The sequence below is a fragment of the Sulfitobacter sp. HI0027 genome, assembly GCF_001634775.1.
Classification (GTDB): domain Bacteria; phylum Pseudomonadota; class Alphaproteobacteria; order Rhodobacterales; family Rhodobacteraceae; genus Sulfitobacter.
This window is the reverse complement of the sequence record NZ_LWER01000079.1, coordinates 1-57042: the sequence shown is the minus strand read 5'-3', so window position 1 is coordinate 57042 and position 57042 is coordinate 1. Positions and strand designations below refer to the sequence as shown.

At 62.3% G+C, this 57042-nt stretch carries 52 protein-coding genes (1 of these 52 only partly in view); 22 read left to right on the top strand and 30 right to left on the bottom strand.

The features are described from left to right. From A3722_RS04645 to A3722_RS04630, 4 genes are all read left to right on the top strand, one after another. Positions 1 to 368: the end of a hypothetical protein gene (locus A3722_RS04645; RefSeq protein WP_236627343.1), read on the top strand. Its footprint begins 907 nt before the window's first position; the window shows 368 of its 1275 coding nt (coding positions 908-1275); its start codon lies beyond the left edge, outside the window; its stop codon occupies positions 366 to 368. 70 nt (positions 369 to 438) lie between these two features. Continuing rightward, positions 439 to 1953 (top strand): Asp-tRNA(Asn)/Glu-tRNA(Gln) amidotransferase subunit GatB, encoded by a 1515-nt coding sequence (gene gatB / locus A3722_RS04640; protein ID WP_067915947.1) that lies wholly within the window; start codon positions 439 to 441, stop codon positions 1951 to 1953. Further along, positions 1950 to 2435 carry a thioesterase family protein gene (locus A3722_RS04635; protein ID WP_067625484.1) on the top strand — a complete coding sequence of 162 codons (486 nt, stop codon included), beginning with the start codon at positions 1950 to 1952 and terminating at the stop codon, positions 2433 to 2435. The genes gatB and A3722_RS04635 overlap by 4 nt, the downstream gene beginning before the upstream one ends. Positions 2436 to 2480: 45 nt before the next feature. Then, a complete protein-coding gene (locus A3722_RS04630; RefSeq protein WP_067625487.1) occupies positions 2481 to 2990 on the top strand; it encodes a DUF4177 domain-containing protein in 510 nt (169 codons plus the stop codon). A gap of 9 nt (positions 2991 to 2999) precedes the next feature. Here the strand turns inward: A3722_RS04630 and A3722_RS04625 are convergent, their stop codons facing one another. Next, positions 3000 to 3257: a BolA family protein gene (locus A3722_RS04625; protein WP_067625489.1), complete on the bottom strand. Its 258-nt coding sequence runs from the start codon at positions 3255 to 3257 to the stop codon at positions 3000 to 3002. Positions 3258 to 3334: 77 nt separating this feature from the next. Between A3722_RS04625 and A3722_RS04620 the strand changes: the two genes are divergently transcribed. Next, positions 3335 to 3961 carry a J domain-containing protein gene (locus tag A3722_RS04620; RefSeq protein WP_067625492.1) on the top strand — a complete coding sequence of 209 codons (627 nt, stop codon included), beginning with the start codon at positions 3335 to 3337 and terminating at the stop codon, positions 3959 to 3961. Positions 3962 to 4091: 130 nt separating this feature from the next. Beyond that, positions 4092 to 5078, top strand: coding sequence for a cobaltochelatase subunit CobS (gene cobS / locus A3722_RS04615; protein ID WP_067625494.1), 987 nt, complete (start codon positions 4092 to 4094; stop codon positions 5076 to 5078). Between the two features lie 77 nt (positions 5079 to 5155). Here cobS and A3722_RS04610 read toward each other — a convergent pair whose 3' ends face one another. After that, positions 5156 to 6001 (bottom strand): PRC-barrel domain-containing protein, encoded by an 846-nt coding sequence (locus A3722_RS04610; protein WP_067915945.1) that lies wholly within the window; start codon positions 5999 to 6001, stop codon positions 5156 to 5158. A gap of 214 nt (positions 6002 to 6215) precedes the next feature. Here A3722_RS04610 and cobT point away from each other — a divergent pair, with 214 nt between their 5' ends. Genes cobT through A3722_RS04595 form a run of 3 tightly spaced genes read left to right on the top strand, consistent with a single transcriptional unit; the run spans position 6216 to position 10301 of the window. Then, positions 6216 to 8090 (top strand): cobaltochelatase subunit CobT, encoded by a 1875-nt coding sequence (gene cobT, locus A3722_RS04605; protein ID WP_067626754.1) that lies wholly within the window; start codon positions 6216 to 6218, stop codon positions 8088 to 8090. A 42-nt stretch (positions 8091 to 8132) separates the two neighbouring features. Continuing rightward, positions 8133 to 9923 (top strand): aminopeptidase P family protein, encoded by a 1791-nt coding sequence (locus A3722_RS04600; RefSeq protein WP_067626823.1) that lies wholly within the window; start codon positions 8133 to 8135, stop codon positions 9921 to 9923. A 33-nt stretch (positions 9924 to 9956) separates the two neighbouring features. After that, positions 9957 to 10301 carry a DUF427 domain-containing protein gene (locus A3722_RS04595; protein ID WP_067626756.1) on the top strand — a complete coding sequence of 115 codons (345 nt, stop codon included), beginning with the start codon at positions 9957 to 9959 and terminating at the stop codon, positions 10299 to 10301. Positions 10302 to 10308: 7 nt separating this feature from the next. Here the strand turns inward: A3722_RS04595 and A3722_RS04590 are convergent, their stop codons facing one another. The 16 genes from A3722_RS04590 to A3722_RS04515 form a co-directional block, all read right to left on the bottom strand. Beyond that, positions 10309 to 11994: a chloride channel protein gene (locus tag A3722_RS04590; protein WP_067626758.1), complete on the bottom strand. Its 1686-nt coding sequence runs from the start codon at positions 11992 to 11994 to the stop codon at positions 10309 to 10311. 62 nt (positions 11995 to 12056) lie between these two features. After that, the gene (gene recN / locus A3722_RS04585) at positions 12057 to 13727 is read right to left on the bottom strand and encodes a DNA repair protein RecN (RefSeq protein WP_067626760.1); all 1671 of its coding nucleotides are present in this window, start codon (positions 13725 to 13727) and stop codon (positions 12057 to 12059) included. Between the two features lie 32 nt (positions 13728 to 13759). Next, positions 13760 to 14626 (bottom strand): outer membrane protein assembly factor BamD, encoded by an 867-nt coding sequence (locus A3722_RS04580; RefSeq protein ID WP_067626761.1) that lies wholly within the window; start codon positions 14624 to 14626, stop codon positions 13760 to 13762. Between the two features lie 241 nt (positions 14627 to 14867). Further along, positions 14868 to 15791: a UDP-3-O-acyl-N-acetylglucosamine deacetylase gene (lpxC, locus tag A3722_RS04575; protein ID WP_067626763.1), complete on the bottom strand. Its 924-nt coding sequence runs from the start codon at positions 15789 to 15791 to the stop codon at positions 14868 to 14870. Positions 15792 to 15998: 207 nt separating this feature from the next. Further along, complete coding sequence (gene ftsZ, locus A3722_RS04570) at positions 15999 to 17600, bottom strand: cell division protein FtsZ (RefSeq protein WP_067626765.1); 1602 nt, start codon at positions 17598 to 17600, stop codon at positions 15999 to 16001. A 173-nt stretch (positions 17601 to 17773) separates the two neighbouring features. Then, positions 17774 to 19108, bottom strand: coding sequence for a cell division protein FtsA (gene ftsA, locus A3722_RS04565; RefSeq protein WP_067626767.1), 1335 nt, complete (start codon positions 19106 to 19108; stop codon positions 17774 to 17776). A gap of 30 nt (positions 19109 to 19138) precedes the next feature. Beyond that, the gene (locus A3722_RS04560) at positions 19139 to 20020 is read right to left on the bottom strand and encodes a cell division protein FtsQ/DivIB (RefSeq protein ID WP_067626769.1); all 882 of its coding nucleotides are present in this window, start codon (positions 20018 to 20020) and stop codon (positions 19139 to 19141) included. Then, positions 20008 to 20889 carry a D-alanine--D-alanine ligase gene (locus tag A3722_RS04555; RefSeq protein ID WP_067626771.1) on the bottom strand — a complete coding sequence of 294 codons (882 nt, stop codon included), beginning with the start codon at positions 20887 to 20889 and terminating at the stop codon, positions 20008 to 20010. The genes A3722_RS04560 and A3722_RS04555 overlap by 13 nt, the downstream gene beginning before the upstream one ends. Positions 20890 to 21015: 126 nt before the next feature. Next, the gene (gene murB / locus A3722_RS04550; protein ID WP_443068605.1) at positions 21016 to 21963 is read right to left on the bottom strand and encodes a UDP-N-acetylmuramate dehydrogenase; all 948 of its coding nucleotides are present in this window, start codon (positions 21961 to 21963) and stop codon (positions 21016 to 21018) included. A 39-nt stretch (positions 21964 to 22002) separates the two neighbouring features. Then, the gene (locus A3722_RS04545; protein ID WP_067626773.1) at positions 22003 to 22302 is read right to left on the bottom strand and encodes a hypothetical protein; all 300 of its coding nucleotides are present in this window, start codon (positions 22300 to 22302) and stop codon (positions 22003 to 22005) included. Beyond that, positions 22299 to 22565, bottom strand: coding sequence for a DUF2484 family protein (locus A3722_RS04540; protein WP_067626775.1), 267 nt, complete (start codon positions 22563 to 22565; stop codon positions 22299 to 22301). The genes A3722_RS04545 and A3722_RS04540 overlap by 4 nt, the downstream gene beginning before the upstream one ends. After that, positions 22562 to 22813, bottom strand: coding sequence for a DUF2484 family protein (locus tag A3722_RS04535; RefSeq protein WP_067626777.1), 252 nt, complete (start codon positions 22811 to 22813; stop codon positions 22562 to 22564). The genes A3722_RS04540 and A3722_RS04535 overlap by 4 nt, the downstream gene beginning before the upstream one ends. Beyond that, the gene (gene murC / locus A3722_RS04530; RefSeq protein WP_067626779.1) at positions 22810 to 24228 is read right to left on the bottom strand and encodes a UDP-N-acetylmuramate--L-alanine ligase; all 1419 of its coding nucleotides are present in this window, start codon (positions 24226 to 24228) and stop codon (positions 22810 to 22812) included. The genes A3722_RS04535 and murC overlap by 4 nt, the downstream gene beginning before the upstream one ends. Further along, positions 24225 to 25349: a UDP-N-acetylglucosamine--N-acetylmuramyl-(pentapeptide) pyrophosphoryl-undecaprenol N-acetylglucosamine transferase gene (locus A3722_RS04525; protein WP_067626781.1), complete on the bottom strand. Its 1125-nt coding sequence runs from the start codon at positions 25347 to 25349 to the stop codon at positions 24225 to 24227. The genes murC and A3722_RS04525 overlap by 4 nt, the downstream gene beginning before the upstream one ends. Continuing rightward, the gene (ftsW, locus tag A3722_RS04520; RefSeq protein WP_067626783.1) at positions 25349 to 26515 is read right to left on the bottom strand and encodes a putative lipid II flippase FtsW; all 1167 of its coding nucleotides are present in this window, start codon (positions 26513 to 26515) and stop codon (positions 25349 to 25351) included. Before ftsW ends, A3722_RS04525 begins: the two co-directional genes overlap by 1 nt. A gap of 171 nt (positions 26516 to 26686) precedes the next feature. Continuing rightward, positions 26687 to 27214 (bottom strand): peroxiredoxin-like family protein, encoded by a 528-nt coding sequence (locus A3722_RS04515; protein ID WP_067626785.1) that lies wholly within the window; start codon positions 27212 to 27214, stop codon positions 26687 to 26689. Positions 27215 to 27325: 111 nt separating this feature from the next. On the opposite strand from A3722_RS04515, the gene A3722_RS04510 reads away from it, so the two are divergent. Next, on the top strand, positions 27326 to 28501 hold the full coding sequence (locus A3722_RS04510; protein ID WP_067626787.1) for an NAD(P)/FAD-dependent oxidoreductase: 1176 nt from the start codon (positions 27326 to 27328) through the stop codon (positions 28499 to 28501). A gap of 9 nt (positions 28502 to 28510) precedes the next feature. Here A3722_RS04510 and murD read toward each other — a convergent pair whose 3' ends face one another. Continuing rightward, entirely contained in the window at positions 28511 to 29911 is a 1401-nt protein-coding gene (murD, locus tag A3722_RS04505; protein WP_067626789.1) for a UDP-N-acetylmuramoyl-L-alanine--D-glutamate ligase, read from the bottom strand. A gap of 74 nt (positions 29912 to 29985) precedes the next feature. On the opposite strand from murD, the gene A3722_RS04500 reads away from it, so the two are divergent. After that, positions 29986 to 30912: a glutaminase gene (locus tag A3722_RS04500; protein WP_067626791.1), complete on the top strand. Its 927-nt coding sequence runs from the start codon at positions 29986 to 29988 to the stop codon at positions 30910 to 30912. Between the two features lie 4 nt (positions 30913 to 30916). Here A3722_RS04500 and mraY read toward each other — a convergent pair whose 3' ends face one another. From mraY to mraZ, 7 genes are read right to left on the bottom strand one after another with little or no spacing between them, the layout of a single operon-like run. Then, a complete protein-coding gene (gene mraY, locus A3722_RS04495; RefSeq protein WP_067626793.1) occupies positions 30917 to 31999 on the bottom strand; it encodes a phospho-N-acetylmuramoyl-pentapeptide-transferase in 1083 nt (360 codons plus the stop codon). A gap of 39 nt (positions 32000 to 32038) precedes the next feature. Continuing rightward, positions 32039 to 33472: a UDP-N-acetylmuramoyl-tripeptide--D-alanyl-D-alanine ligase gene (locus A3722_RS04490; protein ID WP_067626795.1), complete on the bottom strand. Its 1434-nt coding sequence runs from the start codon at positions 33470 to 33472 to the stop codon at positions 32039 to 32041. Continuing rightward, positions 33469 to 34950 carry a UDP-N-acetylmuramoyl-L-alanyl-D-glutamate--2,6-diaminopimelate ligase gene (locus A3722_RS04485; protein WP_067626797.1) on the bottom strand — a complete coding sequence of 494 codons (1482 nt, stop codon included), beginning with the start codon at positions 34948 to 34950 and terminating at the stop codon, positions 33469 to 33471. Before A3722_RS04485 ends, A3722_RS04490 begins: the two co-directional genes overlap by 4 nt. 12 nt (positions 34951 to 34962) lie before the next feature. Further along, positions 34963 to 36750 (bottom strand): peptidoglycan D,D-transpeptidase FtsI family protein, encoded by a 1788-nt coding sequence (locus A3722_RS04480; RefSeq protein WP_067626799.1) that lies wholly within the window; start codon positions 36748 to 36750, stop codon positions 34963 to 34965. After that, positions 36747 to 37133 (bottom strand): cell division protein FtsL, encoded by a 387-nt coding sequence (gene ftsL / locus A3722_RS04475; protein WP_067626801.1) that lies wholly within the window; start codon positions 37131 to 37133, stop codon positions 36747 to 36749. The genes A3722_RS04480 and ftsL overlap by 4 nt, the downstream gene beginning before the upstream one ends. Before the next feature lie 3 nt (positions 37134 to 37136). Further along, on the bottom strand, positions 37137 to 38120 hold the full coding sequence (gene rsmH, locus A3722_RS04470) for a 16S rRNA (cytosine(1402)-N(4))-methyltransferase RsmH (protein WP_067626803.1): 984 nt from the start codon (positions 38118 to 38120) through the stop codon (positions 37137 to 37139). Positions 38121 to 38124: 4 nt separating this feature from the next. Continuing rightward, complete coding sequence (gene mraZ, locus A3722_RS04465; RefSeq protein ID WP_082849350.1) at positions 38125 to 38616, bottom strand: division/cell wall cluster transcriptional repressor MraZ; 492 nt, start codon at positions 38614 to 38616, stop codon at positions 38125 to 38127. A 776-nt stretch (positions 38617 to 39392) separates the two neighbouring features. On the opposite strand from mraZ, the gene A3722_RS04455 reads away from it, so the two are divergent. Then, positions 39393 to 40160 (top strand): hypothetical protein, encoded by a 768-nt coding sequence (locus tag A3722_RS04455; protein ID WP_067626809.1) that lies wholly within the window; start codon positions 39393 to 39395, stop codon positions 40158 to 40160. A gap of 19 nt (positions 40161 to 40179) precedes the next feature. Here the strand turns inward: A3722_RS04455 and A3722_RS04450 are convergent, their stop codons facing one another. Then, a complete protein-coding gene (locus tag A3722_RS04450; RefSeq protein WP_067626811.1) occupies positions 40180 to 41244 on the bottom strand; it encodes an Mrp/NBP35 family ATP-binding protein in 1065 nt (354 codons plus the stop codon). A 602-nt stretch (positions 41245 to 41846) separates the two neighbouring features. Here A3722_RS04450 and A3722_RS04445 point away from each other — a divergent pair. After that, entirely contained in the window at positions 41847 to 42059 is a 213-nt protein-coding gene (locus tag A3722_RS04445) for a DUF1127 domain-containing protein (protein WP_067626813.1), read from the top strand. 245 nt (positions 42060 to 42304) lie between these two features. Here the strand turns inward: A3722_RS04445 and A3722_RS04440 are convergent, their stop codons facing one another. Then, positions 42305 to 44722 (bottom strand): ATP-dependent helicase, encoded by a 2418-nt coding sequence (locus tag A3722_RS04440; protein WP_067626815.1) that lies wholly within the window; start codon positions 44720 to 44722, stop codon positions 42305 to 42307. Positions 44723 to 44910: 188 nt separating this feature from the next. On the opposite strand from A3722_RS04440, the gene A3722_RS04435 reads away from it, so the two are divergent. The 5 genes from A3722_RS04435 (at position 44911) to A3722_RS04415 (ending at position 51477) form a co-directional block, all read left to right on the top strand. Continuing rightward, on the top strand, positions 44911 to 45684 hold the full coding sequence (locus tag A3722_RS04435) for a hypothetical protein (RefSeq protein WP_067626817.1): 774 nt from the start codon (positions 44911 to 44913) through the stop codon (positions 45682 to 45684). A gap of 122 nt (positions 45685 to 45806) precedes the next feature. Continuing rightward, positions 45807 to 46955, top strand: a complete 1149-nt coding sequence (locus A3722_RS04430) for an alpha-hydroxy acid oxidase (RefSeq protein ID WP_067626819.1) — start codon at positions 45807 to 45809, stop codon at positions 46953 to 46955. A 101-nt stretch (positions 46956 to 47056) separates the two neighbouring features. Continuing rightward, positions 47057 to 50497 carry a pyruvate carboxylase gene (locus tag A3722_RS04425; RefSeq protein ID WP_067626821.1) on the top strand — a complete coding sequence of 1147 codons (3441 nt, stop codon included), beginning with the start codon at positions 47057 to 47059 and terminating at the stop codon, positions 50495 to 50497. 49 nt (positions 50498 to 50546) lie between these two features. Then, the gene (locus A3722_RS04420) at positions 50547 to 50921 is read left to right on the top strand and encodes a VOC family protein (protein WP_067915943.1); all 375 of its coding nucleotides are present in this window, start codon (positions 50547 to 50549) and stop codon (positions 50919 to 50921) included. Between the two features lie 73 nt (positions 50922 to 50994). Further along, the gene (locus tag A3722_RS04415) at positions 50995 to 51477 is read left to right on the top strand and encodes a DUF2244 domain-containing protein (RefSeq protein ID WP_067622726.1); all 483 of its coding nucleotides are present in this window, start codon (positions 50995 to 50997) and stop codon (positions 51475 to 51477) included. Between the two features lie 51 nt (positions 51478 to 51528). On the opposite strand, the gene A3722_RS04410 is transcribed toward A3722_RS04415, so the two are convergent. Beyond that, the gene (locus A3722_RS04410; RefSeq protein ID WP_067622724.1) at positions 51529 to 51987 is read right to left on the bottom strand and encodes a GatB/YqeY domain-containing protein; all 459 of its coding nucleotides are present in this window, start codon (positions 51985 to 51987) and stop codon (positions 51529 to 51531) included. 194 nt (positions 51988 to 52181) lie between these two features. On the opposite strand from A3722_RS04410, the gene carA reads away from it, so the two are divergent. Beyond that, the gene (carA, locus tag A3722_RS04405; protein ID WP_067622721.1) at positions 52182 to 53342 is read left to right on the top strand and encodes a glutamine-hydrolyzing carbamoyl-phosphate synthase small subunit; all 1161 of its coding nucleotides are present in this window, start codon (positions 52182 to 52184) and stop codon (positions 53340 to 53342) included. 93 nt (positions 53343 to 53435) lie between these two features. Further along, positions 53436 to 55382, top strand: coding sequence for a glycosyltransferase family 2 protein (locus A3722_RS04400; protein ID WP_067622718.1), 1947 nt, complete (start codon positions 53436 to 53438; stop codon positions 55380 to 55382). On the opposite strand, the gene A3722_RS04395 is transcribed toward A3722_RS04400, so the two are convergent. Beyond that, positions 55333 to 55986: a GntR family transcriptional regulator gene (locus tag A3722_RS04395; protein WP_067622715.1), complete on the bottom strand. Its 654-nt coding sequence runs from the start codon at positions 55984 to 55986 to the stop codon at positions 55333 to 55335. The genes A3722_RS04400 and A3722_RS04395 overlap by 50 nt on opposite strands. A 101-nt stretch (positions 55987 to 56087) precedes the next feature. On the opposite strand from A3722_RS04395, the gene A3722_RS04390 reads away from it, so the two are divergent. After that, positions 56088 to 56735 carry a pyrimidine 5'-nucleotidase gene (locus tag A3722_RS04390; protein WP_067622732.1) on the top strand — a complete coding sequence of 216 codons (648 nt, stop codon included), beginning with the start codon at positions 56088 to 56090 and terminating at the stop codon, positions 56733 to 56735. Then, on the top strand, positions 56735 to 57042 hold a 308-nt coding region (locus tag A3722_RS04385), incomplete at its 3' end, for an FAD-dependent monooxygenase (RefSeq protein ID WP_150120439.1). The genes A3722_RS04390 and A3722_RS04385, both read left to right, overlap by 1 nt.

Genomic DNA, 57042 nt, shown 5'->3' with positions numbered 1-57042 from the left:
AAGGGCTGCGCGATATCCTCGCGCGTCGCCCCGATCCGCATACCGCCAACCTGCTGGCCGCCTATTGTGCCAGCGCCATCGGTCAGGCCACCCCGTCCGAAGATGCCGCAGGGGCCGTGCGCGCCGAGATCGCCGATTGCGCCCGCTGGATTGTACGGGACCATATGACGGAACTGCACCCGCTGCTCTGGGCTCATGCTGCACGCGGCTTCGACAACAACCTGCGCGTCCGCTCCGCCCGGCGCTTTGCCGCCTCGGGCCGGGATGAGGCGATGCGCATCATCACCGGCCTGTTCCAAGGCGAGATCGAAGCGGGCAAACGGGTCATTTTCACCGAAGGCCGCCGCCAGATTGCCATGCCGGGCTAGCCTGCCTCTTGAAGCGCGTGGTGCGCTCCAGTATGACCGGCCAAGTTCCAATTGACCGAAGGCGGCCGCGATGCTTGATCTGAGTTACGACACCCCGAAACCGCGCGTAATTGCCGGTGCCAAACATGACTGGGAACTGGTCATCGGGATGGAGGTGCACGCGCAGGTCGCGTCGAACGCGAAACTCTTCTCCGGCGCCTCGACCAAATTCGGCGCGGAGCCCAACAGCAACGTGGCCTTCGTCGATGCCGCGATGCCCGGCATGCTGCCGGTGATCAACGAATACTGCGTCGAACAGGCCGTACGCACCGGGCTGGGCCTCAAGGCCGAGATCAACCTGAAATCCGCTTTCGACCGCAAGAACTACTTCTACCCCGACTTGCCGCAGGGCTATCAGATCAGCCAGCTTTACGAGCCCATCGTCGGCGAAGGCGAAGTGCTGGTCGAGCTTGGCGACGGCACCGCCCGTCTGGTGCGGATCGAGCGCATCCACATGGAGCAGGACGCAGGCAAATCGATCCACGACATGGACCCGAATATGTCTTTCGTCGACCTGAACCGTACCGGCGTCTGTCTGATGGAAATCGTCTCGCGCCCCGACATTCGCGGCCCCGAAGAGGCCGCCGCCTACCTTGGCAAACTGCGCCAAATCCTGCGCTATCTCGGCACCTGCAACGGCGACATGCAGTCCGGCGCGATGCGTGCTGACGTGAACGTGTCGATCTGCCGCGTGGGCCAGTACGAGAAGTACCAAGAGACACAGGATTTCAGCCATCTGGGCACCCGCTGCGAGATCAAGAACATGAACTCCATGCGCTTTATCCAGCAGGCCATCGAAGTCGAAGCCAAACGCCAGATCGCGATTGTCGAAGCCGGTGGCGAAGTGGTGCAGGAAACGCGCCTTTTCGACCCAGACAAGCAAGAAACCCGCTCCATGCGCTCCAAAGAAGAGGCGCATGATTACCGCTATTTCCCCGACCCCGATCTGCTGCCGCTGGAGATCGAGCAGGCTTGGGTGGACGAGATTGCCGCAAACCTGCCGGAACTGCCGGACCAGAAGAAAGCGCGTTTCATCGGTGACTTTGGCCTGAGCGACTATGACGCTTCCGTGCTGACCGCCGATCTCGACAGCGCGGGCTACTTTGAGGCCGTGGCGCAGGGGCGCGATGGCAAGATGGCGGCGAACTGGGTGATCAACGAACTCTTCGGGCGTCTCAAGAAAGACGACAAGGGCATCACCGAAAGCCCGGTCACCCCGGCGCAGCTTGGCAGCATCGTCGATCTGATCGCGTCAGATGCGATTTCCGGCAAGATCGCCAAGGAAGTCTTTGAAATTACTTACACAACTGGCCGCGACCCGGCAGAGATCGTGGAGACTGAGGGCCTCAAGCAGGTCACAGACACCGGGGCGATTGAAACGGCAGTGGATGAAATCATCGCCGCCAACCCCGATCAGGTCGCCAAGGCGCAGCAGAACCCGAAACTTGCGGGTTGGTTCGTCGGTCAGGTGATGAAAGCCACGGGCGGCAAGGCCAACCCCAAGGCCGTCAACGAAATCGTGTCGCGCAAGCTCGCCCAGCAATGAGCGAGACCCCGGCCCCCTTCCGTTCGAGCGAGATGAAAGTTCTCCCCGAATGGATTGATTTCAATGGTCATTTGAACATGGCCTATTACAACGTCCTGTTCGATCAGGGCGTTGACCAAGCCTATGGCGACATTGGGCTGGGGCCGGAGTATCAACGCACGGGCTGCACCACCTATGTGGCCGAATTCCACGTCTGCTACTTGCGCGAATTGCATGAGGGTGACCGCGTCTACACCACCTTCCAATTGCTCGACCATGACGAGAAACGGTTTCACAGCTTTCAAGAGCTGTGGCACGTCGACGGTTGGCTCGCCGCCACCGCCGAAGGGTTAACGCTGCATGTGGACCAATCCGGCCCGCGTGTCGCCCCGATGCCGCAGCATATCCTGACACGTCTTGACGCGATGCGCCGCAGCCATGCCAAATTGCCCACACCGGCGCAGGCCGGTCGCAGCATCGGCATCCGCCGCAAATCCGCCTGAAACTCACCTGACGCGGCTCATGTCGCCAACCCAGCCGAGGCCCCTATGCGCTACGAATACAAGATCCTTCCCGCCCCCACCAAAGGGCAGAAAGCCAAAGGTCTGAAAGCCCCCGAAGCGCGCTTTGCCAATACGTTGGAAGAGTGCCTGAACGAACAGGCCGCCGAGGGCTGGGAGTACCAGCGGGCCGAGACATTGCCCTCGCAAGAACGCTCTGGCCTGACCTCGACCACCACCGAGTGGCGCAATGTGCTGGTGTTCCGCCGCTTGGCGAGCGCGAACAGCCAACCTGAGGACGGCGATCTGTTGCCCCCCGCCGCTGCAACGCCTGCATTGTCCGCCACGATTGAGGGCGACGAGACGGCGCTTCAGGCCGATGCGCCCGCCTCCATCACGCCCGACGATGACGCCCCTACAAAGGTGGAGCCCGCCAAAGAGGAACCCGCCAAGCTGGCAACGCCACCTGCGTTCCTCTCCGGCACCGCGACAGAGCAAGCGCCGGACGTTTCTTCGCCGGATAAATCCGACGAAGACGACGACAAGTCAAAGCCCTAAACGGGGGCCTTATTCGTCCAGATCCAGCGCCAGCGCATGAATGCGCCCCATCAGATCCGGCCCCAAGGCACTGTGCACCGCCCGGTGCCGCGCCAGCCGGTTCTGACCCTTGAAACGCTCTGAGCGGATGCGCACGTTGAAGTGGCTTTCGCCCCCCTCTTGAAACCCGGCGTGACCGCGATGGCTTTCGCTGTCATCCACCACATCCAATTCTCGCGGCGCAAAAGCGGCTTCCAGCCGGTCTGAAATCTCTTGTGTTGTCGACATGTTTTTTACCTCGGCCCCCTTCAATCCTGCGACGCAGGGTATATGGTGACCGGCCTGAGTCGGAAAGGTCTATCCACATGCCAAAAGCTGATCCCTTCGGATTCGACATGTCCGTGTCGTCCTCCAAAAAGAAAAACCCCCGCGGCCGCCGCGGCATGTCCGGTGCGTCGGAAACCTCGACCCGGATTTGCGACCATGAGGGCTGCGACGAGCCGGGCAAGTTCCGCGCGCCCAAGGCCCCCGATGTGCTGGATGATTACTTCTGGTTCTGCCAGCAACACGTTCGCGAATACAACGCGAAGTGGAGCTTCTTTGACGGCACCACCGAGGCCGAGTTGAACGCTCAGATGTCCAAGGACAAGGTCTGGGAACGCGCCACCAAGCCGCTCGGCGACCCCGAGCAGCGTGCATGGGCACGCCTTGGCATCGAAGACCCGCATCAGGTTTTGGGCAAGAACGCGACCCAGAACCCCGGCAAGGGCCAGCAAGCGGGCCGCCGCCTGCCCCCGACCGAGCGCCGCGCGATCGAGATTCTCGAAGCCAAGGACACATGGACCAAACCCGAGGTCCGCAAAGCCTACAAAGCGCTGATCAAAGTGCTGCACCCCGATATGAACGGCGGTGACCGCAGTCAGGAAGAGCAGTTGCAGCTTGTCGTCTGGGCATGGGACCAGATCAAGGGCAGCCGCAACTTCAAGGACTGATCCCACAACCGGACCAGCGGCCGGGTGCGGATAATGCCAGTTGCCCCTTCCCCTTGCGGATATGCACGATATGTTGCACCAGATACGCGCGCGGCCCCGACCGCGCGCCTAACGAAAAGGATGACGAGCGATGGCCGACGGTGCACTGGAACATGACATGAAACCCACCGAAGAACTCTCGGTGCGCGATGTCTTTGGCATCGACACCGATATGGTCGTCAAAGGATTCCCGCAGCGCACCAGCCGCGTGCCGGACATCGACAGCACCTATAAGTTTGATCCTGACACCACGTTGGCGATCCTCGCAGGGTTCACCCACAACCGCCGCGTCATGATCCAAGGCTACCACGGCACCGGCAAATCGACCCATATCGAACAGGTCGCCGCGCTGCTGAACTGGCCCACTGTGCGCGTCAACCTCGACAGTCACATCAGCCGGATCGACCTGATTGGCAAGGACGCGATCAAACTGCGCGACGGCAAGCAGGTCACCGAATTCCACGAAGGCATCCTGCCTTGGGCGCTGCGCAACCCGACCGCCATCGTCTTTGATGAATATGACGCAGGCCGCGCCGATGTGATGTTCGTGATCCAGCGCGTGCTGGAGCATGACGGCAAGCTGACCCTGATGGATCAGAACGAGATCATCACCCCGCACCCCTATTTCCGCCTCTTTGCCACGGCCAACACCGTGGGATTGGGTGATACCACCGGGCTTTATCACGGCACTCAGCAGATCAACCAAGCGCAGATGGACCGTTGGTCGCTCGTCGCCACGCTGAACTACCTCAGCATCGACGCCGAGACCGCCATCGTGCTGGCCAAGAACCCGCATTACAACACCGAGAAGGGCCGCAAGACCCTCAAGCAGATGGTGACTGTGGCGGACCTCACGCGGACCGCCTTCATGAACGGCGAACTGTCCACCGTGATGTCGCCCCGTACCGTGATCGCATGGGCCCAGAACGCTGAAATTTTCCGCAATGTCGGCTATGCTTTCCGGCTGTCATTCCTCAACAAATGCGATGAGTTGGAGCGCCAGACCGTGGCCGAGTTCTACCAGCGTCTGTTTGACGAGGAACTGCCCGAAAGCGCGGCCAGCCTCAGCTTGGGCTAAGCCGTTTACACCACCAACCAAGAATAAAGGGGCGCTGATATCAGCGCCCCTTTATCGTTCAGGCTGTGGCCCCGTACTTAGTTGACAGGTGCGGGCTCAGTGGTGACCGCGTTGGGGTCTTGCGGGGCAGCATTTTCAAGCGCCTGCTGCTCGGCTTCCATATCCTGCGCGGTTTTAAAGGCCTCTGCGGCTTCAAGGTCGGTCTTCGTGGCCGAGGATACCAGACGCAGCGTGCCGCTTTCGTCCGTCATGGTCGACAGGCTGTCCATTTTCACGGCAACCCATTTTTCACCCATGCCGAGGAAACCACCGACACCGATCACGACACCTTCGACGGTGCCATCAAGATTGACGATCAGGTCATCTACATCGCCGATCTTTTCACCTGCGTCGGAATAGACGTTGCTGCCAATCAGATCGTCGGCGAGGATCGTGTTCTCGCTTTGCATGGTGATCTGACCTTCAACCGGCTTTGCAGGCTCTTCTGCCGGCGCCTCGGCGGTTGTGTCAGCGGGGGCGACGGTGTCGCCCAAGGGCTCCGTTGCCGGGGCCTCTGCCGTGTCTTCGGTCATCGGCTCAGTCGTGGCCGGTGCTTCGGCAGTGTCGGTGGCGGCGTCCGTGTCGGGTGCCTCTGCGGTATCAGCCTCCATCTCGGCGTCAGCTTCAGGTGCTTCAGCCGTGTCGGCTTCCATCTCGGCTTCGCCTTCGGGCGCTTCAGCCGTGTCGGCTTCGGTTTCGGCCTCTACCGCATTATCGCTCGCTGTGGCTTCGCTGCTCTGTGTCGCCTCATCGGTCTGAGGCGCTTCGGCAGTGGCTTCGTCTGATGCGGGTTTTGTCGCATCCTGTGCGGTGGCGGCCAAAGGCGCGGCCCCCAAAACAGTGATCATAGCCAGACGGCTCGCATGTTGCATAAAATTGGTCATTTCCTTACTCCTACTTGCTGAGACGCGTTGCTGCCAGGGTTCAGAGAGGCACCGGTGCGTCGACTGCTGGGGAAATGCCGATCTGCGGGTGGGGGTTCCCGCTCAGCGGGTGCTATGGGCGGAAACTGGCGTATTGATTGCACGCGCCTGCCCCTTTGACCCTTCCGTGAAAACCTGCCAAACCTCATGTCGAAGCTGACAGAGGCATGGGCTCATGAAGAAATCCGACAACCCCGCTGACGCATTCAAAAAGGCCCTCGCAGAGGCCACCAAAGTGATGGCCGATGATGCCGAGCTGAACGTCAGCTACTCCGTTGATCCGTCAGGGCTTTCTGGTGACGCGATGCGCCTGCCGCAGGTCAGCCGACGGATGACCCGTGAGGAGGTTTTACTGGCCCGTGGCACCGCCGACGCCCTGGCGTTGAACCGCCGCTACCATGATGCCGCTACCCACGCCCGCTATGCCCCGCAGGGCGACATGGCGCGCGAACTCTATGAGGCGATGGAGACCGCCCGTTGCGAGGCCATGGGCGCGCGCGACATGCCCGGCACCGCGGGCAATATCGACGTCAAGATCAAGCACGAGGCCCTGCGCCGCGGCTACGATCAGGCGAAACAGGCAAGCGACGTGCCGCTTTCGGTCGCGGCGGGCTATATGGTGCGTCATATGGCGACCGGGCGCCCCCTGCCCGCAGGGGCCGAGAACGCCATGGAACTCTGGCGCGGCTTTATCGAAGATCAGGCGGGCGGCACCCTTGAGGGGATCGACGGCAGCCTTGCCGATCAGGCCGATTTCGCGCGGCTGGCGCGCAAGATGATCTCGGACCTTGGCTATGGCGATCAATTGGGTGACGACCCCGACAGCCAAGACGACGAGCAGGAGGATCAGGCCGAAGAGGGCTCCGAAGAGGAGCAAGACCCCGACAGCACTGGCCAAGACGATCAGGACGAGGAAGAGGCCGAAGGCACGCCCGAAAACTCTCAAGAGCAGCAGCAGGACGAAAGTCAGGCGCAGGTCTCGATGGATGACGAGGCGGATCAAGAATTGGGCGATGAGGCGGATATGCCCGAGGGCGACGCGCCCATGGACCCGCCGCCCCCGCCCCCTGTCTCTGATGCCGATCCTGAGTACCGCGTCTATCTCGGCGAGCATGACGAGGTGATCGGGGCCGAGGAATTGGCCGAACCGATCGAACTGGAACGTCTGCGCGCCTATTTGGATCAGCAGCTTGAGCCGCTGAAAGGCGCTGTGGGCCGTTTGGCCAACAAGTTACAACGCCGTCTGCAGGCGCAGCAGAACCGTTCGTGGGAGTTCGACCTCGAAGAAGGCACGCTGGACGCGGGCCGTCTGGCGCGGGTCGTGGCCAACCCCACCACGCCGCTCAGCTTCAAAGTTGAGAAGGACACCGAATTCCGCGACACGGTGGTGACGCTGCTGCTGGACAACTCCGGCTCTATGCGCGGGCGGCCCATCTCCATCGCCGCGATCTGTGCGGATGTGTTGGCACGGACCTTGGAGCGGTGCAACGTCAAGGTCGAGATCCTCGGCTTTACCACCCGCGCTTGGAAGGGCGGTCAGGCGCGTGAGGCGTGGCTGAACGACGGACGCCCTGCCCAGCCCGGACGGCTGAATGATCTGCGGCATATCATCTATAAATCCGCCGATGCCCCGTGGCGGCGGACCCGCGACCACCTTGGCCTGATGATGAAAGAGGGACTGCTGAAAGAGAACATCGACGGGGAAGCGCTGGAATGGGCGCACCGCCGCATGTTGGCACGGCATGAGGCGCGCAAGATCCTCATGGTGATTTCCGATGGGGCACCGGTGGATGACAGCACGCTTTCGGTGAACCCGGCCAACTATCTGGAGAAACATCTGCGCGACGTGATTGCGATGGTTGAAAAGCGCCGCGCGGTGGAGCTTTTGGCGATCGGCATCGGCCATGATGTGACGCGCTATTACGACCGCGCCGTGACGATCACGGATGTGGATCAACTGGCGGGGGCGATGACCGAACAGCTTGCCGCGCTCTTTGACAGCGACCCGCGGAAACGGGCGCGTGTCATGGGCATGCGTCGCGTGGGCTGAAGCTGCAGGATCGGTATTTGAAAAAGGATGAAGGAGGGGCGTGTGTTCCAGAGTTTCGAGGTCACCGCGCGTCCTGAGCAGGGGCCGCCACGGCTGGAAGCGCTGCGCGGGGAGTTGGTCCGGGCAGGGTTGGATGGATTTTTGGTGCCGCGCGCCGATGCGCATCAGGGGGAATATGTCGCCCTACGCGATGATCGTTTGGCGTGGCTGACGGGATTTACCGGATCAGCAGGCTTTTGTGCGGCACTGCAAGATGTGGCCGGGGTCTTTATCGACGGGCGCTACCGCACGCAGGTCAAGGCGCAGGTGGCGGAGGTCTTTACGCCTGTGCCTTGGCCCGAGGTGTCTTTGGCCGATTGGTTGAAGGACCAATTGCCTGAGGGCGGTGTGGTTGGTTTCGACCCGATGTTGCATACGCCCGGGCAGATGGACCTTTTGGTGGAAGCATTGGCGGGCTCTGGCATTGAGCTGCGACGCAGCGAAAATATGGTGGATCGGGTTTGGGAGAACCAGCCTGCGGCACCGATGGGCCAGGTGGCGGCCCACCCTGAGCGCTTTGCCGGGGAAAGCCATGCCGCCAAACGGCAACGTTTGGCGGCAGACCTGCGCGCGGCGGGGCAGAAGGCGGCGTTGATCACCCTTCCCGACAGCCACAACTGGTTGTTGAACATTCGCGGGCAGGACATTCCGCGCAATCCCGTGGCCCATGGCTTTGCCGTTTTGCATGACGACGCGCGGGTTGATCTGTTTATGGCGGCCGAGAAATTGGCGGATGTGGCGGACCATTTGGGGCCGGAGGTGGTGCAGCATGACCCCGCTGGCCTGCCTGATACCCTGCGCGCGTTGGAAGGGCCGGTGCGGCTTGATCGGCAGTCGGCGCCGGTGTTGTTCGCGGACCTGCTGGGGGACCGCGCGCAGGCGGGGGAAGACCCCTGCGCCCTGCCCAAGGCCTGCAAGAATGACGCTGAGATTGCAGGCGCGGCGGAGGCGCACCTGCGCGATGGCGCGGCGATGGCGGAGCTGCTCGCCTGGCTGGATGCGCAGCCCCCCGGCACGATCACAGAGACACAGGTGGTGCGGCAGTTGGAAGGTTTGCGCCGCCGGGATCCGTCCTTACGTGACATCAGCTTTGAGACGATCTCGGGCAGCGGGCCGCATGGGGCGATCATCCATTACCGGGTGAATGAGGAAACCGACAGCCTGCTGCAGGACGGACATCTTTTGGTGCTCGACAGTGGCGGTCAGTACCTTGACGGGACCACGGATATTACCCGCACCATTGCCATCGGCAGCCCCGATCAGGATGCCCGCAGCGCCTTTACGCGGGTGTTGTCGGGCATGATCGCCATGAGCCGTCTGCGGTGGCCGCGCGGGCTGGCCGGGCGGGATATCGAGATGCTCGGGCGTCTGCCGCTTTGGATGGCGGGGCAGGATTTCGATCATGGTCTGGGGCATGGCGTTGGCGCTTACTTGTCGGTGCATGAGGGGCCGCAGCGGCTGAGCCGGACGAGCCATGTGCCGCTGCTACCGGGTATGATCCTGAGCAACGAGCCGGGCTATTACCGCGAGGGGGCGTTCGGCATTCGCATTGAGAACCTTCTGGTGGTGCAGGAGGCCCCCGCCTTGCCCGGCGGTGACGCGCATCGCAAGATGCTCGATTGGCGCACCCTGACGCTCGTGCCGATTGACCGGCGATTGATCGATGTGGAGGCGCTTAGCCCCGAGGCGCGCGAATGGCTGAACGTTTATCACCGCGACGTTGCGGAAAAGATCGGGCCGCGGGTATCACCTGTTACAAAACTGTGGTTGGATGCGGCAACGGCGCCCCTATGAGCGTCCGATTTCAGTAAGCTAGGGGGGTACGGCATGTCCGACCATATTACGATTACTCCGGCCCAAGGCACATGGGTTGTTCGCGCTGGCGGGGCCGTGCTGGGCGAGACCACAGACGCGCTGGAGCTGCGCGAAGGGGACCACGCGCCGGTCATCTATTTCCCGCGCGGCGACATCGCGATGGCCTTCCTTGATGGCTCAGACAAGACCAGCCATTGCCCCTACAAGGGCGACGCCAGCTATTTCTCGGTCGTGACCAAGAGCCGTACCTTGCAAGATGCCGTCTGGTCTTATCAAGACCCGAAAGCCGATGTGGCCGAGATCAAAGGGTATCTGGCCTTCACGCCGATGGATGAAATCGCCATTGAGCGTATCTGATCCGGGATCAGGAATGCTCCTCTGCCGCGGTGGCGGCGAGGGCGCGATTATAGGCCTTCAGCGCATCGACGTGGAACAGCGCGCCCAGCAGTTCGGGCGGCGCATCGGCGCTGAGGGTGACCACCGGGATGAAGTTGGAATGGGTCTGGTCGAACAACGGCAAGGCGGCCTCTAGCGTGGCGCTGCCGTCGATATAGGTGCCCTTGTCGATCAAATCCCAACAGGCCTCCTCCGAGGCCGCGTCTTCGTCATCGGGGCGGCGCATGATCCGGCCCACCATGAACATGGATAGCAGATAGGCCTGCGGGCCTGCGGCCAGATGAATGCCGCGCCGCTCCATCTGGGTGAGGAAAAATGACCGGTCGACCAAACGGGAGGCCAGCGCGGTCGACATGCTGACGGCAACCATCACCGCCAGACCGGTTTGCCAGTCGCCCGTCATCTCGAAAACGATCAGCGTGGTGGAGATCGGCGCGCCCAGCACGGCGGCGGCCACCGCGCCCATCCCCGCCAGCGCATAGAGCGAGGAAGAGCCGGAGATCTCAGGGAAAACGCCGGTGGCGATCAAACCAAAGGCCAGCCCTGTGAGCGCGCCCACCATCAGCGAGGGCGAAAAGACACCGCCGCCCATCCGCCCCCCCAGAGTGATCGCGACGGCGGCGACTTTGAGAACCGCGAAGATGATCACCTCATGCAGTACCAGCTCGCCGACCAGCGCGCGGGAGGTCGTCTCATAGCCGACACCGATGATATGCGGAAACCAGAGCGCAATGATGCCAAGGATCGCCCCCGCCACCGCCGGGCGCAGCCAACGCGCCAGCCCGGTCCGGGCTTGCAGGTAGTTGCCAAAATCCTCGGCCCAAAAGATTGACCGCATCAGCACGACAGAGACCAGACCGCAGGTCAGCCCCAGCAACAGGAAGGCGGGCAGTTCGACGTAAAATTGCACATCCCCAAGGCTGGGCAAGACGAACTCGGTCAAGCCGCCGAACTCCAGCCGGTTGATCACCGTGCCCGCAGCCGAAGCGATGACGATAGGGGCGAAAGCATGGACCGCGAAATGCCGCAGCACGACTTCGAGCGTGAAAAGCGCGCCCGCGATGGGGGCGTTGAAGCTCGCGGAAACCGCCGCCGCCACCGCGCAGCCCAGAAGGTCACGCCCGGTGATCCCATCGGCCTTGATAAAGCGGCTGACCTTGGTCGAGATCACGGCGGCCAGATGCACCACCGGCCCTTCGCGGCCTGATGAGCCGCCCGTCGAGAGAGTGATAAGCGAGGCCAATGCCGAGGCCACCCCGGCGCGAGTTTCGACCCGACCGTCGTGCAGGGCGGCCCCGAGGATCACATCGCCCACGCTGCGGGCACGCCCGTCGCGGGTAAAGCGGTGCAGGATCAGCCCAACAAGTAGCCCGCCCAACGTGGGGATCAGCACCACCCAATACCATGGCAACCCGGCGAGAAAGCTGTGCAGAAATTGAACGTCGTCCGTGCCGTAAAGCGTGGCCTGTAACCAGTTGATCCCTTTGCGAAAGAACAAGGCCGCGAAGCCCGCCGCAATGCCCACCAACAACGCGATGAACCAAAAGGTGATCTTGCCCGGCCCCCGGGTGCGCAGCACCGTCCAGCCCTGCTTGCAGCCGCAGAGCGCCTGATGCAATTGTTGGGAAAAGAATGCGTTATCTTGCGGAGGCATGGGACTTGGACCAGTTGGACCCTTTCTGTCTAGGGCAAGCTGACCTTGGGTAAAACCGCCATTTAAGAAGTCGTCGCGCCCTGTTGCCCGTTAAGCAATGCCTCGGCTGCCGCGCGGGCGGCATCGGTGATGGTATCGCCCGCGAGCATCCGCGCGACTTCGTCCACCCGTTCTTCGGGGGCGAGTGCCGTGACCGTTGAGGTGGTCATGCCCTTGGCAACCGATTTGGCCACGCGCCAGTGATGCGCGCCCAATGCCGCGACCTGCGGCGAGTGGGTGACGACCAGCACTTGCCCTTCAGCCGCCAGCGCTTTCAGGCGGCGGCCTACGGCGTCTGCGGTGGCGCCCCCTACCCCGCGGTCGATCTCATCAAAGATCAGGGTCAGGCCCGATTGGCTTTGTGTCAGGCAGACTTTCAGCGCCAAGAGGAACCGGCTAAGTTCCCCGCCCGAGGCGATCTTGCCCAAAGGCCCGGCAGGCGCGCCGGGGTTGGTCGCCACGGTGAAGGACACTGCATCGCGCCCCTCGGGGCCTGCGGGCTCGTCGGTCAATTGGGTCTGGAACACCGCGCGCTCCATCTTGAGCGGGGCAAGTTCCGCCGCCACCGCCTTGTCGAGTTTGACCGCGGCCTTGCGGCGTTTCGTCGTCAGGGCTTCGGCGCGCTCATCGTAAAGCGCCTGCGCGTCGCGCACGGCTTTCTCCAACCCCACCTGCGCGGCCTCCCCCGCGTCGAGCGCATCGAGTTTGGCGCGTAGCGTGTCGGCGAAACCAGCCAATTCATCGGGCCGCACGTCATGTTTGCGCGCCAAGCCGCGGATCGCAAAGAGCCGCTCTTCGCAGGCTTCCAACTCATAGGGGTCGAATGACATGCCGTCGATCGCATCGGCCACGCCGGACATTGCTTCGTCCAGTTCAACCATGGCGCGGTTCAGCGCGGCGAGTGGCCCCTCTAGCGCGCCTTCGGCCTTGTCGGCGACGCCATCAAGCCAGCGCAGCGCGTCGCCCATGGCGGTTTCTGCCCCGCCTTGGCCCAACAACTCATAAGCGTTGACCACATCGCGGCGGATTTTTTCGGCGCCCTGCATCTGGCGGCGGCGGGTGTCGAGGGTGGCTTCCTCGCCCGCTTCGGGGGCGAGCTTGTCCAGTTCCGCCACCGCATGGCGCAGGAACTCTTCTTCGGCGGCGATGGCCTCGCGTTGGGCGGCAGCAGCGGCGGCCGCTTTCCGCGCCGCACCAAGGGCCGTCCAAGCCTCCCGCACCGCTGCAATCGCGCGGTCATTCCCGGCGTAATCGTCAAGGATGGCGCGGTGGCCGCGCGGGTTCAGCAAACCGCGATCGTCATGTTGGCCGTGCAGTTCCACCAATGTTTCAGACAGGCGCCGCAGCACCTCGCCCGAGCAGCGGCGGTCATTTACCCAAGCGGTCTTGCGCCCTTCGGAGGTGTTGATGCGGCGCAGGATCAATTCGTCCCCGGCAGGCAGACCTGCGTCTTCGAGCACCGCATGGGCCGGGTGGCCGGGCGGCAGGTCGAACCAAGCGGTCACTTCCCCCTGTGCTGCCCCCTGGCGTACCAGATCGGCGCGACCGCGCCAGCCCAGAACAAACCCAAGTGAATCCAACAAGATAGACTTGCCCGCGCCGGTCTCACCGGTGAGCACGTTCAGACCCGGTTGGAAGCCAAGCTCCAGCCGGTCGATGATCAGCATGTCCGAAATATCAAGTCCGCGCAGCATCTAGAACCGTCGGATGGGCAACCCCACCCCCCTTAAAGCCACTCGCCCTTGATGGTCTGGCGATAGGCTGCACCCAGCCAGTTGTCCTTGTAGAAGGCCGGCGCCAGGCCACGCCCGGTCAGCAGTTTGTAGCTGTCCTCATACCACTCAGAGCCACGGTAGTTGTGGCCAAGGATGGCCCCCGCCGTCTGCGCCTCATGGTTCAGACCCAGCGACAGATAGGCTTCGACCAAACGGTGGAGGGCTTCGGCGGTATGGGTCGTGGTCTGGAAATCCTCGACCACCACGCGGAAGCGATTGATCGCGGCAGTATGGTGATCGCGGCGCAGATAGTAGCGGCCAATCTCCATTTCCTTGCCCGCCAGATGGTCAAACGCGAGGTCGAATTTCAGGATCGCAGAGCGGGCATATTCGCTGTCGGGGTAGCCTTCGATCACGGCGCGCAGGGATTGCAGCGCTTGGAAAGTCAGCCCCTGATCGCGGCCCACTTCGTCGATCTGGTCATAATAGCTCAGCGCCAAGAGATACTGCGCATAGGCGGCATCATCTTCGGCGGGATAGAAATCAATGAATCGCTGCGCAGCCGAGCGGCTGTTGGGGTAGTCCTGATCCTTGTGATAGGCGAAAGCCTGCATGATCAGCGCGCGTTTCGCCCACTCGGAATAAGGATAAAGGCGCTCGATCTCGGCGAAATAAAACGCCGCCTCACCGGGGTTGTTGTTGGTCAACTCATATTCGCCGCGCGCAAAGATCTGCTCGGCTGAATAGGTCTCAAGCGGGATTTCCTGCGGGTTGAAAAAGCTGCCGTCCGATCGTCCGTCACCACCGCCGCAGGCCGCCAATGTCGCGACCAGAAGCACCGCACTGATCGTCCGCTTGCGCGATCCTGCTACCGTCATGCCCGCACCCCTTGCATCGTCCAACCCATGGTCTTTGACCCTCTTGCGCATGTGACTAGCACAATAATCTGCGTTGCAAAACGCCCATTCCACCCCCGCCCGCAGCCGGGTACGCGGTGGCGCATCGCTGGGTCAGGCATGTCACTTCGGCTTAGTGAATACAAGGCATTGGCAGGGCGTTCAATGGCACTTCGCCGCCTAAGCGCCCTGCGGTTCGAGGTGTTTTCGACCTGCTGCCAGATCAAGCAACCTGCGGGATTTCGCCCCAGATCAGCCCGGAGCCCGGCAACCGTGCCGTTTGCGCCGCGTCACAGGCCACCAGACGCACGGCATCCGGTGTGGCAAAGAGCGCGCGCAGCAGCGTGTTGGTCAGCGAATGGCCCGCACGTTTGCCTTCGTAATGGCCCAACAGCGGTGCACCCGCCAGCGCCAGATCGCCAAGCGCATCAAGCATCTTGTGGCGCACAGGCTCATCCGCGTGGCGCAAACCACCGGGGCTGACAACCGCATCGCCATCGAAAACCACTGCGTTCTCGCCCGCTTCACCGCCGAGCGCCAGACCATTGGCCTGCATCGCTTCGACATCGGCCTGACGGCAGAAGGTGCGGCTGTCGCAAAGTTCGCGTGCAAAAGAGCCGTTGTTCATGATCAGCGACTTGTGCTGTTGACCGATGGCCGCATCGGCGAAATCAATCTCAAAGTCGATCTGCAGCGTGTCCGCCGGAGAGATCGTGGCCGTTGCATCACCGTCTTGCACGCTCACGGTTTTGAGCACTTCAAACGCCATCACAGGGGCCGCAAGCTGACGCAAACCGCGCTGCATGATGCCGCGCACGAAAGGCAGGGAGGAGCCATCGAGGATCGGCACTTCGGGGCCGTCGATCTCAATCAAAAGGTTATGGATGCCACAGCCAGCAATGGCCGCCATCAGATGCTCAACGGTAGAGATCGACAGGCCAGTGGGGTTTTCCAACTTGGTGCAGAGCGGCGAGCGGTTCACCGCGTCCCAGCGGGCGGGGACCAGTCGGTCGCCCACGGCCACATCGCTGCGCGAGAACCAGATGCCATGGTGGGCGGAGGCCGGGCGCAGAGTCACCGTCGCAGGCTGACCGGAGTGCAGGCCTGTGCCAGAAAAACTTACTGCTGATTTGATCGTTGTCTGCACCGGGTCATCCTCAAGCTTCGAACATCTTCTTGTGTGTTGAACTCTGGATTAAGGCGCTGGTTCGTTCTGCTCAACTCAATCTTTGCAACGGTCTGAAACATGCCCGTAACATTTGGGCGCTAGCGTGCCGACCTTATTACAAAACCTTGTTATAAAACGAAAAAGGGCCGCCCTAAGGCGACCCTTTCGTCATCTATCGTGATCGGATCAGTTGGCCTGACGGCGCAGGAACGCGGGGATTTCAATGCGCTCTTGATCAGGATCGTTGCTTTCTTGCGGTTGCGGAGCGGCTGCAGAAGCGCGAGTCTGAACCGGCGGTTGCTGGCGCGCAGGGCGGGCCTGCGCTTCGCCTTCGGCGTGGCCGGTCATCCGGTTGATCAGAGAGTTGATGCCAAAGCGACCTTTATCGCCCTGCTCACCCTGCTGCTGCTGGGCCTGACGGTGCTGTTCGGGCGCTGCTTTTTGGGCGGCGGCGCGCAGGCGGGCCAGTGCTTCGGGGGACGGCGTGCCGGGTGTCGGGGCGCGCGGTGCAACAAAGGCTTCGGGCTCGGCCTCAATGGCTTCTTCCTGACGCGGCTCGAATGCGGCCACCTCGGGCTGATAGGCCGGGGCGGGCAGACCGTCGTCATCTTCGACAACGTTCTCTTCTTCATACTGATCCTGGACCGGCTGAAGGTCTTGGAACAAGGCGGCTTGCTCAACTTCCTGCTTCATTTCGGCAGCAACCGGCGCGGCGGCAGGCGCTTGCGCGGCAGAGACCGGCGCGACATCGTCAACCGACACGTTCTGACGCAGCGGCTGGCTCATGGAGCGGCGCGGGACCGGCATTTCGGTGTTCACATCGGTGGCGTCGATGCCGGTGGCGACAACGCTGACGCGCATCAGGCCACCAAGGCTTTCGTCCAGTGTGGAGCCGACGATGATGTTCGCCTCGGGGTCCACTTCTTCGCGGATGCGGTTCGCCGCTTCGTCGAGTTCGAACAGCGTGAGGTCGTGACCGCCGGTGATGTTGATGAGAACGCCCTTGGCACCGCGCAGGCTGATTTCGTCCAGCAGCGGGTTGGCGATGGCTTTCTCGGCGGCTTGGATGGCGCGATCTTCGCCCTCGGCCTCGCCTGTGCCCATCATCGCTTTGCCCATCTCGTCCATCACGGCGCGCACGTCGGCAAAGTCGAGGTTGATCAGGCCCGGACGGACCATCAGATCTGTCACGCCCTTCACACCTTGGTACAGCACATCATCGGCAAGCGAGAAGGCTTCGGTGAAGGTGGTCTTTTCGTTGGCCAGACGGAACAGGTTCTGGTTGGGAATGATGATCAGCGTGTCGACGACCTTTTGCAGCGTCTCAACACCGTCTTCGGCCTGACGCATGCGCTTGGCACCCTCAAACTGGAAAGGCTTGGTCACGACGCCAACGGTCAGCACGCCCAGCTCACGCGCGGCCTGCGCGATGATCGGTGCCGCACCCGTACCGGTGCCGCCGCCCATGCCTGCGGTGATGAAACACATATGCGCGCCAGCAAGGTGGTCGACGATCTGCTCAATGCTTTCTTCGGCAGCGGCGGCGCCAACGCTGGCACGGGCGCCCGCGCCCAGACCTTCGGTAACCTTGATGCCCAGCTGGACGCGGTTTTCGGCCTGCGCCTGCTGCAGCGCCTGAGCGTCGGTGTTCGCCACGACGAAATCAACACCATCAAGCTGCTTCTCGATCATGTTGTTGACCGCGTTGCCGCCTGCCCCACCAACACCAAAGACGGTGATACGGGGTTTCAGATCATCTTGTCCTGGCATTGAAAGGTTGAGTGTCATGTGCTGTCCGCCTGTCCAGTTATCCGCGTTCTGCGGGAGTTTTTCGACCAAATTTACCCGACCCTACCGGGCTAGGGCCGGATCGTCACCTAAAAAACATCGTTTTGACGCTAAATATGGGCAGAAACTTGCCAGTTTCCGCCTTATCTCGGGTGTCTCACCCGATATTGCGGTCACCAGTTGTCTCTAAACCATTTGACGGCGCGTTTGAGAGAGCGTGACGGATAGCGGTCGGCGGGGATGTCGAAATCCCACCATTCGTCTTGCGGATGCGCCGCAAAGAGCGCGAGGCCCACCGAGCTGGCAAAGCCCGGCCCTGTTGCGGCCTGTGGCAGCCCGTGCACCCGCAGCGGGCGGCCCAGACGGACCTGCTGGCCGAGTATCTTGCTGGCCAGCCCATCAAGCCCCGGTATCTGGCTGCCTGCGCCGGTAAGTACAATCTGTTGGCTTGGCAGATGGTCGAAACCGGCAGCATCCAGCCGAACGCGAACCTCTTCGAGGATCTCTTCGACGCGCGGGCGCATGATGCCGATCAATTCGGCCCGGCTGGCGGTGCGGCGGTCGTGTTCGTAATCGCCCGTTTCGCCGCCGATCTCGATCATGTCACGGTCGTCCATGCCGGTCGCATGCACGCCGCCGTAGAAGGTCTTGATCCGTTCGGCATTGGCCATCGGCACCTGCAGGCCCATGGAGATGTCAGAGGTGACGTGATCCCCGCCCATTCGCACGGTGTCGGCATAGATCATATGTTTCTTAATAAAGATCGACACGCCGGTTGTGCCGCCGCCAAAGTCGATACAGGCCGCGCCGAGTTCCTGCTCGTCCTCAACCAGCGCCGAGATGCCCGAGGCATAGGAGGATGACGCGATCCCGGCCAGTTCCAGATCACAGCGTTTGATACAATGCGCAAGATGCTGCACCGTGTCGGCATCGACGGTGAGCATGTGCATATCCACCGACAGGCTGTTGCCCAACTGCCCGCGCGGATCGGCCAGACCGCTGCGGTGATCCAGCGCAAAGTTCACCGGCTGAGCGTGCAGCACTTCGCGGCCCTCGCCGTACTCCGGCACGTCGCAGCCCGCCAGCACGCGCGCCACGTCTTGCTCCGAGACCGACTGCCCCTCCAGCTCCACCGAAGCGTCGAGGCCATAGCTGCGCGGCTCCCCGCCCGAGAAACAGGCGATAACGTGATCAACCCGGATGCCCGCCATCTTCTGCGCGGCCTGAAGTGCGGTGCGGATCGCGCGCTCTGTCTCGCCCATGGCGCAAATCTCACCAAAGCGCACACCGCGCGAGCGGGTGGTCGCCGCCCCGATGACCCGGAACCCCGATTGCCCGGCCAAAGAGCCGATGTCGCCATTCTCTCCGTCATGGGTAATGCCGTCAAACCGCAGCACCAGACAGGCGATCTTGGAACTGCCCACGTCCAAAATGGCCACCACCCCGCGCTGGATCGCCAATTTGCGCATGTGCCGCATCGAACGCTGACTGTCGTATAGGTCCATCATTTCGTTACTGTCCCGATTCCAATGGCCATCTTACTGGCCGGAAAGCTGCCTGATGTGCCACCATTCGCGGGTGGCATCTTCGTTCATTCTGAGGGTTGGTCTTGCCGCCAACCGCATGTCCACACGCGCCACGTCTCGCGTGAGGACTTCTTGTGCGCCTTCCAGCGCGATCACCCGTTCCAGCGCTTGCAACGCATTTTCTTCGGGCAACATGATCGTCTGTTCGCGGTCCAGCACCACGTCCCAGCGGCGCCCACCAACCCGGACCAAGCCGCGCAGACGGTCACCCAGTACGTTCGCCGCTGCGATTAGCTTGAGCGCCTCCGGCACCGCCTTGGCGGCCCCTGCCCCGGCGATCAGGGGCAGATCGGCATGATCGCGCCGCGCTTCGATCCGTGCCACATGCGCGCCGGTGTTGTCCACCAGCGCCAGCCCGATCTCACTGCGCCAGACCGCCACAGGCACGCGCGGGGTCACGTCGATTTGCAGCACGCCACCGGGGCGGATGCGGACATTGGCCTGTCTGACCCCATCGATATCGGTGATCTTTTCGCGGATCTGCGGCAGGTCGAGGTCGAAAGAGGAAAGCGGGAATTCCAGCGGCAGCGCGGTGCGAATTTCAGACGACAGCAGGTCGCTTGCGCCGTCGATGGCCATGAGCTTGACCATGAACTCCGGCCGCTCTTCAATGCTGGCGCGGACATCGGCGATGGCCTGCACCACGGTGCCGCGGCGCTCTTCGTCGGCCATATAGATCGTGCCTGCCAGCAGGCTTAACGTAAAAGGCAACCCGACGCGCAGGGCAAAGCGAAAGCCGGGCGTCAGCATCAGCCGCTGCATGCGCCACGACCACCGCGAGGGGGCGGGATCGGCTTTGCCAGCCTCCGGGCGGCGGCGGATCAGCGATCGCATGAAGCATCCTCCACCATCCAAGCGCAAAGCTCAGGGAATGAAATGCCGCAGGCGGCGGCCTGTTCGGGCGACAGCGAGGTGGCGGTCATGCCGGGCTGGGTGTTGGTCTCAAGCAGGATCAGCCCCGCAGGTCCACGCGCCTCGTCCCAGCGGAAATCGGTGCGGCTGATGCCCTTGCAGCCAAGCGCCACATGGGCGCGGCGGGCATAGTCGAAACACAGATCGGTGATCTCTTGCGGCAGATCGGCGGGCACCACATGGCGCGAGCCGCCGGGCTTGTATTTCGCGTCGTAATCATACCAGCCGGTGGTGATGATATCCGTCACGGCCAGCGCACGGTCGCCCATCACGGTGGTGGTCAGCTCACGCCCCGGCGCGAAGGTCTCGACCATCACCTCGGCAGGCATATCTTCCGAGAGTTGCGGCGGGCCGTTGTTTTCCTCGGCCACAAGGTAGACCCCGACCGAGGAGCCTTCGTTGTTGGGTTTGACCACATAGGGCGGCGCCATGACATGAGAGGCCATCACATCGGCCTTGGGCGCGATGATGCTTTCCAGCACCGGCAGCCCCGCATGGCGGAACACATCCTTGGAGCGCTGCTTGTCCATCGCGAGAGCCGAGGCGAGCACGCCGGAATGCGTATAAGGCAGTTTGAGCCACTCAAGCAGACCCTGCACACAGCCATCTTCGCCCCAACGGCCATGCAGGCAATTCAATACGGCATAGGGGCTGAGATCGGCCAGAACGGCTGGAAGATCGCGGTCGGCTTCGACCTCGATCACGTTATATCCGCCATGTTCCCGCAAGGCAGCGGCGCATGCACGCCCACTGGACAGGGACACCTCACGCTCGGCCGAGGGGCCACCCATCAATACCGCCACTGTCGGGGTCTGTCCGCTCGACTTACCCACCAAAGTGCCTCTTCGCCTCGGACCGTTTGCGGCCCCTATCATTGTTTTCTTTGCTTTGCCGTGACTTAGCTGATGCCCGACGGCTTAGCTTTGCGACACCGGATCACCCAATTTTTCACCGACGCGCTTAATTTCCCATTCTAGCCTTATACCGCTTGAAGCGTAAACCTTTTTTCGCACCTCTTCGCCCAATGACTCTAGATCATGGGCCGTGGCACTGCCGGTGTTGATGAGGAAATTGGAGTGTTTCGGGCTCATCTGTGCGCCCCCCACGGTGGCCCCACGCATCCCGGCGTCGTCGATCACCTTCCACGCCTTCAGGTCGTGCACATCGTCCGCCTTCCCGGTTGAGGAAAACCCCGCCGGATTGCGAAAGGTCGACCCGGCGCTGCGGTCCTTGGTCGGCTGGCTTTCGTCGCGTTTGGCAAGCTGCTGTTCCATCCGGGCGTGCAACTCCTCAGGCTCCCCTTTGGGCGGCGCAAAGGTTGCCCCGATCAGCACCGCACCGGGCGACAGATCGCTTTGACGGTAGCGGAAGTTGAGGTCATCTGCGGTCAGTGTCACCACCTCGCCCGCGCGGGTCACAGCCTTGGCCGAGACGAAATGATCCGCCGTGTAGCTGCCATAACAGCCCGCGTTCATGCGCAAAGCCCCGCCGATGCTGCCGGGAATGGTGCGCAAAAAGGTCAGGTCCAGCCCCGCATCCGCCGCCTTGCGCGCCACATGAGCATCCAGCGCCGCCGCCCCCGCAGTCACCTGATCCCCGTCGATCTCAATCCCGTTAAAGCCGCGGCCCAGCCGGATCACCACGGCCCGCAGGCCTCCGTCGCGCACGATCAGGTTGCTGCCCACGCCCATGGGGAAAACCGTGACCCCCTGCGGCAAGCGGCGCATGAAAAGGCACAGGTCCTCCACATCCGCGGGTTGGAACAGATAATCCGCAGGGCCGCCAACGCGGAGCCATGTCAGGTCGCTCAGGGCGCGATTTGGGGTCAGCCTGCCGCGCAGGTCGGGGATATTCAGCGTCATCATGGCGCCGGACTTAGCGCATTTAACAGGCGGGGCAAACCATCAAGACGACGGCGGATCGACGCGGCTCTCACGCCAGCGTTTCGCCACCCGCCCGGCCAGCCAGCCCAGACCGAAACCGCCCACAGCATAGAACAGCACCGAAAGCTGCGCCAATAGCGCATGAGGCTCAAACACCCGCGCATCCAGCCCGAAAACCATCCACGATGCGTTAAGCCCAAGGCCAACCGCCAGCACGATAAAGAACCACAGCACACGGCCGCGATAACCGGTCCAGAGACAGGCGATCATCCAGATTGCAAAGACGGTCAGCAGCGCCGCAAGTGTCGGCGTCAGGGTCATTCCGCAGGTCCTTTGACCCGCCCTGCCCCACGGCGCAGCCAGCGCGCGAAATAGACCACCGGCCAGCGCAGCACCGAACAGCCCCCCGCCAACACCAGCATGCCCAGCCATGGGCCGTGCTGCGCGGTGACGAAACCAACGATGGGGATGCCCACGGCGATCAGCAGATAGGCGCTGCGCCAGTGGAAATCTTTGCTGGGGGTCATGGCGAGGATATTGGCGATCACAAACCAGAAACAGGCGAGGATGAGAGACAGGCTCATTTCGGCAGCTCCGGTTTTTTACCCCGCAGCCGCGCCCAGAGGTAACGCAGTGGATTGCGGAACATCGACAGGAAAGCCATCAAGGCCAAGAGCGCAAAGGCCCATGAATGCGTCACACCGATGGCGACGATCAGCACCGGTGCGGCGATCAGCAAAACCACCCCCGGCAGGTATTGAGAGCGCAGCGGCAGCATGGCCACTGTCACGGCGGCGAAGACCCAAAGGATCGACAGCCACACGAGGGTCACGCAGCGGCTTCCTTGGCCGCGCGCAGCGCCTCGGGCAGGTCATTGGCCCATCCGCTGATCGTACCAGCCCCCAGGCAGACCACCATATCGCCCGGTCGCGCCTCGCGCCGGACCAATTGCGTCAGCGCCTCGGCATCCTCGACCGCATAGGCGTGGCGATGCCCGTGCTGGATCAGCCCGGCGACCAGCCCGTCGCGGTCGGCACCGGGGATCGGCTCTTCGCCCGCGGCATAGACATCGGCGATGCCCACCACATCGGCATCGTTGAAACAGGCGCAGAACTCGTCGAAGTGATGGCTCAGGCGCGAGTAGCGGTGCGGCTGGTGCACGGCAATCACCCGCCCCTTGCTGGCCTGCCGCGCGGCTTTGAGAACGGCGGTAATCTCAACCGGGTGGTGGCCATAGTCGTCGATGATGGTGACCCCGTCCACTTCGCCCACGCGGGTAAAGCGGCGGTTCACCCCGCCAAAGCTGCCCAAGGCCGCGCGGATCTCTTCCAGCTTCATCCCTAGGTGCCGCGCCACGGTCACCGCCGCCAGCGCGTTCGAGACATTGTGATCGCCCGGCATTGGCAGGGCGCAGTCTTCGATGACCATGCCTTCGGATTGTAGATGCACATCGAAATGCGCCACGCCGTCTTTGTAGTGCAGTCCCACCGCGCGCACATCGGCCTGCGCGTTGAACCCATAGGTCATGACGCGGCGGTCGGTCAGCTTGCCCACCAGCGACTGTACTTCAGGGTGATCGGTGCAACAGACCGCCAGTCCGTAGAAGGGGATGTTGGAGACGAAGTTCAAAAACCCCTGCCGCAGCGTGTCGAAGTCGCCCCAATGCTCCATATGCTCTGGGTCGATATTGGTGACGATGGCAATGGTTGCGGGCAGCCGGTTGAAGGTGCCGTCGCTCTCATCGGCTTCGACCACCATCCATTCGCCCTGTCCCATCCGCGCGTTGGAGCCATAGGCGTGGATGATCCCGCCGTTCACGACGGTCGGGTCGATGCCGCCCGCGACCAGCAGTTCGGCCACCAGCGTTGTGGTGGTAGTTTTGCCATGTGTTCCCGCAACGGCGATGTTGGATTTAAGCCGCATAAGCTCGGCCAGCATCTCGGCCCGGCGCACGACGGGCAGGCCCCGGCGGCGGGCCTCGTCCAATTCTGCATTGCCTGGTTTGATCGCCGAAGAGATCACGACCACGGCCGCCCCTTCGACATTTTCAGCCGCTTGGCCTTCGAAGATGCGCCCGCCCAACTCAGCCAGCCGCACGGTGATCTTAGTGGTCTTCAGGTCCGATCCCTGCACCTTGTAGCCGTGGTTCAGCAGAACTTCGGCGATGCCGGACATGCCAATGCCGCCGATGCCGACGAAATGGATCGGGCCGACATCGGTCGGCAGTTTGGTGGCGGCGGCGTTCATTGGGGGTTTTCCTCTTCTGCGGGGGCCAGCGTGCCTTGGGCGGCAAGCTGTTCGACCATATCTGCCAATGTCTCGGCCGCGTCGGGTTTGCCGACCGACAACGCGGCCCGCGCCATCTGTAACGCCCCATCGGGCATCTCAAGCACCGCGAGGATTTGGTCGGTCATGATTTCGGGGTTTGCCTTGCGTTCGGGCACCATGATCGCGGCCCCGGCATCAACCAGACCGCGGGCATTGGCGCTTTGATGGTCATCTGCCGCAGCGGCAAAGGGGATCAGGATCGACGGACGCCCGATCACCGACAGATCTGCCACGCTGGAGGCACCCGAGCGGCTGATCACCAGTTGCGCTTCGGACATGCGGCGCGGCACATCGTCAAAGAAGGGGCGCACATCGGCGCTGATGCCAGACTCGGCATAGTAATCCGCCACCCGCTGGCCGTCTTCGTCGCGGGCCTGATGGCTGACGCGGATGTTGCGGATCATGTTCATCGGCAGCGCGGCCAGCGCGGGCGGCACCACATCGGACAGGATGCGCGCGCCTTGGCTGCCGCCCATCACCAAGACTTCCATCGGGTAGTCACCGGGAGGGATATAGGCGGCCCCTGCGCGGTCAAGCACAGCCGCACGCACGGGATTGCCCACATGCCAGCCCTGCACGCCCTCGGGCAGTTTCGTGGGCCAGATGCCGCAGGCCACGGCGTGCACCCGCTTGGCAAAGATTTCGTTCACCCGGCCCAGAATGCCATTTTGCTCGTGGATCATGCGCGGCATCCGCAGCGCCCATGCAGCGCCAAGCGCGGGGATCGACGGATAGCCACCAAAGCCCACCACGACCGAAGGCCGGTCGCGCAGCATATTCAGCCCCGAACGGACCACACCAGCCGCGATGCGGAACGGCACCAGCGCCTTGGCCACCACGCCGCCCCGGGCGAAAGTGGCGCTGCTGATCTGGCTGATCTCAACCGCTTCGGGAAAGCCACCGGTATAGCGCGCGCCGCGAGCATCGGTGCTAAGCTTCACCCGCCAGCCGCGTTTCAGCATTACCTCGGCCAAAGCCTGCGCGGGAAACATATGCCCACCGGTCCCCCCGGCGGCGATGATCAGCAGTGGGGCGGCCATCAGCGGCGGCCCCGGCCCAGAATGTCGCTGATCTCACCCTGCGGGCGCGAGCGGGTAAAGGCGAGGAGCATGCCCACCGCAATGCCGCTGGCGATCACCGAAGAGCCACCATAGCTCACGAAGGGCAAGGTCATGCCCTTGGCGGGCAAAAGCCGCACTGCCACACCCATGTTAATCATCGCCTGTACTCCGAATGTGCAGGCCAGCCCGGTTCCGGCCAGCCGGATGAAGGGGTCACGCTCGCGCACCAACCGCAACAGCGAACGGACGACCACAACAGTATATAGGGCGATGATGCAGACGACCATGATAAGGCCGTATTCCTCGGCAGCGACGGCGATGATAAAATCGGTATGCGCGTCGGGCAGCGACCATTTCACCTCGCCCTCGCCCACGCCCACACCAAACAGCCCGCCTTCGCGGATGGCATTGGTGGCATAGCCAAGCTGGGTTGTCGGATCGACATCAACGCTGAGAAAGCCGTCGATACGCCGCGCGAAGTGTTCGGAGTTGGAGTAGGCGAAGGTCCCCGCCAGAACGACAAGCCCTGCCATGCCGACCAGCAGCACCATCGGCGCGCCGGCGACGAAATACATCACGCCCCAGCCAAAGAGCACAAGACAGGCCTGCCCAAAGTCGGGCTGCATCGCCAGCATGAGCACGATGGAGATACACAGCGCAAAAGACCAAGACTTACCCGGAGGGCCGTTGATCTCGGTTGCGGCGGCCATCATCCATGCGGCGGCCACCATGAAACCGGGTTTCAGAAATTCCGATGGCTGGAACGAGGCGAACCCCAGCGAATACCAGCGTGTCGCCCCCTTGCCAAAGTCGGTGCCGAAAAAGGGCAGCAGCGCCAACGCCACGAATGAAAGAACAAACCCCAGCACCGCCAAGCGCCGCACCAGCGTCGGCGACATCATCGAGGTCAGCAGCATCGCCACAAGCGCCAATCCGCCAAAGAACGCCTGCCGCTGCACATAGTGAAAGGCATCAAAGCCGTTTTTCGCCGCCAAGGGCGGTGAGGCGGCCAGCCCCAACAGCATGCCGACAGCAAACAGGATCAACACGCAGGACAACGCCCAGCGGTCGACCGTACGCCACCATTTTGGAAGGATCGGTTCACCATCCCGTACCGGGACCGCGCCATAGACCATCTCTGTCATGGGTATCTGCCTTAACTGCCTCAACGGCCCCTTTGCGGGGTCTCATCCGGGAAGAATAGCCCGAATTTCGACATGAAGCTAGTGCATTTCACCCCAGGGCAGTGGCTGGGGTCGGCGGGGCCGTGCGGGGCCCCGCCGCTAGGCGATCAGATCACCGTATCAGGCTGCTCATCAGGCCGCCTTGTGGGTGCCGCGCACCGGGTAGCCTTTGTCGCGAACGAACTTGAGGCCGTTCAACAGCCCCTCCAACTCGGGCCGCGCGAAGGGCGCGTTAGAGATGTCGACGATCTGCAGCTTGCCTTCGTCGTTGATGACAAAGGTGGCTGGTTCGGCGAAGGGCCGGTCGGTCTCCTGCGGGCTGCGCGGGTCGGAGATATAGAGGCCAAGCTCGGCCATTTGTTCGAGGCTCAGATCATAGCCGATGGGCAGGGTCAGGTTGTCTTCTTCGGCCATGGATTTGGCCTTTTCCTCGGGGTCGCCCGAAACGGCGATCACATCCACACCGACCTCATGAAACTGGCTTTGCAGCTTTTCCAACTGGGCGAGGTACTTTTTGCAGATCGGGCAGTGCAGCCCGCGGTAGACCACCACCAACTGCCAGTCGCGCCCCTCTTGCGGTTGGCCCAAGGTCAGCGTGCCCCCGCCGAGTTTGGCCACATCCATCTTCGGGAAATCTTGTTCTGCGGTCAATTTGGTCATCCTCTGCTCCTGTTACATTTGCGTCTGCTCCCCAACTATGACGCATCAGTGATCGGGCAACCGCTGTCACGTCTTCTTGACCGGGCCTGCGCATTCGGGCAGAGCGCGCCCATGCAAGTCGATACAGCCATCATCGGAGCCGGTGCCGCAGGCATGATGTGCGCCGCCCACGCGGGCGGGCGCGTGTTGGTGGTGGACCATGCCAAAGCGCCGGGCGAGAAGATCCGTATCTCGGGCGGTGGACGGTGCAATTTCACCAATATGTATTGTGAGCCGCAGGCGTTTCTCAGCCGGAACCCGCATTTCGCCAAATCCGCACTGGCGCGCTACACGCAATGGGATTTCATCGAACTTGTCGATCGCCACGGCATCGCGTGGCATGAGAAAACGCTGGGCCAACTCTTCTGCGATACCAGCGCGAAGGAGATCATCGCCATGCTGCGCGGGCTAATGCAAAAGGCCGGAGTCGATCTGCAATTGCAGAGCAGCGCCAGCAATCTTGCAAAGGCCGATGGCCACTTCACCTTCGACCTGCAAACGCCTGATCGGACTGTAAAAGTCACCGCACGTAACCTAGTAATCGCCACCGGCGGCAAGTCGATCCCCAAGATGGGCGCGACCGGCATCGCCTATGACATCGCGCGTCAGTTCGGCCTGAAGGTGACCGATACACGCGCCGGACTGGTGCCTTTCACCTTTGCCGAAGGGCGCTTTGCACCGCTGGCCGGTGTGGCGACCCCTGCGCGCATCACTGCCGGGGCCACTGGCTTTGACGAGGCGCTGCTGTTCACCCACCGTGGCCTCTCTGGCCCCGCGGTTTTGCAGGCGTCGTCCTATTGGCAAGAGGGCGAAGCGATCACGGTGAACCTTGCCCCCGAGGGCACTCTGTTGGACGCCCTGCGCGAGCAGAGGCAACTTGCGGGGCGGCGGAACTTTACCACCATCCTCGCGCAGCACCTGCCCTCGCGGTTGGTGGACTTTTTAGGCCAAGAGTTTGACCTCTCAGGCAACTTGGCGGATTGGTCCGACGCGCGGCTCATCGCCTTTGTGGAGGCGTTGCAGAACTGGCAATTGCACCCCGGCGGCACCGAAGGCTACCGCACGGCGGAAGTGACCCTAGGCGGTGTGGATACCGATGCGCTCTCGTCCAAGACCATGGCGGCGAAGGACGTGCCCGGCCTCTATTTCATCGGCGAAGCGGTGGACGTGACCGGCTGGCTCGGCGGGTATAATTTCCAGTGGGCGTGGTCGTCGGGCATGGCGGCGGCGCGGGCGATTGGCAGCTAGGCGCGCGGATTACTCCGAGAGTGCCTTTTGCACCTGCGCCACGAAATCCTCACCGCGCCGTTCGAAATTGTCATATTGATCGAAACTTGCCGCCGCCGGGGCGAGCAGGACGACATCGCCCTCTTCCGCCTCTGCCGCCGCCCGCGCCACGGCTTTCTCCATCGTGCCGCAGACTTCGGCTTCGGTCGTCAACTGCATGGCAAAATGGGCGGCCTCGCGGCCAATGACATAGGCCTTGCGTACCGCGCCTTGGGCCTCTGCCAACCCTTTCAGCCCGCCCTCTTTCTCCAACCCGCCGCAGATCCAGCGGATGTTGCGGAAAGCGGCCAGCGCCTTGGCTGCGCTGTCGACGTTGGTGGCTTTGCTGTCGTTGACATAGCGCACGCCATGCGCCTCGGCCACGGTCTGGCTGCGGTGCGGCAAGCCGCCGAAACTGTGAAACGCCGCCTCAATCACGCGCGGGGCGAGGCCAAGAGCGCGACAGGCGGCATAGGCCGCACAGGCGTTTTGATGGTTATGCGAACCCGGCAGCCCCTGAATGCTGCGCAGATCGATCGAACCGACCTGTTTGCCACGGCGGTATTCGCTCAAGAACCCTTTTTTGGCAAAGACCTGCCAGCCGGGGCCAGAGAGTTTGGTCTCCGCACTGATGCGGATCACCCGGTCATCGCTTGGTCCCTCGCTCATTTGCCCGGCGAGGAAACGGCCCTCGGCCTCGTCCACTCCGATCACCGCGCGGTCTGGCCCGCCTTCTGAGAACAGCCGACGTTTCGCCGCGTAGTAGCCGCCCATGCCCGCGTGGCGGTCCAGATGATCGGGGCTGAGATTGGTAAAGACCGCCACATCCGGCGTTAGCGCGCGGGCAAGTTCGGTCTGGTAGCTGCTGAGTTCCAGCACCACGACCTCGCCATCAACCGCAGGGTCGAGGTCCAAGACCCCGCGCCCGATGTTGCCCGCCAGTTGGCAGGGGCGCCCAACATGCTCCAGAATATGATGGATCAACGCCGAAGTGGTGGATTTGCCGTTCGAGCCGGTCACCGCCACGACGCGCGGTGCGACATCGTAGTGATCCCATGCCAGCGTGGCGAAGCTTTGGAAAAACAGGCCGATGTCATTGTCCACCGGCACGCCTGCGTCGAGAGCTGCGGCAACCACCGGGTTCGGCGCGGGGTAGAGGTGCGGAATGCCGGGGCTGACGATCAGCCGGGTGATCTTGTCGAGCGCGCCGGGGCTGTTGAGGTCAACACAGGCAAACCCCTCCCGCTCGGCCCGTGCGCGTGCTGCCGGATCATCGTCCCAACAGCTAACCTTGGCCCCGCCCGCCTGCAATGCGCGTGCCGCGCTCAGGCCAGAGCGGCCCAATCCCAGCACCGCCACGCGCGCGCCTTCCAAGCCCTGTACTGGAATCATCTGCAATCCCCTGATACCCGTTGACCCCAGAATGGGGGCATGATGCGCCTATCACAAGCCAGAGGCCGCCCTAGATGTCCAGCCCCGCGAAACCCGACCTTAACGATGTGTTGCCGCGCCTCAATGACATGATGCGCGAAGACGACCATTGGGGAGATGTGGCGGCTTATATTCCGCAACTCGCGAAGGTGGACCCGGCACAGTTCGGCATCGCGGTGGTGACGGCGGATGGCCCGTGCCATGTGGCGGGCGATACGCAGGTGCCCTTTTCGGTGCAGTCGATCACCAAGGTCTTCACGCTCGCCATCGCCCTTGGCCGGTCGGGCGATCAACTTTGGCACCGCGTGGGGCGCGAGCCTTCGGGGCGCGCGTTCAATTCCATCGTGCAGTTGGAGCAAGAACAGGGCCGCCCGCGTAATCCCTTCATCAACGCTGGCGCGATCGTCACCACGGATGAAGTCTTGGGCAACCGCGAACCGCGCGAAGCACTGGCCGAGATCATGCGCTTCGTGCGTGAGGCTGCGGGCACAGACGACATTCACATCAACGACACCGTCGCCGCATCAGAGACCGATTTCGGCCACCGCAATTTCGCGCTGGCGCATTTTCTAAAATCCTATGGCAACCTCATCAACGCGCCGGAGCGGACGCTCGGCACCTATTTCCACCACTGCGCGATGGAGATGACGGTAGAGCAACTTGCCATGGCGGGCCGCTTTCTGATCGAAGCGCCCGACGTGCCGCGCTTGGTCGCGCCGAGCCGCATCCGGCGGCTCAACGCGCTGATGCTGACCTGCGGACATTACGATGGGTCGGGCGATTTCGCCTACCGCGTCGGTCTGCCGGGCAAATCCGGCGTAGGCGGCGGCATTCTGGCCATTGTCCCGGGGCGGGCCAGCATCGCGGTCTGGTCACCGGGGTTGAACCGTTATGGCAACAGCCAAAAGGGCACCGAAGCACTGGCCCTTTTGGCGCGTCACATGGATTGGTCGATCTTCTAGGCGCTTAGCGCACCTTGAGCGTCGCCAGCCCCAAGAGGGCGAGGATCAGCGAGATGATCCAGAAGCGGATCACGATCTGCGGCTCGGCCCAGCCCTTTTTCTCGTAGTGGTGGTGGATTGGCGCCATCAGGAAGACCCGTTTGCCGGTGCGTTTGAAATAGAGCACCTGCACGATGACCGACAGCGCCTCGACCACGAAAAGCCCGCCGACGATCGCCAGCACCAACTCGTGTTTCGTGGCCACGGCAATCGCACCCAAAGCGCCGCCGAGTGCCAAGGAGCCGGTGTCGCCCATGAAGACGGCCGCTGGCGGCGCGTTGTACCACAAGAACCCGAGGCCGCCGCCGAAGAGACCGGCGGTGAAGATCAGGATTTCCCCGGTGCCCGGCACGTAATGCACATCAAGGTAATCGGTAAAATCGACCCGGCCCACGGCATAGGCAATGACGCCAAGCGCGCCAGCGGCAATCATCACCGGCATGATGGCCAAGCCATCCAGCCCGTCGGTAAGGTTCACCGCATTGGCCGAGCCGACGATGACGATGATCGCGAAGGGCACAAACAGCACGCCGAGGTTGATCAGCGTGTCTTTTAAGACCGGCAGCGCAAGTTGGTATTGCAACTCTGCCGGATGGTATTGCGCGGCCCAGTATCCAGCGATGCCCGCAATAAGAAAGCCCAGCAAAAGCCGCACCTTACCCGGTACCCCATCGGTGTTTTGCTTGCTGACCTTGGCGTGATCGTCGGCATAGCCGATGGCGGCAAAGCTCATCGTGACGAACAGCACCAGCCAGACGAAAGGATTGTCGAGCCGCGCCCAAAGCAGGGTCGAGGTCAACAAGGCCCCCACGATCAGCAGCCCGCCCATGGTGGGCGTACCGGCCTTGGCAAAATGCCCCTCGGGGCCGTCATTGCGGATCGGCTGGCCCTTGCCCTGCCGTTTGCGCAGCACTTCGATCAACGGTTTGCCGAAGAGGAAACCAAATACCAATGCCGTCAAAAACGCCCCGCCCGCGCGGAAAGTGATATAGCGAAACAGGTTAAAAAAATCGCCGCCATCCGACAGCAGCGTCAACCAATAGAGCATATATCGCGTCCTAACTCATCATGTGGGGTGAATCGCCGATCAGGCGGTCGGGACCGGATGGCCCATTTTGCGGATGGCGTCAACAATACCGCCCAGCTTCATCGAAAGCGACCCTTTGATCAGCACGACGTCGCCGGAATCGAGCCGTGCGCGGAGTCCTTGCAACATCTCTGCGGCGGTTTCCGTCCAATCGCCACGCTGGTGTTCGGGCAGGTTGTCGTAGAAGGCTTTCATCAACGGGCCGACGCAATGCACCACGTCGAGCGCGCGGGTGGCCTCCAGATCGGCCAGCCCCGCGTGCAACGCCAACGCCTCGGGGCCGAGTTCTTTCATATCGCCGACAAAGGCGATCCGCCGCCCCTTGCTGACGCGCCCGATGTCATGGGTCACTTCCGAGGCCGCCAGCACCTCTAGCGCCGCGGCCATGGAGGTCGGGTTAGCGTTATAGCTGTCGTCGATCAGCTCCAGCGCCAAATGGGTATCCACGGGGTCCAGTTGGATGCGCTCGCGCACCCCGCGTCCCGCATAGGGCGACCAGCGGCCCAGCGATTGCACCGCCAGCGCCCGATCCGCGCCAAGCGCCTCGGCCAGTGCCAGTGCGCCAAGCGCGTTCATCGCAAAATGCCGCCCCGGTGTGTCAATCTTGAAGATCAGCGGCGCGCCTTCGACCTCGGCTTGGGCCACGGTGGCATCGCCCTGCACTTTGACCTCGCCCAGCTTGTAGTGATGGCCCGCTTGACCAAAGGTGGTTTCGCGCAGGCCCCGTTCCAGCGCCTTGTCGAGCACGATATCGCTATGTTCATGGTCGGCGTTGATCACCGCCACGCCGCCCGGCTCCATGCCGTCAAATATGCTGGCCTTTTCCACCGCGATGGCGGCGACATCCTTGAAGGCTTCGAGGTGCACGGCGGCCACATTGGTGACCATCGCGGCGTCGGGCCGCGCCTGTTTGGCGAGCGGTGCAATCTCTCCGGGGTGGTTCATGCCAATTTCGATCACCGCATAATCGGTGTCGCGCGGCATCCGGGCCAGCGTCAGCGGCACGCCCCAGTGGTTGTTATAGCTGTCGACGCTGGCATGGGCGCGGCCCTGATCGCCAAAGATCGCCAGCAGCATTTCTTTGGTCGAGGTTTTCCCAACGCTGCCAGTCACCGCCGCCACCTTGGCCTGCGGACCAAGCCGGGCGCGCCCTGCCCGGCCAAGCGCTTCGAGCGCTGTTTGCACATCATCGACGATCAAAAGCGGCGCATCTTCCGCCACGCCTTCGGGAATATGGGTCACCAAAGCCGCTGCCGCGCCATTTTCAAGCGCTTGTGCCACGAATTCATGTCCGTCCCGCGCGGCCTTGAGGGCCACAAAGAGATCACCGGGCTGCAAGGTCCGCGTGTCAATCGACACACCGTTGCAGGCCCAATCGCCCTGCGCGTGCCCCCCCGTGGCTTCCGCCGCTTCTGTCGCTGTCCAAAGGCTCATGCCAATCTCCCGTCCAGTGCCGCCACGGCCACGCTGGCCTGTTCTACATCGTCAAAGGGCAGCACGTCGTCACCAACGGTCTGCCCGGTTTCATGGCCCTTGCCCGCGATCAACAGCGCGTCGCCCGGCTCCAAAGCATCGACGCCGCGCAGGATTGCCTCGGCGCGGTCGCCGACCTCCATCGCATCGGGCGCGCCGTCCAGTACAGCGGCGCGGATGCTGGCCGGGTCTTCGCTGCGCGGGTTGTCGTCGGTAACAATCACCATATCCGCATTCTCGGCCGCTGCCTGCCCCATCAAGGGGCGCTTGGCCCGGTCTCGGTCCCCGCCCGCGCCCACGATGGCAACGAGCCGTCCCATGACATGCGGGCGCATGGCGGCGAGTGCGGTGGCCACCGCATCGGGCGTATGGGCGTAGTCCACAAACACCGCCGCGCCATTGTCGCGGGTGGCGGCAAGCTGCATCCGGCCCCGCACGGTGGTGAGATGCGGCAGTGTGTCAAAAACCTCTTGCGGGTCGGCCCCGCAGGCGATGACCAGCCCGGCGGCCAGCAACACGTTATCGCCCTGAAAACCACCGATCAGATTAAGCCGCTTTTGATAGGTCTTGCCGCGCCAGCTAAAGCGCAAGTCTTGCCCGGTTGCGTCGAAACGCTGGCCCTGCAAATGCAGATCGCCCCCGTCCCGGCCCACGGTGATGACCTCACAGCCGCGCGCGCGGGCGATGGCGGCGATGTCGACGCCTTTTTCGTCGTCAATATTGACCACTGCGGTGCCGTCTTCGGGCAAGACGCGGGCGAAAAGCGCGGCCTTTGCGGCGAAATAGGCCTCGAATGTTTCGTGATAATCAAGGTGGTCTTGGGTGAAGTTGGTGAACCCCGCCGCCTTGAGCGTCACCCCGTCCAAACGGCGCTGGTCAAGCCCGTGGCTTGATGCCTCCATCGCCGCATGGGTGATGCCGTTCTGTGCGGCCTCGGCCAGCGTGCGGTGCAGGGTGATCGGCTCGGGCGTGGTATGCGCCAGCGGTGCGGCCCAAGCGCCCTCGACCCCAGTGGTGCCAAGGTTCACGGCAGGCAATCCCATCTCAACCCAAATCTGGCGCACAAAGGTCGAGACCGAGGTTTTTCCGTTGGTGCCAGTCACGGCAATCATCGTGGCGGGCTGGCCGCCGAACCACAGAGCCGCCGTCCGCGCCAGCGCTTCGCGCGGGGAGTCGGAGACCACCAGCGCCGCGTCAGAGCCCGCCAGTTCCTCGGCGGCGAGTTTCGCCCCTGCCGCGTCGGTCAGCACCGCCGCCGCGCCCATCCGCAGGGCGTATTGAATGAACTCTGCCCCATGCACGCGGCTGCCCGGCATGGCGGCGAAGAGCGTGCCTTCGCGGACCTCACGGCTGTCCACGGCGATCCCGGTGATCATGGGGTTGGCCCCCGCCCGCGCTGTCAGCCCGAGGGAGGAAAGGGGTACGGCCCGGTCGGTCATAGAGATGTCTTTTCAGTTGCTGCTGGTCAGCGTTAGCACAGCGTTGTTCACCGGTTCAACAGCGGGGCGCAGGCCCAGCAAAGGCGCGATGCGGCGGACCATCTCGGCGGCCACGGGCACGGCTGTCCAACCCGCCGTGCGGCGTGGTTTCGGCCCAGAGGTTTCCACCGGTTCGTCCAAGGTGACGATCAGCACATATTTGGGGTTATCGATGGGAAAGATGCTGGCGAAAGTGTTGATCACCTTGTCCTCATAATAGCCACCAGTTGGCTTGGGCTTGTCCGCCGTGCCAGTCTTGCCCGCGATCTGATAGCCGGGCACCTCGGCAAAGCTCGCCGTGCCATCGGTGACGACCTTGCGCAGCATATTGCGGGCCTGTGCTGCAGTCTCTTCCGACATGACGCGGGGGCCGAGCTGGGGGGCGGATTGTTTCAGCAGCGTGGGCTTCACCACGCGCCCGCCATTGGCGATGGCTGCATAGCCCGCGGCAAGGTGCATCGGCGTGCTCGACAGGCCGTGACCATAGGAGATCGTGACGCTCGACAATTCGGTCCAGCGGCTCGGCAACAGCGGCTTCCCGCCCGAGGCTTCGACGATCTCAAAGGGGGTTGGTTCAAAGAAACCAAGGCTTTTGAGGAACTCTTGCTGCCGCTCGATGCCGATTTCCAGCGCCATCCGGCCTGTGCCCCGGTTCGAGGAATGCACGATGATGTCGGCGACGCTCAGCTTGCCGTAGTTCTTGTTGCGGAATTCACCGATGCGGAAACCGCCAACCTTCATCGGGCCAGAGGTGTCGATGATCGTGTCGGCGTTGAACAGGCCCAACTCCACCGCCTGAGCTGCCGCAAAGATTTTGAAGGTCGAGCCGAGCTCGTAAACCCCCTGCACCGACCGGTTGAACAGCGGGCTGTCAGACGCATCCCCTTGGGTCAGCGGACGCGGGCGGTTGTTGGGGTCGAAATCAGGCAGCGACGCGACCGAGATCACCTCGCCAGTGTGCACATCCATTAGAATGCTCGTGGCACCCTTGGCGTTCATCAGCTTCATGCCGCCATAGAGCACCCGCTCAGATGCCGCCTGCACAGTCAGGTCGAGCGACAGCTCCAACGGTTTCGCGCCATTTGCCGGGTCGCGCAGGTAGTCGTCGAAATATTTCTCGGCCCCCGCGACGCCGATCACCTCGGCGGCGTGGACGCCTTCCTTGCCATAGCTCGCCCCGCCGAGCACATGTGCGGCCAGCGAACCGTTTGGATAAAGGCGCATGTCGCGCGGTGCGAACAGCAGCCCCGGATCGCCGATGTCATGCACGGCCTGCATTTGCTCAGGGCTAATTTTCTTTTTGATCCACAGGAACTTACGCTTGCCCGTGAAATCCTTGATCAGACGCTCTTCATTGAGGTCTGGAAAGATTTTGACCAACTTTTTGGCCGCCACTTCGGGGTCGATCAGATGGCGCGGCTGCGCGTAGAGCGCGTGGGTCTCAAAGTTCGTCGCCAGCAGGTTGCCGTTGCGGTCTGTGATGTCGGCGCGCGAGGCCGAGATCACGGCCCCCGGCGCGTGGCCGCGCGGCTCGGACGGCTCAGACATCGCCAAAAGACCCATGCGCCCGCCGATGACGGTGAAGGCACAAAGGAAACAGACGCCCAGCACCAAAAGCCGTCCCTCGGCACGCATCCGGGCCTTGTCGCGCATCTGCTCATGGCGGATGCGCTTGTTCTCACGCTCAATCGCGTCGGGGTTTTCGCCCTTTTCGCGGGCGTCGAGGATGCGGGCCAATGGGCGAAGCGGGGTGCGGATCATTCAAAGTCCTCCTCGGACTCATCCGCGCCTGTGAGCGCGTCGTAATTCATGGTCGAGACATCCACAGGATCGGTGATCGGCAGCAGTTCAGACGGCGGCTGCGGATAGGCGACCTGATCGACCTGACCGAATTGGCCGGGATGCAGTGGCAACAGGCCGAGGCGGTCAAAGTTCAGGTCGGCCAGATCGCGCAGCCGGTCAGGGCGGTTTTGGAACGCCCATTCGGCGCGCAGGACGGCCAGACGGGCATGGGTGGCGCGGATATTGGCATGTAGCCTGTCAGCATCGCTCAGCGCCTGCTGGGTCGCGTAATTCTCGCGGTATGCCCAGAAGGCCAGTCCAACCACGGCAATGGTGGTGAGGATATACATCACCGTGCGCATCTCTCAGATCCCCCTGACCATCGGCATGCCGATGGATTTCGCGTCAATCTCGCCACTGGGCGCATCGGTGCGCGTGGCGACCCGTAGCTTGGCCGAGCGGCTGCGCGGGTTTTCGTCCAATTCCTGCGCGTCAGGCCCGATAGCCTTGCGCGATTTCAGTTTAAACTGCGGGGCTTCCTGCTCCAGCGCGGGGGCGAAACGGTTGGCATTGCCCCCGGCCCCTGCCCGCGCGGTGAGGAAGCGTTTGACCATGCGGTCCTCGACCGAATGAAAGGTCACCACGGCCAGTTTCCCGCCCGGCTTTAGCGCGCGTTCAGCGGCCATAAGCCCCTGAAACAATTCGCCGTATTCATTGTTCACCGCGATGCGCAGCGCTTGGAAGCTGCGCGTCGCGGGATGGCTTTGACCGGGCTTGGAACGTGGCAAGCAGCCTTCGACCAGCTTGGCCAATTCTAACGTGGTGGTGATCGGCGTGTCTTCCCGTGCGCGGACAATCGCCTTGGCGATCCGGCGGGAGGCGCGTTCTTCACCATATTGAAACAGGATATTGGCGATGATCTCTTCTTCAGCCTCATTGACCAGATCGGCCGCCGAGGGGCCATCTTGGCTCATCCGCATGTCGAGCGGGCCGTCCTTCATAAAGGAGAACCCACGCTCGGCCTGATCAAGCTGCATCGAAGAAACGCCGAGATCCAGCACCACCCCATCAAGATCTTGGGCATATTCATCCATACACGAGAAGACGCCCTGCTGCATGGTGATGCGGTCGCCATAGTCGCTCGCCCATTCCGCTGCCATCTCGAACGCCAGAGGGTCACGGTCCACCGCGATCACACGCGCGGCGCCGGCTTCTAGAAAACCACGGGTGTAGCCGCCCGCGCCAAAGGTACCATCAAGCCAGACCCCTTCCACGGGCGCCACGGCGCTCAGGATAGGACGCAGCAGAACGGGGGTGTGAGGGGCGGAAGGGTTAGAGGCAGCAACCATTCCGTCAGACCTCCATATCACCATCAAGGAACGAGAGCGGGTCGACATCGTCGGGCAGCTCTTGCTGCCAGGATTCTTCCTCGGTCTCGTAGGTTTCGGGCTTCCAAATCTGGAAGGTGTCACCGGCAGCGATAAAGAACGCCTCGCCGTTGAGTTCAATTTTGTTGCGCAGCTTGGCAGGCAGCACCAAACGGCCTGTCTCATCTACCGTGGTCGGGAAAGACTGGCCGTGGAACAGACGCTGCAGCGCCTTACGCTGCATGGAGCCACGGGGCATGCGGTCGATCTTGGCGTCGACCTCTTCGATGGCTTCCATGGTATAGCATTCAAGGTAGTTGCGGCGCTGGTCGCCATAAACAATGACCAATTCGGGATTGTCGCCGCTTTTCCAGTTTGGGTCGCCAGCCTCCAACACACGCCGAAAAGAGGCTGGGATAGACACCCGCCCCTTCGTATCGACCTTGTGGTGGCTTTCGCCTCTGAACCTGCGGCTCACGTTCTGTCCCTGCCTCTTGCGCCTTTGCGCTTAATTCGTTTTTTCGTCTTTCTGCCCTGCCCCGGAAATGGAAACGGCGGGTTGATCTGCTGCCACTGATCAACCCGCCGCCCACGTCCCGCAGCTTGGCGGGGGAAGTCCGACTGCGCGCGCCACCTGGGGGGATGTCTGCTCGCTCGCGCGCCGGATCTCTTTGGTCTGATGAAAGCGAGGTGCCTGTATGAAACCTGCTAGGTTTTGATTATTTTTGGGGTCGTTTGCTGCCCCGTGTCCCGTTCTCATCCGATGCACCAGGGATGCCATGGGAATTGATGGGCGTCTACATATTTTTTAGAAATATGCCCAATATTTTGTTTTGCACAGGCTGTGGGAACAACATCTGGTATAACTTTTTGAGCGGAAAATGGCTTAATTTGAGATCCTTTAGACCTCAAACACAATATCTTGTTAATGAATTGCGGGCTGCACAATATCCCACAGTTTCCCACTAAAATTTGCGCACATAGTTATCCACAGGGCGTGTTCGTTGCCTGTTCCGCAGAACGCCAACCGAACCCTAAGAATGCACGCCAAGTCCCATGCCCGCGAATCGGCAGAACCCGCCAATAGCGCAAGGCGTGCCCATAATTTCCCAGACTTCCCATGCATTCCCGCGACTTTTCCCATTACGTCCCAGCCACCCATGCTTTACCAAGCCCACGCCTCCCTTAACCGACTGGATCTTGCCCTTTCGGCCCACCCACGCCATGTAGTGCCGCAAAATGATGGAGTGCATCATGATCCAAGCCACGGCTCTATTCACCCACGCGCTGAACATGCTGTTTTACGCGCCCTCCACCACGCTGCGGGTGATCCTGCCCGCGGTGCTTTGGGTGATGGGCGCTGCCGCCGTGGCGGGTGTGCTGGCCGGAGATGCGCTTGGAGCGATGGATCAGGTGATCGACAACGCCGCGCCGCCGCCCACGGATCAACTCTTGATCCTGATTGCCTGCGGGCTGGCCGGCATCCTTGGATATGCGCTGATGGCCATTCTCTGGCACCGCTATGTATTGCTTGGCCATGGCGGGACCGACCTGCGCCCCGGCGCGCGCCTGTTCGGGGCCTATGTCTGGCGGGCCATCGTTCTGGGCTTCGTCCAGTTTCTTGCGGCCCTTCCCATAGGCCTCGCCATGCTGCTTTTGGGCGGGCTGACCGGGTCGAGCCCCGCGGCGCTGCTCTTGATCGGACTGGTGGCGGGCGTGGCCTTCCTATGGCTGGCCCTGCGGCTCAGCCTGGTATTGCCCGCCGCCGCCTTAGGGCACGTTATGTCAGTACGCGAAAGCTGGCGCGCGACGGAACCGCTGGCAGGCACGCTCTGGGCGCTGGCCGTATTGCTGGCAGTGGTGAATACGTTGTTGGGCGTGATCGCAAGCATACTGCCGCCCGCCGACCCCGGCCTGCGCCTGATGCTGGATTCAGCGATCTACCTTATAGAGGGGCTGGTTTTCGTCTCGATGCTGACAACGCTCTATGGTCATCTGGTCGAAGGGCGCGAGCTGGGGTAGCCGCCCGCGCCACCCCATTTCAGGCCATACCGCCGTCGATCAGACCCCGCGCAAGACGCGCATAGGCGTCGGCCATCGGCCCTTCGCCCGCGGCGATCGGCGTGCCGTGGTCCCCCGCCAGACGGGTGTCCAGATCAATCGGCAGGCTGCCCAGCAGCGGCACCCCCATCTTGTCGGCCTCCGCCGCGACGCCGCCATGACCAAAGATTTCATGCTGAGAACCGCAATCGGGGCAGACGAATGTCGACATATTCTCGATCAGGCCCAGCACGGGGGTCTTCAGCGTCGCGAACATGTCCAGCGCCTTGCGCGCGTCGATAAGGGCCACATCCTGCGGTGTGCTGACCACGATCGCGCCCGACAGCTCGGACTTGGTGCAGAGCGTCAGCTGCACGTCACCCGTACCGGGCGGCAGATCGACAAGCAGCACGTCCAGCTCGCCCCATTCTACCTGCCCCAGCATCTGCTGCAGCGCGCCCATCAGCATCGGCCCGCGCCAGACCACGGCCTTGCCCTCTTCCAACATGAAACCAATCGACATCATGGTCACGCCATGGGCCTGCAGCGGAATGATCGTTTTGCCGTCGGGGCTGGCAGGGCGTTTATTCACCCCCATCATGCGCGGCTGGCTGGGACCGTATATATCTGCGTCAAGCAGACCCACCTTGCGCCCCGCCCGCGCCAGCGCCACCGCGAGGTTGGAACTGACGGTTGATTTCCCGACCCCACCCTTGCCCGAGCCGATGGCAAGGATGCGCTTCACGCCACTGGGCTTCATCGGCCCCTCTTGCGGTTTGGGGTGCCCACCAATCTTGAGACTGGGCGCTTTCGGGGCGGGGCCATGGGCGGTCAGGGCAACCGATACATCACCTACCCCGGGCAAATCGCGCACCACCTGCTCTGCGGCGTCACGCAGGGGGGCCATCTGGCGCGCGACATCGGCGTTGGGCGCTTCGATGACGAATCGCACTTTATCGCCTTCGACGACCAGCGCGCGGACCAGATCATGGGACAGCAGGCTTTTCCCGTCGGGCAGTTGCACCCGCGCCAGCGCCGCTTCGACTTCTGCTTTGGTCACAGACATGCGCAAATTCTCCTCTATTACGGCTTCTGAAATGGCAGGTTCTGCGCCAAGCGCAAGGGGACGGCCATTTTTGCATAGGGATGAGGCGGAATGCCCAAGGATTACGCAGGGGCACCATGTTTTCGCCGCATAGCAGCATTGCAAAAAGAAATATTGTGCACTCGCAGCAATTAGCGCTAACTTAGGTTCATAGGCAGGGCCAAGCGCCCCGCTTTCGGAAAGACCAGACACATTCATCCTCCTCCCGAATGTGTCTGATTTGACCAAGACTTGGATGCATCCCTCCTCCTCCCGGATGCAGCTGAGTTTGGAAAGACCAGACGCCTCCATCCTCCTCCCGGATGTGTCTGTAATTGGCGGCGACATCTACCTCCTCCCAGATGTCGTCGCCCCCTTTCCCCACTTCACCCCCATATGACAGTTTTATGACGTTGCGCCGTTTCGCCGCAGCATCAAAACCGTTTCTAATCAATAAGTTGCGCCAATCCAAACCTATGCGATTTCTGCATAGCGGCATTGACTTTATGCCCGTTGTGCAAATGCAGAAAGAGCGTAAATAGCACGCAACGAGATGATTAACCGATGAAAAAAGAGGCGCCGAAATGGCTTACATGAACACAACAACCGCAAACACAACTTCCGTCTTCGCCCGTATCGGCGGCGCATTCGAAGCACTGGCAACCCGCTACAAACAGCACCGTCTGTACCGTGAAACTTTCGACGGTCTGAGCGCGTTGAGCAAACGCGAACTGGCCGACCTTGGTCTGAGCCGTTCCGAACTGCGCCGCGTCGCATGGGAATCTTCCCGCGGCTAAGCAGAGATAGAGATCGGACGTCAGAACCCCTCCCTGTTCTGCCGTCTGAAAGTCGGGGTGCGCGTCACCTTCCTCCTCCCTGAATGAGGCGGACCCCGCAAGGAGACCCGAAGCCGACCCTCCCTCGACGCTTCGGGCCGACATAGAAACGGCGGCACCTTCCTCCCAAGGTGTCGTCGTTTTTGTTTTTAAGGCCTTGTTTAAGCGGGCTTTTGACAGCCTCGCCAAAGCGGTACGACGGCGCGTTAGAACGGCACGTCGTTACCACCGGTCAGGAAACGCGACACGACCTTCTTGGTCCCGGCCTTTTCAAAAGCGACTTCCATCTTGTCGCCCTCCATACCGATCACCTCGCCATAGCCGAATTTATCGTGGAAAACCCGCTCGCCCATTTCAAAGGCGGCGACCGCCTGCATGTCGATCGTGACATTGCGGCTTTCGCGCGGCTGGCTGGTGCCCCGCGCCCCACTGCGCGATTGCAGGCGTTTCCACCCCGGAGAATTATAGACATTCGCGCTTGCCGCGCGGTCATGCAGGTCGGATTGCGGCATCGCGGCGCCGAAACCACCGCCGTAGAGCCCCGGCGGGGTCAGCACATCCACATGCTCTTCGGGCAGCTCATCAATAAAACGGGACGGCATCGCGTTTTGCCACTGACCAAAGACCCGGCGATTGGCAGCGAAAGAGATCGTACAAATCTGCTCGGCGCGGGTGATGCCGACATAGGCCAGCCGCCGCTCCTCTTCGAGCCCTTTTAACCCGCTTTCATCCATCGAGCGCTGCGAGGGGAACAATCCATCCTCCCAACCCGGCAGGAAAACCATAGGGAATTCCAACCCCTTGGCCGCATGAAGCGTCATGATCGAAACCTTTTCGCCATCGCCCTCCTGTTCATTGTCCATGATCAGGCTGACATGTTCGAGGAAGCCTTGCAGGTTCTCGAACCCTTCCAGCGCTTTCACAAGCTCTTTGAGGTTCTCCAACCGCCCCGGCGCTTCGGGCGTTTTGTCATTCTGCCACATGCCGGTATAGCCGCTTTCGTCGAGAATCATTTCAGCCAGTTCAACATGAGAGACCTCGGGCGGGCCGTAATCGACCCGCAGCGGCGCTGCGCCATCATCAAGTACCGAGTCGTCTTCGCTGATCTCGATCCGCGGGCCTTGCAGCATTGCTGCCCAACGGTCGATCCCGTCAATCAACAGCCGCAGTTGTGCTGCCCCTTTGCCTCTGATCCCCCCGTGTGCCAAGAGAATTCGCGCCCCTTCGACAAGGTTCACCCCATGTTCGCGCGCGGTGCGCTGGATTTTCTGCTGCGCCTTTTCACCCAGGCCGCGCTTTGGCGTGTTCACGATCCGCTCAAAGGCCAGATCATCGTCGGGGCTGGTGACCACGCGGAAATAGGCCATGGCATCGCGGATTTCCAAACGCTCGTAGAATCGGGGGCCACCGATCACCTTGTAAGGCAGGCCGATGGTCAGGAATCGGTCTTCAAAGGCACGCATCTGGTGGCTTGCCCGAACCAGAATCGCCATATCATCAAGCGAGAATGGGTCGAGCCCTCGCGTGCCACGCTGCGCGGATTCGATCTCATCCCCGATCCAGCGCGCCTCTTCCTCACCATCCCAATGGCCGATCAGGCGCACCTTTTCGCCCTCGGTTTCTTCGGTCCACAGGGTCTTGCCCAACCGCCCCTCATTGCCCGCGATCACGCCTGACGCGGCGGCCAAAATATGCGGGGTCGAGCGGTAATTCTGCTCGAGCTTCACCACATGGGCACCGGGGAAATCCGTCTCAAACCGCAGAATGTTGCCCACCTCGGCCCCGCGCCAGCCATAGATCGACTGGTCGTCGTCACCGACGCAACAAATATTCTTGTGCCCCTGCGCCAGCAGCCGCAGCCACAGGTATTGGGCCACGTTGGTATCCTGATATTCGTCGACGAGGATATATTTGAACCAGCGCTGATACTGGGCCAGCACATCCGGGTGCGCCTGAAAAATCGTCACCATATGCAGCAGCAGATCACCGAAGTCGGTGGCGTTCAGCTCAACCAGACGGCGTTGATATTGCGCGTAAATCTCCGGCCCACGGTGGTTATAGGCCCCGGCATCCGCACTTGGAACCTTATCGGGGGTCAGGGCGCGGTTCTTCCAGCCGTCGATGATCCCCGCCAGCATCCGCGCGGGCCAGCGTTTGTCGTCGATCCCCTCTGCGGCGACCAACTGCTTAAGCAAACGCAGCTGGTCATCCGTATCGAGGATCGTGAAATTGCTTTTCAGCCCTACCAATTCAGCATGGCGCCGCAGCAGCTTGACGCAGATCGCGTGGAACGTGCCAAGCCACGGCATCCCCTCCACCTGCTGGCCCAGCATCTGACCCACGCGGTTCTTCATCTCGCGCGCGGCCTTGTTGGTAAAGGTGACCGCCAAAACCTCATGCGGCCGTGCGCGCCCGGTGTTGAGCAGATGCACGATTCGCGCCGTCAGCGCCCGCGTTTTACCAGTGCCCGCCCCGGCAAGCATCAACACAGGGCCGTCCAATGTCTCCACCGCAGCACGCTGGGCGGGGTTCAACCCCTCCAGATAAGGCTGCGGGCGCGCAGCCATGGCGCGGGCGGACAGGGAAGCGCCCTCAAAGGCGTCCATTTCGTCAAAATCACTCATGCCCACAATCTAGCGCGTCCGCGATACGAGATAAAGAGACGTTCCGCAAATGTTCCTTCGAAAGACTATTAGGCGTCATGGGGCGGGAGCGCAATGACCGGGAATTTCAAATGCAGGGCAAATCTTTACCCGTTGATAATGCTTTGGGGCCAAGGTGATGACACAACGACAAACGAGAGGAACCGCTCATGTTCAGAAATGATGATACTTCGGTACTGCGCCGAGAGATTGACCGGTTCAAGCTGCCGATGTTCATTGCGGAATTGAACGCCGACAGCGGGCACTTCGAACTTCTTGCCCTCAACACCGCCCATGAAGCGCACAGCGGCATGGTGATGGATGAGGTGATAAACCGCCCCCTGCACAGTTTAATGCCCTATGAAGAGGCGGAGGCGGTCAATGAACGCTATGCGCGCTGCGTCTCAAACGCAGGTCAAATCCGCTACCGTGAGATGCTGCATATGCCGCGTGGGCCGCTGATCTGGGACACCACGCTGCATTATATCCAGTCTTACCGCGGCATTGATCGGGTTGTGGGCAGCGCCATTGTCGTTGAACGGGTGCAACGGGATAACCGCGATACCCTCGCTTTTGAGGATGTGCGCTATTTCGCGGCGACCTCTTCATTCAAACTCGAACAAATTTCGACGGTGCTGGATGCCGCTGAAAAAGGGTTGATCGACCCGGCGAAACTCACCGGATCGGCGGGAATGCTGGCCGGGCTTTGCCGCGCCATCGACAGCACCATGCAAGAGCTACGCTCGATCGCGCAGGAACGTCTGGATGCCGAGGCGACCCCGACCGTGCATTTGATCGATATGCATGGGGGGACCAACGGCGACAGCGATGAAATCGAAGCGGCCATCGCAGCACTTGTGGATATGGCCGGCAATCTACCCACCGCACCGAACCGTAAGATCAGCGAAGCAGCACCGCTCGCCCGGTCAGTTTTCCGCCAGTAAGCCGGCGGGCGGCAAACCGCGCCGCACGCGCGGCGCCCTTACGCCGACGGCGGGGCGCCGGCCCGATCTCCGCGCTTCTTCTCTATCTGGACAATCCGCAACCCTTTGGCGCAAATGCCGCCATGGACCTACATGCAACCTATCCCGCCCTTTCGGACCTTCGCAGCCGCGCGCAATCGCGCCTGCCTAAATTCGTTTGGGAATACCTTGATTCCGCAACCGGGACGGAGGCCACCAAACACCGCAACCGCGCGGCCTTGGACCGTGTCGGGCTTATGCCATCGGTGTTGCACGGTGAATTCACACCCGATCTCAGCGTTGAGCTGATGGGCCAAAAGCTGCCCCTGCCCTTCGGCATGTCCCCCTTGGGCATGTCCGGCCTGATCTGGCCCGATGCCGAAGCACACCTTGCCCGCGCGGCGGATCGGGCGGGCATTCCCTTTGGCCTTTCCACTGTGGCCGCCACAAGCCCCGAAGATGTTGCACCCCATCTGGGCGCGCATGGTTGGTTCCAACTCTACCCCCCGCGGGACCCCGAGATTCGCACCGACATGCTGGCCCGCGCCAAGGCCGCGGGTTTTACCACACTCGTCCTTACCGTCGATGTTCCGGTTGCCTCGCGCCGTGAGCGGCAGACCCGATCTGGCTTGACCAGCCCGCCCAAGCTTACCCCCCGCCTGATGGCACAGGTGGCGATGCGGCCCGCTTGGGCCATGGGCATGGCGCGGCGTGGTCTGCCCCATATGAAGATGCTCGACAAATATACCGAAGGCACGGCCAGCGCGAACCTGCCGCCAACCGCCCATGTCGGCTATCTGCTGCGCACCGCGCCCGATTGGGACTATCTGCACTGGCTGCGCGCCCATTGGGATGGCCCGCTGGTGATCAAAGGTGTCTTGCGCCCAGAAGATGCGACTGCCCTAGAGAAAGCCGGCGCGGATGCGATCTGGGTCTCGAACCACGCGGGCCGTCAGTTCGACGCCGCCCCCGCCAGCGCCGAGGCGCTGCCCGCCATTCGTGCGGCCACGAAACTGCCGGTGATCTTTGACAGCGGCGTGGAATCGGGTCTCGACATTCTGCGTGCCTTCGCGCTCGGCGCGGATTTCGTCATGCTGGGCCGGGCTTTCCACTTTGCCCTCGCCGCACTCGGGCCCCGCGGGGTTGATCACCTGATCGATCTGCTCGCGCGCGATCTTACTGCCAATATGGGGCAGTTGGGCGCAGGCAACCTGCGCGACCTGCCCGCCCCCTTCGATCTCTCGCCGCTCTGATCGGAAAGCTTGCAGAAATGTGACAAAGACTGCCACAGCCCCCTTGCGCTGCACCGCAGCATCCCTAAGCTGCCGTTAAATCCAGCAGGGGAGACCAACGAGTGACCGATTTCAAAAAGATCCTGATCGCCAACCGCGGAGAGATTGCGATCCGCATCATGCGCGCCGCCAATGAGATGGGCAAGAAAACGGTCGCGGTTTACGCCGAAGAAGACAAGCTAGGCCTGCATCGGTTCAAGGCGGATGAGGCCTACCGCATCGGCGAGGGCCTCGGCCCCGTCGCCGCCTATCTCAGCATCGACGAGATGATCCGCGTGGCCAAGGCCGCAGGCGCTGACGCGATCCACCCCGGCTACGGTCTGCTTTCAGAGAACCCCGAGTTCGTCGATTCCTGCGAGCAGAACGGCATCACCTTCATCGGCCCCCGCGCCGAAACCATGCGCGCTTTGGGCGACAAAGCCTCCGCCCGCCGCGTTGCCATGGAAGCCGGCGTGCCGGTCATTCCTGCGACCGAAGTGCTGGGTGACGACATGGACGCAATCCGCGCCGAGGCGAAGGAAGTCGGCTATCCGCTGATGCTCAAAGCCTCATGGGGCGGCGGTGGTCGTGGCATGCGCCCGATCATGTCGGAAAAGGAACTCGAGGAAAAAGTCCGCGAAGGCCGTCGCGAGGCCGAAGCCGCCTTTGGCAATGGTGAGGGATATCTGGAGAAAATGATCCTCCGCGCCCGCCACGTCGAAGTGCAAATCTTGGGCGACAAACAGGGGGATATCTACCACCTCTATGAGCGCGACTGCTCTGTCCAGCGCCGCAACCAAAAGGTGGTTGAGCGTGCCCCGGCCCCCTACCTCACCGAAGAACAACGTGCCGAAATCTGCGAGTTGGGCCGCAAAATTTGCGCCCATGTGAACTATGAAAGCGCGGGCACCGTCGAGTTCCTGATGGATATGGACAACGGCCAGTTCTACTTCATCGAAGTGAACCCGCGCGTGCAGGTCGAACATACCGTCACCGAAGAGGTCACCGGCATCGACATCGTCCGCGCGCAAATCCTCATCGCCGAGGGCAAACCACTGGCCGAAGCCACCGGCAAGGCGCGTCAGGAAGACATCTCTCTTACCGGTCACGCGCTGCAAACCCGTGTCACGACTGAGGACCCGCAGAACAACTTCATCCCCGACTATGGCCGCATCACCGCCTACCGTTCGGCCACCGGCATGGGCATCCGTCTGGATGGCGGCACCGCATATGCGGGCGGGGTGATCACGCGCTACTACGACAGTCTGCTGACCAAGGTCACGGCCAAGGCACCCACGCCCGAGATGGCGATTGCGCGGATGGACCGCGCCTTGCGCGAATTCCGCGTGCGCGGCGTGTCAACCAACATCGCCTTTGTCGAAAACTTGCTGAAGCACCCGACGTTTTTGAACAATGAATACACCACCAAGTTCATCGACGAGACGCCGGAGCTTTTCAACTTCAAGCAGCGCCGCGACCGTGCCACCAAGGTGCTGACCTATATCGCCGACATCACCGTCAACGGCCATCCCGAGACCAAGGGCCACGCCCTGCCTGCTGCCCATGTTCGCGATCCCAAACCGCCCGTGCTGCGTGGCGAGCCGCAGATGGGCACGCGCAACCTGTTGGAGCAAAAGGGCCCACAGGCCGTGGCCGATTGGATGGGGCAACAACGTCAGTTGCTGATCACCGACACCACCATGCGTGACGCGCATCAGTCGCTTCTGGCGACCCGGATGCGCAGCTTGGATATGATCAAGGTGGCCCCCGCCTATGCCGCCAATCTGCCGCAGCTTTTCTCTGTCGAATGCTGGGGCGGCGCGACCTTTGATGTGGCCTACCGCTTTTTGCAGGAATGCCCGTGGCAACGCCTGCGCGATCTGCGCGCGGCCCTGCCCAATGTGATGACCCAGATGCTGCTGCGCGCCTCCAACGGCGTGGGCTATACCAACTATCCCGACAACGTTGTGCAGAAATTCGTCGCGACAGCGGCGAATACCGGCGTCGATGTCTTCCGCGTTTTCGACAGCCTGAACTGGGTTGAGAACATGCGCGTGGCGATGGATGCAGTGGTCTCCTCCGGCAAGGTCTGCGAAGGCACGATCTGCTACACTGGCGACATTTTCGATCCGGATCGCGCGAAATACGACCTTCAGTATTACGTCAACATGGGCAAGGATTTGAAAGCCGCCGGCGCGCATGTGCTGGGGCTGAAAGACATGGCCGGTCTGCTGAAACCCGCCCAAGCCCGCGCGTTGGTCAAAGCACTGAAATCCGAGGTTGGTCTGCCGATCCACTTCCACACCCATGACACCGCAGGCAGCGCCACCGCCACGATCCTCGCGGCCTCTGAGGCGGGGGTAGACGCTGTCGATTGCGCGATGGATGCGCTTTCTGGCAACACCTCGCAGGCGACGCTCGGCACCGTGGTTTCGGCTCTTCAACACACAGACCGCGACACCGGAATCGACATGAAGGCCGTGCGCGAAATCTCTGATTACTGGGAAGAAGTACGCGGTCATTACGCGGCATTCGAGACTGGAATGCAGGCACCCTCCTCCGAGGTCTATCTGCACGAAATGCCGGGCGGTCAGTTCACCAACCTCAAGGCGCAGGCTGCCTCCATGGGGTTGGAGGACCGCTGGCCCGAGGTGGCGCGGACCTATGCGGATGTGAACCAGATGTTCGGCGATATTGTCAAAGTCACGCCCTCCTCCAAGGTTGTGGGCGACATGGCCTTGATGATGGTTTCCCAAGGGCTGACCCGCGCGCAGGTCGAAGATCCGAACGTCGATGTGTCCTTCCCCGACAGCGTGATCGACATGATGCGCGGCAATCTGGGCCAGCCGCCCAACGGTTTTCCGGCAGGCATCGTCAAGAAAGTGCTGAAAGGTGAGACGCCGAACACCGAACGTCCCGGCAAACATCTGGAGCCCGTCGACCTTGAGGCCCTGCGCAAGGAACTGTCCGAGCAATTGGACGGCATGCAGATCGATGATGAGGATCTCTGCGGCTACCTTATGTATCCTAAGGTTTTCCTCGACTACATGGGCCGCCACCGCGTCTATGGTCCGGTCCGCACCCTGCCCACGCATACGTTCTTCTATGGCATGGAGCCGGGCGCTGAAATCTCGGCCGAGATCGACCCCGGCAAGACGTTGGAGATCCGCCTGCAGGCCGAATCCGAGGCAGGTGAAGATGGCGAAGTGAAGGTCTTCTTTGAGTTGAACGGCCAGCCGCGGGTGATCCGTGTGGCGAACCGTCTGGTCAAGGACGCCACCGTGCAGCGGCCCAAGGCCGAGGCCGGCAACGCCAATCACATCGGTGCGCCGATGCCGGGAGTCGTGGCCTCTGTCGGGGTTAAGGAAGGACAAAAGATCAAGGCGGGCGACCTGATTTTGACCATCGAAGCGATGAAGATGGAAACGGGCCTGCATGCAGAGCGTGATGCAGTGGTAAAGGCCGTGCATGTTCAGGCCGGTGGTCAGATCGACGCCAAGGACCTGCTTGTTGAACTAGAGTAAACCACCTGCGGGCGCGGCCTTCTCCGCGCCCGCCACCTGGAGCGAGACGATGCATCTCTCTGCGATAACCTTGATCGTTCCTGACTATGACGCGGGAATCGATTTCTACTGTGGCGTCATGGGGTTCGACCTGACCGAAGACGTTGATCAGGGCCGCAAACGCTGGGTGCGCGTCACCCCGCCCGGCGCGCAGACGGGGTTCATTCTGGCCCGAGCCGATGACGACCAGCAAAAGGCCGCGATTGGCAAACAGGGCGCGGGGCGCGTTTGGCTGTTCTTGAAAGTAGATGATTTCACGGCGGAATTCGACCGTCTGACCACTGCTGGCGTCATATTTGAAGAATTACCGCGGCACGAGCCCTATGGCAAAGTTGCCGTCTTCCGCGATCCTTTCGGCAACCGCTGGGATCTGCTGGGCGACTGACCGCGTCCCCGCGCCGCATTGCCATCGCCCGCCGCGCCGCTATCTTGGCGGTTGAGTGAGCCTGAGCGATCCCATGCCCTACGAATGGACAACCCCGCCCCGCGCCAATCCGCAGCAGATGCGCCTTTGGCCGCATCAATCCCTGCCCGCGCGCGGCTTTGCGGCTTTTATGCTGGCGACTTTCACGCTGGCGATGATCCCGCTTTTCGCCATGCTCGGCACCGCCCTGCTCTGGGGGCTGCTGCCCTTCGTGCTCTTGACCTTGGGCGCGGTTTACTGGGCCTTGCAGCACAATCATCGCGCCCGCCAGATCGAAGAGGTACTGACCCTCGACGAGACCACGGCGCGGCTGGTGCATACCACCGCCAAGGGCGAGGTGAAGGATTGGAACTGCAACCGCTATTGGACCCGAGTGAAGAAATACGACGATGACGGCCCGGTGCCACATTACGTCACCCTGCGCGGCGAGGGCCGCGAGGTAGAGATCGGGGCCTTTCTCAGCGAAGAGGAGCGCATCGCGCTTTACGATGATCTGTCACGTCACCTGCACACCTAAAAAGGGCCGGACCCGACGGCCCAGCCCTTCATCTCAAACCATGATCGCGGCTCAGCTCAGGCGGTCTTTGATAACCGGCCCCACCGCGCCAAAATCCATCTGGCCAGTATAGCGCTCTTTCAGCAGCCCCATGACCTTGCCCATGTCGCGGATTGAGGTCGCGCCGACATCGGCCACGGCCTTATCCACCGCGGCAGAGGTTTCGGTGACGCTGAGCTGCCGTGGTAGGAACTCTTCGATCACCTCGACTTCTTCGCGCTCCCGCTCCGCAAGGTCCAGACGCCCGCCCTCTTCATAGGCGCGCGCCGATTCCTGACGCTGCTTGGCCATCTTGCTGAGAATGCCCAGCACCTCGGCATCCGACACGCCCTCATCCGTGCCGTTGGCCCGCGCGGCGATGTCCTTATCCTTGATCGCGGCATTGATAAGCCGCAGCGTCGAAAGCCGGTCCGCCGCCTTGTCTTTCATGGCCTGTTTCAAAGCATCCGAGATGCGCATCCGCAATGACATGGTGGTTTCCTGTGTTTCGCTAAATCCAAGTGTCGCAGCTTACCTGCTCTCTCCGCGCGGAGCAATGGGGGGCGACGGAAGGTAACCCACTGTTATAAAACGATATCTCATTTCTCTCCGGCTATTGACCCCGCGCCCGCGCGGGATTAGGTTGCCACCCGTTTACCCGCCCATTTCTGCCCGGAGACTGCCCCATGTCCGCGCCCGCTCGCCCACGCCCAACCGCCTGCCTTGCCCTTGCGGATGGATCGATTTTCTACGGCATGGGGTTTGGCGCCACCGGCCAGACCGTGGCGGAGTTGTGTTTCAACACCGCGATGACCGGCTACCAAGAGATCATGACCGACCCTTCCTATGCGGGCCAGATCGTGACCTTTACCTTCCCGCATATCGGCAATGTCGGCACCAACCCCGAAGATGACGAGACCGGCGACCCGGTCGCCGCCGGGATGGTCGTCAAATGGATGCCCACCACGCCCAGCAGCTGGCGCAACATCCAGCCGCTGTCGGATTGGTTGGCCGCACGTGGTCGCATCGCCATCGGTGGTATCGACACCCGCCGCCTGACCCGTGCGATCCGCCAGCAGGGCGCGCCGCATGCCGCCCTCGCCCATGACCCCGACGGCAACTTTGACATCGAAGCGCTGGTCGCCGCCGCCCGCAGTTTTGCCGGTCTCGAAGGCATGGATCTGGCCAAGGATGTCACCTGCGCCCAGACTTACCGTTGGAACGAGATGCGGTGGGCATGGCCCGACGGCTACGCGCCCCAGACCGAGGCCAAACACAAGGTCGTGGCCGTAGACTACGGCGCGAAACGCAACATCCTGCGCTGCCTCGCCTCTGCGGGCTGCGACGTGACCGTGTTGCCCGCCACCGCGACCTATGACGATATCATGGCGCATAAACCGGACGGCGTGTTCCTCTCCAACGGTCCGGGCGATCCGGCAGCGACCGGCGCCTATGCCGTGCCGATGATCCGCGACGTGCTGGATAAAACCGATCTGCCGGTCTTTGGCATCTGCCTTGGTCACCAGATGCTGGCGCTGGCGCTTGGTGCGACCACGGTCAAGATGAGCCACGGCCACCACGGTGCGAACCACCCGGTCAAGGACTATGACACTGGCAAGGTCGAGATCACCTCGATGAACCACGGTTTCGCAGTCGATGGCCAATCCCTGCCTGAAGGCGTACGCGAGACGCATGTGTCGCTCTTTGACGGGTCGAACTGTGGCATTCGCGTCGATGGCCGCCCCGTTTGGTCGGTGCAGCACCACCCCGAAGCGAGCCCCGGCCCGCAGGACAGCTACTACCTGTTTGAGCGTTTCAGCGAAGCCATGGCCGCGCGTAACGCCTAAAATTTTCCACATGCATTGATTGCATAGGCGGCTGTTAATTCCCAATTAACGGTCGCCTGCCAGTCTCATTCCGGAACCTCGACGGGGCACGGAATGAGCAACCTTCGCCTTAAACTCTCAGCGCCGCGTATGGCCGCCGCGCCCGCCCGCCGGATGCGGTTGGGTCAGCATCTGATTGCGGCGGGGGTCATCGGGCCAAGCGATCTGCTCCACGGGCTCGACCTACAGCGCCGGATCGACGCCCCCTTGGGCGAGGTCCTTGCGACCGAAGGGCTGGTCGGGCCTGATGACATCGTCAGGGCGCTCGCCCGGCAGTACGGTGCGCAGCCTGTCGATCTTACGCGCAGCCCCTCCGATCCGCGCCTTTCTGCTCGGATACCCGCGCGCCTCTGTCTGAAATTTGGCGCGGTGCCTTGGCTAGAACTGGGCGACCGGCTGTTCGTGGCCAGCAGCCGTCCCGCCGAATTTTCCAATCTTTGCAGTGCCTTGGGTGAAAGGGGGGAGTCCTTGGTGCTGGTCATCGCCGACCCCCAGCAGGTGCAGACCCAGATCGGCCGTCTTTATGCGACAGAGCTCGCGCATCACGCCGTCACCCGTGTGGCGGATGCCGAAAGCTGTCGAAACTGGGGGGTGCGCAGCCGAAAACGGCGGTTTGCGTTGCAGGGCATTCTGCTGTCCCTCGTTGCCCTGCTGGTATTCTTTCCCTCGGCAGTCCTCGCCGTGGCGCTTCTCTGGGGGGCCGTTACGCTGCTTTTGACCAGTGGCCTCAAGGCGGCGGCCCTATGGGCGTCTCTCATGCGACCCGCCCCACCGCGGGCACCGCCAAAGGCCAGTGATATGAAAGGGTTCCGCCTGCCCCGCGTCTCTGTCCTCGTGCCGTTGCTGCATGAGGAAGAGATCGCGCAGGCGCTTATCGCGCGGCTGTCTTGGCTGACCTACCCCAAGTCACTGCTGGAGGTGGTCTTGGTCCTCGAAGCAAGCGACAACCTCACCCGAAAGACCATCGCCCGCACCCCTTTACCGCCGTGGATCAGCGTGATCGAAGTGCCCGACGCCGGGGCGCTCAAGACCAAGCCCCGCGCGCTGAACTACGCGCTCGACTTCTGCCGGGGCAGTATCATCGGCGTGTGGGACGCCGAGGATGCGCCAGAGCCGGACCAGATCGAACAGATCGTAACCCGTTTTCAAAACGCGCCCGAGAATGTCGCCTGTTTGCAGGGGGTTCTGGACTTTTACAACAGCCGCAGCAATTGGATGGCCCGCTGTTTCGCCATCGAATATGCAACGTGGTGGCGGGTGATCCTACCCGGTGTGGTCCGACTGGGGCTGGTTGTCCCTTTGGGTGGAACAACCCTGTTTTTTCGGCGCGATATCCTTGAACGGCTCGGCGCTTGGGACGCGCATAACGTGACAGAGGATGCCGATCTGGGTCTTCGACTGGCGCGGCGCGGTTATGTGACCGAACTAATACCCACCACCACTTTTGAGGAGGCCAACTGCCGCCCTTGGCCTTGGGTGCGGCAACGATCGCGGTGGCTGAAGGGCTATCTTATCACATGGGCCGTCCATATGCAGAGGCCGCGTGCCCTGCTGGAAGACCTCGGGTTGCGGCGGTTCATCGGCGTGCAGGCGATCTTTATTGCGACGGTCTCGCAATTCGCCCTCGCCCCGCTGCTCTGGTCGCTCTGGCTAAGCTTCTTTGGGCTGTACCACCCGGTCACTGATTGGCTTGCCCCACCCACCATGACGGCGATATTCGCACTGTTCATCCTGTCCGAACTGCTGAACCTCTGCGCCTCTGTGACTGCGGTCTCAAACCGTGGGCAGCGCCACCTGCTGCCTTGGGTTATCACCTTCCCGCTCTATTTTGCCCTGGGGGCCGTAGCCGCTGCCAAGGCACTTTGTGAGCTCTATCGCAGCCCCCACTTTTGGGACAAAACCGCCCATGGTTGTACGTTGCCCTACTACGTAAGGCCGCAGAAAAAGACGCCTAAAAATCTTCCTCGCGCCGGGCCGCTTCCTGCTTCAATCGGGTCATGAAGGCGACAGAAATATGCGTGCGCAGCGCCTCATCCGCGCCATCCTCATCGCGCGCTTCGATCATTTCCACGATGCGGTTATGTTCGGCCTGCGCGATCTCCCCACGCCCCTCCACCGCAAGCGAAGAGGTCGCCATCAAGGCCATGGAGCGGTGCACAAGGTCAAGCTGTTGCACCAGATAGCGGTTGTGCGACGCCAGATGGATCTGCTTGTGAAACCGCTTATTCGCCCGCGCCAGCGCATTGGGATTGCCCGCCAGCGCGTTGTCGGCATCCACCATCTCGCGCAGCACGCGCACTTCCTCAGCCGTGGCATGGCGCGCGGCCAGACGCGCGGCCAGCCCTTCCAACTCCCCCCGCACGACGTAAAGCTCGGCCATCTGGTTGTGATCCAGCGAGGCCACGATCAGGCTGCGCCCGTCACGCATCAAAAGCGATTGGGTCTCAAGCCGTTGTAAAGCTTCACGGATCGGGGTGCGCGACACGCCGAAGCGCTCGGCCAACTCGCTTTCTACCAGCCGGTCACCGGGGCGATAGGTGCCGATGTCGATGGCCTCTAGTATCATCGAATAGGCGTCGGTCGGGCCGGTTTTGGCGTCAGGCATTGGGTACAAGTCCTTGAAAGTTGCGCCACCTTACTCACCGCGACCATATGCGCAACCCGGGAGGGCTTGCGCGGCTGCCCGCCTCGGCCTACCTCTGCGCCATGCCGCGCGATGCTTTCTCTCATGTCACCACCTGGGTCTTCGACCTTGATCAGACGCTCTACCCCCCCGAGGCGCGGCTTTTCGATCTGATCGAAGCGCGTATGGTCGATTGGGTCATGCGCGCCATCAAGGTCGACCGGGCCGAGGCCAACCACCTGCGCCAGCACTATTGGCAGACCTATGGCACCACGCTGGCAGGGCTGATGCGCGAACATGGCGTCGATCCCGGCCCCTACCTCACGGATGTGCATGACATCCCGATGGACCGGCTGACCCCCGACCCGCTGCTGGCCCAAGCGATCCGCGTTCTGCCGGGGCGGCGCATCGTCTATACCAATGGCTGCGCGCCTTATGCCGAACGGGTGCTTGAGGCACGCGGGCTTTCGGGGCTATTCGATGCGGTCTACGGCGTCGAACACGCTGATTTCCTGCCAAAACCCGAAGCCGCAGCCTATGACAAGGTCTTTGCCATCGACGGTTTCCAAACCGCAGCCGCCGCGATGTTTGAGGATGATCCACGCAACCTTGCGGCCCCGCACGCCTTGGGGATGCGCACGGTGCATGTGGCGCCCACACGTGGCGAAGGCGATCACATCCACTACCATACGCAAGACCTTTGCGAATTCCTGACACGGGTGGCGGGCTGATGACCTTTGATTGCGACATCTTGATTTCCGGCGGCGGCATCGCCGGCCTGACCGCCGCGGCGGCCTTCGGTACGGCGGGCTTTGACGTGATCTGCGTCGATCCCACACCACCCGTCACCGATGGCTCCGCCCAAGGGGCCGACATGCGCTCCACCGCGCTGCTGCAACCAGCCCGTCTGCTCTTGGAAGACGCCGGACTATGGGACCGCCTCGCCCCCCATGCCGCCCCTCTGCAGATCATGAGAATCCTCGATGCGGGGGGCGATGACCCGAGCCCCCGCATCGAGGATTCTCATGATCTGCAGAG

What these genes read in the sequence shown, in the direction of transcription:
- A3722_RS04610 (WP_067915945.1), bottom strand. Translation starts at nt 6,001, where the DNA reads ATGACCAATTTTATGCAACATGCGAGCCGTCTGGCTATGATCACTGTT.
- A3722_RS04400 (WP_067622718.1), top strand. Translation starts at nt 53,436, where the DNA reads ATGAGCAACCTTCGCCTTAAACTCTCAGCGCCGCGTATGGCCGCCGCG.
- rsmH (WP_067626803.1), bottom strand. Translation starts at nt 38,120, where the DNA reads ATGGTTGCTGCCTCTAACCCTTCCGCCCCTCACACCCCCGTTCTGCTG.
- ftsW (WP_067626783.1), bottom strand. Translation starts at nt 26,515, where the DNA reads ATGACAGAGATGGTCTATGGCGCGGTCCCGGTACGGGATGGTGAACCG.
- A3722_RS04595 (WP_067626756.1), top strand. Translation starts at nt 9,957, where the DNA reads ATGTCCGACCATATTACGATTACTCCGGCCCAAGGCACATGGGTTGTT.
- A3722_RS04635 (WP_067625484.1), top strand. Translation starts at nt 1,950, where the DNA reads ATGAGCGAGACCCCGGCCCCCTTCCGTTCGAGCGAGATGAAAGTTCTC.
- ftsA (WP_067626767.1), bottom strand. Translation starts at nt 19,108, where the DNA reads ATGATGGACCTATACGACAGTCAGCGTTCGATGCGGCACATGCGCAAA.
- A3722_RS04480 (WP_067626799.1), bottom strand. Translation starts at nt 36,750, where the DNA reads ATGATCCGCACCCCGCTTCGCCCATTGGCCCGCATCCTCGACGCCCGC.
- A3722_RS04555 (WP_067626771.1), bottom strand. Translation starts at nt 20,889, where the DNA reads ATGGGTGGCCCCTCGGCCGAGCGTGAGGTGTCCCTGTCCAGTGGGCGT.
- A3722_RS04560 (WP_067626769.1), bottom strand. Translation starts at nt 20,020, where the DNA reads ATGCGATCGCTGATCCGCCGCCGCCCGGAGGCTGGCAAAGCCGATCCC.
- A3722_RS04420 (WP_067915943.1), top strand. Translation starts at nt 50,547, where the DNA reads ATGCATCTCTCTGCGATAACCTTGATCGTTCCTGACTATGACGCGGGA.
- A3722_RS04510 (WP_067626787.1), top strand. Translation starts at nt 27,326, where the DNA reads ATGCAAGTCGATACAGCCATCATCGGAGCCGGTGCCGCAGGCATGATG.
- A3722_RS04580 (WP_067626761.1), bottom strand. Translation starts at nt 14,626, where the DNA reads ATGACGGTAGCAGGATCGCGCAAGCGGACGATCAGTGCGGTGCTTCTG.
- A3722_RS04435 (WP_067626817.1), top strand. Translation starts at nt 44,911, where the DNA reads ATGTTCAGAAATGATGATACTTCGGTACTGCGCCGAGAGATTGACCGG.
- A3722_RS04410 (WP_067622724.1), bottom strand. Translation starts at nt 51,987, where the DNA reads ATGTCATTGCGGATGCGCATCTCGGATGCTTTGAAACAGGCCATGAAA.
- cobT (WP_067626754.1), top strand. Translation starts at nt 6,216, where the DNA reads ATGAAGAAATCCGACAACCCCGCTGACGCATTCAAAAAGGCCCTCGCA.
- A3722_RS04625 (WP_067625489.1), bottom strand. Translation starts at nt 3,257, where the DNA reads ATGTCGACAACACAAGAGATTTCAGACCGGCTGGAAGCCGCTTTTGCG.
- A3722_RS04590 (WP_067626758.1), bottom strand. Translation starts at nt 11,994, where the DNA reads ATGCCTCCGCAAGATAACGCATTCTTTTCCCAACAATTGCATCAGGCG.
- ftsL (WP_067626801.1), bottom strand. Translation starts at nt 37,133, where the DNA reads ATGCGCACGGTGATGTATATCCTCACCACCATTGCCGTGGTTGGACTG.
- gatB (WP_067915947.1), top strand. Translation starts at nt 439, where the DNA reads ATGCTTGATCTGAGTTACGACACCCCGAAACCGCGCGTAATTGCCGGT.
- A3722_RS04395 (WP_067622715.1), bottom strand. Translation starts at nt 55,986, where the DNA reads ATGCCTGACGCCAAAACCGGCCCGACCGACGCCTATTCGATGATACTA.
- A3722_RS04630 (WP_067625487.1), top strand. Translation starts at nt 2,481, where the DNA reads ATGCGCTACGAATACAAGATCCTTCCCGCCCCCACCAAAGGGCAGAAA.
- cobS (WP_067625494.1), top strand. Translation starts at nt 4,092, where the DNA reads ATGGCCGACGGTGCACTGGAACATGACATGAAACCCACCGAAGAACTC.
- A3722_RS04445 (WP_067626813.1), top strand. Translation starts at nt 41,847, where the DNA reads ATGGCTTACATGAACACAACAACCGCAAACACAACTTCCGTCTTCGCC.
- recN (WP_067626760.1), bottom strand. Translation starts at nt 13,727, where the DNA reads ATGCTGCGCGGACTTGATATTTCGGACATGCTGATCATCGACCGGCTG.
- A3722_RS04515 (WP_067626785.1), bottom strand. Translation starts at nt 27,214, where the DNA reads ATGACCAAATTGACCGCAGAACAAGATTTCCCGAAGATGGATGTGGCC.
- A3722_RS04485 (WP_067626797.1), bottom strand. Translation starts at nt 34,950, where the DNA reads ATGACCGACCGGGCCGTACCCCTTTCCTCCCTCGGGCTGACAGCGCGG.
- A3722_RS04620 (WP_067625492.1), top strand. Translation starts at nt 3,335, where the DNA reads ATGCCAAAAGCTGATCCCTTCGGATTCGACATGTCCGTGTCGTCCTCC.
- A3722_RS04455 (WP_067626809.1), top strand. Translation starts at nt 39,393, where the DNA reads ATGATCCAAGCCACGGCTCTATTCACCCACGCGCTGAACATGCTGTTT.
- A3722_RS04545 (WP_067626773.1), bottom strand. Translation starts at nt 22,302, where the DNA reads ATGACCCTGACGCCGACACTTGCGGCGCTGCTGACCGTCTTTGCAATC.
- A3722_RS04450 (WP_067626811.1), bottom strand. Translation starts at nt 41,244, where the DNA reads ATGTCTGTGACCAAAGCAGAAGTCGAAGCGGCGCTGGCGCGGGTGCAA.
- murC (WP_067626779.1), bottom strand. Translation starts at nt 24,228, where the DNA reads ATGAACGCCGCCGCCACCAAACTGCCGACCGATGTCGGCCCGATCCAT.
- A3722_RS04500 (WP_067626791.1), top strand. Translation starts at nt 29,986, where the DNA reads ATGTCCAGCCCCGCGAAACCCGACCTTAACGATGTGTTGCCGCGCCTC.
- carA (WP_067622721.1), top strand. Translation starts at nt 52,182, where the DNA reads ATGTCCGCGCCCGCTCGCCCACGCCCAACCGCCTGCCTTGCCCTTGCG.
- A3722_RS04415 (WP_067622726.1), top strand. Translation starts at nt 50,995, where the DNA reads ATGCCCTACGAATGGACAACCCCGCCCCGCGCCAATCCGCAGCAGATG.
- mraY (WP_067626793.1), bottom strand. Translation starts at nt 31,999, where the DNA reads ATGCTCTATTGGTTGACGCTGCTGTCGGATGGCGGCGATTTTTTTAAC.
- A3722_RS04430 (WP_067626819.1), top strand. Translation starts at nt 45,807, where the DNA reads ATGGACCTACATGCAACCTATCCCGCCCTTTCGGACCTTCGCAGCCGC.
- ftsZ (WP_067626765.1), bottom strand. Translation starts at nt 17,600, where the DNA reads ATGACACTCAACCTTTCAATGCCAGGACAAGATGATCTGAAACCCCGT.
- A3722_RS04540 (WP_067626775.1), bottom strand. Translation starts at nt 22,565, where the DNA reads ATGAGCCTGTCTCTCATCCTCGCCTGTTTCTGGTTTGTGATCGCCAAT.
- A3722_RS04525 (WP_067626781.1), bottom strand. Translation starts at nt 25,349, where the DNA reads ATGGCCGCCCCACTGCTGATCATCGCCGCCGGGGGGACCGGTGGGCAT.
- murD (WP_067626789.1), bottom strand. Translation starts at nt 29,911, where the DNA reads ATGATTCCAGTACAGGGCTTGGAAGGCGCGCGCGTGGCGGTGCTGGGA.
- A3722_RS04490 (WP_067626795.1), bottom strand. Translation starts at nt 33,472, where the DNA reads ATGAGCCTTTGGACAGCGACAGAAGCGGCGGAAGCCACGGGGGGGCAC.
- A3722_RS04440 (WP_067626815.1), bottom strand. Translation starts at nt 44,722, where the DNA reads ATGAGTGATTTTGACGAAATGGACGCCTTTGAGGGCGCTTCCCTGTCC.
- A3722_RS04390 (WP_067622732.1), top strand. Translation starts at nt 56,088, where the DNA reads ATGCCGCGCGATGCTTTCTCTCATGTCACCACCTGGGTCTTCGACCTT.
- murB (WP_443068605.1), bottom strand. Translation starts at nt 21,963, where the DNA reads ATGATGACGCTGAATATCCCCGACCTGCGCGGCAGGCTGACCCCAAAT.